The organism is Rhodococcus sp. NPDC060090 (assembly GCF_042729855.1).
In the GTDB taxonomy this organism is placed as follows: Bacteria; Actinomycetota; Actinomycetes; order Mycobacteriales; family Mycobacteriaceae; genus Rhodococcus.
This window is the reverse complement of the sequence record NZ_JBHWXB010000009.1, coordinates 172,044-229,714: the sequence shown is the minus strand read 5'-3', so window position 1 is coordinate 229,714 and position 57,671 is coordinate 172,044. Positions and strand designations below refer to the sequence as shown.

At 66.1% G+C, this 57,671-nt stretch carries 57 protein-coding genes and 1 pseudogene (2 of these 58 cut by a window edge); 16 read left to right on the top strand and 42 right to left on the bottom strand.

Features of this window, described 5'->3' with window-relative positions; genetic code table 11:
- Together ACFWCF_RS14840 and ACFWCF_RS14835 are read left to right on the top strand one after the other, a co-directional pair.
- Positions 1–22, top strand: the final stretch of a protein-coding gene (locus tag ACFWCF_RS14840) for an MGMT family protein (RefSeq protein WP_378492645.1). Its footprint begins 272 nt before the window's first position; 22 of the gene's 294 nt are visible here — the last part of the coding sequence; the start codon falls outside the window, past its left edge; it ends in the stop codon at positions 20–22.
- Positions 23–66: 44 nt separating this feature from the next.
- Entirely contained in the window at positions 67–1,797 is a 1,731-nt protein-coding gene (locus tag ACFWCF_RS14835) for an NTP transferase domain-containing protein (RefSeq protein WP_378562565.1), read from the top strand.
- Positions 1,798–1,813: 16 nt separating this feature from the next.
- On the opposite strand, the gene tnpB is transcribed toward ACFWCF_RS14835, so the two are convergent.
- From tnpB to ACFWCF_RS14785, 10 genes are all read right to left on the bottom strand, one after another.
- The gene (gene tnpB, locus ACFWCF_RS14830) at positions 1,814–3,193 is read right to left on the bottom strand and encodes an IS607 family element RNA-guided endonuclease TnpB (RefSeq protein ID WP_378562563.1); all 1,380 of its coding nucleotides are present in this window, start codon (positions 3,191–3,193) and stop codon (positions 1,814–1,816) included.
- The gene (locus ACFWCF_RS14825; RefSeq protein WP_378562561.1) at positions 3,190–3,765 is read right to left on the bottom strand and encodes an IS607 family transposase; all 576 of its coding nucleotides are present in this window, start codon (positions 3,763–3,765) and stop codon (positions 3,190–3,192) included. The genes tnpB and ACFWCF_RS14825 overlap by 4 nt, the downstream gene beginning before the upstream one ends.
- An 86-nt stretch (positions 3,766–3,851) precedes the next feature.
- Positions 3,852–4,574: a sirohydrochlorin chelatase gene (locus ACFWCF_RS14820; protein WP_378562558.1), complete on the bottom strand. Its 723-nt coding sequence runs from the start codon at positions 4,572–4,574 to the stop codon at positions 3,852–3,854.
- Entirely contained in the window at positions 4,571–5,701 is a 1,131-nt protein-coding gene (locus tag ACFWCF_RS14815; protein ID WP_378562555.1) for a uroporphyrinogen-III synthase, read from the bottom strand. Before ACFWCF_RS14815 ends, ACFWCF_RS14820 begins: the two co-directional genes overlap by 4 nt.
- Positions 5,698–6,135 (bottom strand): nitrite reductase small subunit NirD, encoded by a 438-nt coding sequence (gene nirD, locus ACFWCF_RS14810; RefSeq protein ID WP_378492642.1) that lies wholly within the window; start codon positions 6,133–6,135, stop codon positions 5,698–5,700. The genes ACFWCF_RS14815 and nirD overlap by 4 nt, the downstream gene beginning before the upstream one ends.
- Positions 6,136–6,239: 104 nt before the next feature.
- Positions 6,240–8,774 carry a nitrite reductase large subunit NirB gene (gene nirB / locus ACFWCF_RS14805; RefSeq protein WP_378562553.1) on the bottom strand — a complete coding sequence of 845 codons (2,535 nt, stop codon included), beginning with the start codon at positions 8,772–8,774 and terminating at the stop codon, positions 6,240–6,242.
- Between the two features lie 47 nt (positions 8,775–8,821).
- Positions 8,822–10,258, bottom strand: a complete 1,437-nt coding sequence (locus ACFWCF_RS14800) for an MFS transporter (protein ID WP_378562550.1) — start codon at positions 10,256–10,258, stop codon at positions 8,822–8,824.
- A gap of 184 nt (positions 10,259–10,442) precedes the next feature.
- The gene (locus ACFWCF_RS14795) at positions 10,443–11,297 is read right to left on the bottom strand and encodes a TIGR02569 family protein (protein ID WP_378562547.1); all 855 of its coding nucleotides are present in this window, start codon (positions 11,295–11,297) and stop codon (positions 10,443–10,445) included.
- Positions 11,298–11,436: 139 nt separating this feature from the next.
- The gene (moeZ, locus tag ACFWCF_RS14790) at positions 11,437–12,621 is read right to left on the bottom strand and encodes an adenylyltransferase/sulfurtransferase MoeZ (RefSeq protein ID WP_378562606.1); all 1,185 of its coding nucleotides are present in this window, start codon (positions 12,619–12,621) and stop codon (positions 11,437–11,439) included.
- An 82-nt stretch (positions 12,622–12,703) separates the two neighbouring features.
- Positions 12,704–13,672 (bottom strand): DUF3152 domain-containing protein, encoded by a 969-nt coding sequence (locus tag ACFWCF_RS14785; RefSeq protein ID WP_378562603.1) that lies wholly within the window; start codon positions 13,670–13,672, stop codon positions 12,704–12,706.
- A 318-nt stretch (positions 13,673–13,990) separates the two neighbouring features.
- On the opposite strand from ACFWCF_RS14785, the gene ACFWCF_RS14780 reads away from it, so the two are divergent.
- Positions 13,991–14,653 (top strand): TetR/AcrR family transcriptional regulator, encoded by a 663-nt coding sequence (locus ACFWCF_RS14780; protein WP_378492637.1) that lies wholly within the window; start codon positions 13,991–13,993, stop codon positions 14,651–14,653.
- 77 nt (positions 14,654–14,730) lie between these two features.
- Here ACFWCF_RS14780 and ACFWCF_RS14775 read toward each other — a convergent pair whose 3' ends face one another.
- Both ACFWCF_RS14775 and ACFWCF_RS14770 read right to left on the bottom strand, forming a co-directional pair.
- Positions 14,731–14,961 (bottom strand): DUF3107 domain-containing protein, encoded by a 231-nt coding sequence (locus tag ACFWCF_RS14775; RefSeq protein ID WP_378562544.1) that lies wholly within the window; start codon positions 14,959–14,961, stop codon positions 14,731–14,733.
- 46 nt (positions 14,962–15,007) lie between these two features.
- Complete coding sequence (locus tag ACFWCF_RS14770) at positions 15,008–15,712, bottom strand: ferritin-like fold-containing protein (RefSeq protein ID WP_378562542.1); 705 nt, start codon at positions 15,710–15,712, stop codon at positions 15,008–15,010.
- Between the two features lie 204 nt (positions 15,713–15,916).
- Here ACFWCF_RS14770 and ACFWCF_RS14765 point away from each other — a divergent pair, with 204 nt between their 5' ends.
- Entirely contained in the window at positions 15,917–17,632 is a 1,716-nt protein-coding gene (locus ACFWCF_RS14765) for a DEAD/DEAH box helicase (protein WP_378562539.1), read from the top strand.
- Positions 17,633–17,638: 6 nt separating this feature from the next.
- A complete protein-coding gene (locus ACFWCF_RS14760) occupies positions 17,639–18,871 on the top strand; it encodes a hypothetical protein (RefSeq protein ID WP_378562536.1) in 1,233 nt (410 codons plus the stop codon).
- Between the two features lie 67 nt (positions 18,872–18,938).
- On the opposite strand, the gene ACFWCF_RS14755 is transcribed toward ACFWCF_RS14760, so the two are convergent.
- Both ACFWCF_RS14755 and ACFWCF_RS14750 read right to left on the bottom strand, forming a co-directional pair.
- Positions 18,939–19,739 carry a ParA family protein gene (locus ACFWCF_RS14755; RefSeq protein WP_378562533.1) on the bottom strand — a complete coding sequence of 267 codons (801 nt, stop codon included), beginning with the start codon at positions 19,737–19,739 and terminating at the stop codon, positions 18,939–18,941.
- Between the two features lie 175 nt (positions 19,740–19,914).
- Complete coding sequence (locus tag ACFWCF_RS14750) at positions 19,915–20,403, bottom strand: hypothetical protein (protein WP_378562530.1); 489 nt, start codon at positions 20,401–20,403, stop codon at positions 19,915–19,917.
- 47 nt (positions 20,404–20,450) lie between these two features.
- Between ACFWCF_RS14750 and ACFWCF_RS14745 the strand changes: the two genes are divergently transcribed.
- Both ACFWCF_RS14745 and ACFWCF_RS14740 read left to right on the top strand, forming a co-directional pair.
- Positions 20,451–21,413: a diacylglycerol/lipid kinase family protein gene (locus ACFWCF_RS14745; RefSeq protein WP_378562527.1), complete on the top strand. Its 963-nt coding sequence runs from the start codon at positions 20,451–20,453 to the stop codon at positions 21,411–21,413.
- Positions 21,414–21,637: 224 nt separating this feature from the next.
- The gene (locus tag ACFWCF_RS14740) at positions 21,638–21,892 is read left to right on the top strand and encodes a WhiB family transcriptional regulator (RefSeq protein WP_132470936.1); all 255 of its coding nucleotides are present in this window, start codon (positions 21,638–21,640) and stop codon (positions 21,890–21,892) included.
- A 128-nt stretch (positions 21,893–22,020) separates the two neighbouring features.
- On the opposite strand, the gene ACFWCF_RS14735 is transcribed toward ACFWCF_RS14740, so the two are convergent.
- Together ACFWCF_RS14735 and ACFWCF_RS14730 are read right to left on the bottom strand one after the other, a co-directional pair.
- A complete protein-coding gene (locus ACFWCF_RS14735; protein WP_378562523.1) occupies positions 22,021–23,493 on the bottom strand; it encodes a sensor histidine kinase in 1,473 nt (490 codons plus the stop codon).
- A gap of 17 nt (positions 23,494–23,510) precedes the next feature.
- Entirely contained in the window at positions 23,511–23,726 is a 216-nt protein-coding gene (locus ACFWCF_RS14730; RefSeq protein WP_378562520.1) for a biotin/lipoyl-binding carrier protein, read from the bottom strand.
- A gap of 105 nt (positions 23,727–23,831) precedes the next feature.
- Between ACFWCF_RS14730 and ACFWCF_RS14725 the strand changes: the two genes are divergently transcribed.
- Positions 23,832–23,906: a 50S ribosomal protein bL37 gene (locus tag ACFWCF_RS14725; protein WP_095887907.1), complete on the top strand. Its 75-nt coding sequence runs from the start codon at positions 23,832–23,834 to the stop codon at positions 23,904–23,906.
- 91 nt (positions 23,907–23,997) lie between these two features.
- On the opposite strand, the gene rsrA is transcribed toward ACFWCF_RS14725, so the two are convergent.
- The gene (gene rsrA / locus ACFWCF_RS14720; RefSeq protein WP_378562517.1) at positions 23,998–24,276 is read right to left on the bottom strand and encodes a mycothiol system anti-sigma-R factor; all 279 of its coding nucleotides are present in this window, start codon (positions 24,274–24,276) and stop codon (positions 23,998–24,000) included.
- Entirely contained in the window at positions 24,273–24,941 is a 669-nt protein-coding gene (locus tag ACFWCF_RS14715; RefSeq protein WP_378562514.1) for a sigma-70 family RNA polymerase sigma factor, read from the bottom strand. The genes rsrA and ACFWCF_RS14715 overlap by 4 nt, the downstream gene beginning before the upstream one ends.
- Positions 24,942–25,186: 245 nt before the next feature.
- On the opposite strand from ACFWCF_RS14715, the gene ybaK reads away from it, so the two are divergent.
- On the top strand, positions 25,187–25,684 hold the full coding sequence (gene ybaK / locus ACFWCF_RS14710; protein ID WP_378562511.1) for a Cys-tRNA(Pro) deacylase: 498 nt from the start codon (positions 25,187–25,189) through the stop codon (positions 25,682–25,684).
- A gap of 24 nt (positions 25,685–25,708) precedes the next feature.
- Here ybaK and ACFWCF_RS14705 read toward each other — a convergent pair whose 3' ends face one another.
- Positions 25,709–26,455, bottom strand: a complete 747-nt coding sequence (locus ACFWCF_RS14705; protein WP_378562508.1) for an SOS response-associated peptidase — start codon at positions 26,453–26,455, stop codon at positions 25,709–25,711.
- 92 nt (positions 26,456–26,547) lie between these two features.
- Between ACFWCF_RS14705 and aroA the strand changes: the two genes are divergently transcribed.
- Positions 26,548–27,834, top strand: coding sequence for a 3-phosphoshikimate 1-carboxyvinyltransferase (gene aroA / locus ACFWCF_RS14700; protein WP_378562505.1), 1,287 nt, complete (start codon positions 26,548–26,550; stop codon positions 27,832–27,834).
- Positions 27,801–28,820 (top strand): ribosome small subunit-dependent GTPase A, encoded by a 1,020-nt coding sequence (rsgA, locus tag ACFWCF_RS14695; RefSeq protein WP_378562502.1) that lies wholly within the window; start codon positions 27,801–27,803, stop codon positions 28,818–28,820. The genes aroA and rsgA overlap by 34 nt, the downstream gene beginning before the upstream one ends.
- 84 nt (positions 28,821–28,904) lie before the next feature.
- On the opposite strand, the gene ACFWCF_RS14690 is transcribed toward rsgA, so the two are convergent.
- From ACFWCF_RS14690 to ACFWCF_RS14665, 6 genes are all read right to left on the bottom strand, one after another.
- Positions 28,905–30,140: a fatty acid desaturase family protein gene (locus ACFWCF_RS14690; RefSeq protein ID WP_378562499.1), complete on the bottom strand. Its 1,236-nt coding sequence runs from the start codon at positions 30,138–30,140 to the stop codon at positions 28,905–28,907.
- A 61-nt stretch (positions 30,141–30,201) separates the two neighbouring features.
- Positions 30,202–31,497, bottom strand: coding sequence for a fatty acid desaturase family protein (locus tag ACFWCF_RS14685; RefSeq protein ID WP_378562496.1), 1,296 nt, complete (start codon positions 31,495–31,497; stop codon positions 30,202–30,204).
- A 52-nt stretch (positions 31,498–31,549) separates the two neighbouring features.
- A complete protein-coding gene (locus ACFWCF_RS14680) occupies positions 31,550–32,680 on the bottom strand; it encodes a ferredoxin reductase (protein WP_378562493.1) in 1,131 nt (376 codons plus the stop codon).
- A 75-nt stretch (positions 32,681–32,755) separates the two neighbouring features.
- Positions 32,756–33,259 (bottom strand): DUF6912 family protein, encoded by a 504-nt coding sequence (locus ACFWCF_RS14675; RefSeq protein WP_378562490.1) that lies wholly within the window; start codon positions 33,257–33,259, stop codon positions 32,756–32,758.
- Between the two features lie 3 nt (positions 33,260–33,262).
- A complete protein-coding gene (locus ACFWCF_RS14670) occupies positions 33,263–34,675 on the bottom strand; it encodes a wax ester/triacylglycerol synthase family O-acyltransferase (protein WP_378562487.1) in 1,413 nt (470 codons plus the stop codon).
- Positions 34,672–34,908, bottom strand: a complete 237-nt coding sequence (locus ACFWCF_RS14665; protein WP_378562484.1) for an HAD-IA family hydrolase — start codon at positions 34,906–34,908, stop codon at positions 34,672–34,674. The genes ACFWCF_RS14670 and ACFWCF_RS14665 overlap by 4 nt, the downstream gene beginning before the upstream one ends.
- 263 nt (positions 34,909–35,171) lie before the next feature.
- Between ACFWCF_RS14665 and ACFWCF_RS14660 the strand changes: the two genes are divergently transcribed.
- Positions 35,172–35,558, top strand: a complete 387-nt coding sequence (locus ACFWCF_RS14660) for an Rv3235 family protein (protein WP_378562481.1) — start codon at positions 35,172–35,174, stop codon at positions 35,556–35,558.
- A 21-nt stretch (positions 35,559–35,579) separates the two neighbouring features.
- Here ACFWCF_RS14660 and secA read toward each other — a convergent pair whose 3' ends face one another.
- The 15 genes and pseudogenes from secA to ACFWCF_RS14585 form a co-directional block, all read right to left on the bottom strand.
- The gene (secA, locus tag ACFWCF_RS14655; RefSeq protein ID WP_378562599.1) at positions 35,580–38,393 is read right to left on the bottom strand and encodes a preprotein translocase subunit SecA; all 2,814 of its coding nucleotides are present in this window, start codon (positions 38,391–38,393) and stop codon (positions 35,580–35,582) included.
- Positions 38,394–38,578: 185 nt separating this feature from the next.
- The gene (hpf, locus tag ACFWCF_RS14650) at positions 38,579–39,247 is read right to left on the bottom strand and encodes a ribosome hibernation-promoting factor, HPF/YfiA family (protein ID WP_378491570.1); all 669 of its coding nucleotides are present in this window, start codon (positions 39,245–39,247) and stop codon (positions 38,579–38,581) included.
- Positions 39,248–39,460: 213 nt separating this feature from the next.
- Positions 39,461–40,105 (bottom strand): ComF family protein, encoded by a 645-nt coding sequence (locus tag ACFWCF_RS14645; RefSeq protein WP_378562478.1) that lies wholly within the window; start codon positions 40,103–40,105, stop codon positions 39,461–39,463.
- A gap of 39 nt (positions 40,106–40,144) precedes the next feature.
- On the bottom strand, positions 40,145–41,929 hold the full coding sequence (gene lpqB, locus ACFWCF_RS14640; protein WP_378562475.1) for an MtrAB system accessory lipoprotein LpqB: 1,785 nt from the start codon (positions 41,927–41,929) through the stop codon (positions 40,145–40,147).
- Positions 41,926–43,695 carry an MtrAB system histidine kinase MtrB gene (gene mtrB, locus ACFWCF_RS14635; RefSeq protein ID WP_378562472.1) on the bottom strand — a complete coding sequence of 590 codons (1,770 nt, stop codon included), beginning with the start codon at positions 43,693–43,695 and terminating at the stop codon, positions 41,926–41,928. Before mtrB ends, lpqB begins: the two co-directional genes overlap by 4 nt.
- A pseudogene (gene mtrA, locus ACFWCF_RS14630) lies at positions 43,692–44,370 on the bottom strand (MtrAB system response regulator MtrA). Before mtrA ends, mtrB begins: the two are co-directional and overlap by 4 nt.
- A 5-nt stretch (positions 44,371–44,375) precedes the next feature.
- Positions 44,376–45,041 carry a dTMP kinase gene (locus tag ACFWCF_RS14625; protein ID WP_378562469.1) on the bottom strand — a complete coding sequence of 222 codons (666 nt, stop codon included), beginning with the start codon at positions 45,039–45,041 and terminating at the stop codon, positions 44,376–44,378.
- A gap of 36 nt (positions 45,042–45,077) precedes the next feature.
- Positions 45,078–46,547, bottom strand: coding sequence for an adenosylhomocysteinase (gene ahcY / locus ACFWCF_RS14620; protein WP_378562466.1), 1,470 nt, complete (start codon positions 46,545–46,547; stop codon positions 45,078–45,080).
- Between the two features lie 235 nt (positions 46,548–46,782).
- Positions 46,783–47,400, bottom strand: a complete 618-nt coding sequence (locus ACFWCF_RS14615; protein ID WP_378562463.1) for a TetR family transcriptional regulator — start codon at positions 47,398–47,400, stop codon at positions 46,783–46,785.
- 46 nt (positions 47,401–47,446) lie between these two features.
- Positions 47,447–47,635 carry a rubredoxin gene (locus tag ACFWCF_RS14610; protein WP_378562460.1) on the bottom strand — a complete coding sequence of 63 codons (189 nt, stop codon included), beginning with the start codon at positions 47,633–47,635 and terminating at the stop codon, positions 47,447–47,449.
- Entirely contained in the window at positions 47,632–48,897 is a 1,266-nt protein-coding gene (locus ACFWCF_RS14605; RefSeq protein ID WP_378562457.1) for an alkane 1-monooxygenase, read from the bottom strand. The genes ACFWCF_RS14610 and ACFWCF_RS14605 overlap by 4 nt, the downstream gene beginning before the upstream one ends.
- 181 nt (positions 48,898–49,078) lie before the next feature.
- Positions 49,079–50,326, bottom strand: a complete 1,248-nt coding sequence (gene manA / locus ACFWCF_RS14600) for a mannose-6-phosphate isomerase, class I (RefSeq protein WP_378562454.1) — start codon at positions 50,324–50,326, stop codon at positions 49,079–49,081.
- Positions 50,326–51,408, bottom strand: a complete 1,083-nt coding sequence (locus tag ACFWCF_RS14595) for a tobH protein (protein ID WP_378562452.1) — start codon at positions 51,406–51,408, stop codon at positions 50,326–50,328. Before ACFWCF_RS14595 ends, manA begins: the two co-directional genes overlap by 1 nt.
- A gap of 93 nt (positions 51,409–51,501) precedes the next feature.
- Complete coding sequence (locus ACFWCF_RS14590) at positions 51,502–52,872, bottom strand: phosphomannomutase/phosphoglucomutase (RefSeq protein WP_378562449.1); 1,371 nt, start codon at positions 52,870–52,872, stop codon at positions 51,502–51,504.
- A 77-nt stretch (positions 52,873–52,949) separates the two neighbouring features.
- Positions 52,950–53,345: a DUF3499 domain-containing protein gene (locus ACFWCF_RS14585; protein WP_378491558.1), complete on the bottom strand. Its 396-nt coding sequence runs from the start codon at positions 53,343–53,345 to the stop codon at positions 52,950–52,952.
- Between the two features lie 90 nt (positions 53,346–53,435).
- On the opposite strand from ACFWCF_RS14585, the gene ACFWCF_RS14580 reads away from it, so the two are divergent.
- Complete coding sequence (locus ACFWCF_RS14580) at positions 53,436–53,933, top strand: metallopeptidase family protein (RefSeq protein WP_378491557.1); 498 nt, start codon at positions 53,436–53,438, stop codon at positions 53,931–53,933.
- Positions 53,934–54,061: 128 nt separating this feature from the next.
- Here the strand turns inward: ACFWCF_RS14580 and ACFWCF_RS14575 are convergent, their stop codons facing one another.
- Positions 54,062–54,322, bottom strand: a complete 261-nt coding sequence (locus ACFWCF_RS14575) for a WhiB family transcriptional regulator (RefSeq protein WP_378491585.1) — start codon at positions 54,320–54,322, stop codon at positions 54,062–54,064.
- A 344-nt stretch (positions 54,323–54,666) separates the two neighbouring features.
- On the opposite strand from ACFWCF_RS14575, the gene cofD reads away from it, so the two are divergent.
- The 3 genes from cofD to ACFWCF_RS14560 are packed head-to-tail and all read left to right on the top strand — an operon-like array spanning position 54,667 to position 57,580.
- Positions 54,667–55,656, top strand: a complete 990-nt coding sequence (gene cofD / locus ACFWCF_RS14570) for a 2-phospho-L-lactate transferase (protein ID WP_378562446.1) — start codon at positions 54,667–54,669, stop codon at positions 55,654–55,656.
- A complete protein-coding gene (locus ACFWCF_RS14565; protein ID WP_378562444.1) occupies positions 55,656–57,026 on the top strand; it encodes a coenzyme F420-0:L-glutamate ligase in 1,371 nt (456 codons plus the stop codon). The genes cofD and ACFWCF_RS14565 overlap by 1 nt, the downstream gene beginning before the upstream one ends.
- Before the next feature lie 2 nt (positions 57,027–57,028).
- Entirely contained in the window at positions 57,029–57,580 is a 552-nt protein-coding gene (locus tag ACFWCF_RS14560) for an NUDIX hydrolase (RefSeq protein ID WP_378562441.1), read from the top strand.
- Between the two features lie 21 nt (positions 57,581–57,601).
- Here the strand turns inward: ACFWCF_RS14560 and ACFWCF_RS14555 are convergent, their stop codons facing one another.
- Positions 57,602–57,671, bottom strand: partial view of an SGNH/GDSL hydrolase family protein gene (locus ACFWCF_RS14555; RefSeq protein ID WP_378562439.1) — the final stretch only. The gene runs 695 nt beyond the window's last position; only the last 70 of its 765 coding nucleotides appear in the window; the start codon falls outside the window, past its right edge; its stop codon occupies positions 57,602–57,604.

Sequence of the window (57,671 nt, the reverse complement as noted above, 5' to 3'; positions counted from 1 at the left end):
GCGTGCGCGCCACCGTTTCTGACGGGCACCCTCACGTTGTCAGGGGATGTCGGGCAGCATGAGGGCATGTCCACGCTGACCGAATCCGAGGCCGTCATCGTCGCGGGAGGGCGAGCCACCCGCATGGGTGGTATCGACAAGCCCGCACTCGTCGTTGCGGGCCGATCGATGCTCGACGCTGCGATCGCCGCGGTGGAAGGATTCGCCCGCATCACGGTAGTGGGCCCACGCCGCGACGATCTCGATCCCGCTGTCGTCCAGGTTCAGGAGTCGCCGGCAGGCGGCGGGCCGGTCGCTGCCCTCGCCGCTGCCCGTCCCACGGCGGAGGTCGTCGTGACTCTCGCAGCCGACCTCCCGTTCGTCTCCGCCGAATCGATCGTTGCTCTGATCGGCACGCTCGATACTGCACCCGACGCGGATGCGGCCTTCGCCGTCGACAGCAGCGGGAGGGTTCAGTTCCTCCTCGCCGTGTGGCGCGGGCCCGCGCTCGCCGCACGGCTGTCGGCACTCGGACCCGATCCCTCCGATCAGCCGATGAAAGCGCTGCTGCCGGAGCATTACGTCACGGCGGTCGTACCCGGGACCGCGGACTGCGACACACCCGACGATCTACATCGAGCCCGCGCCGCTGCGAACTCGTCGGTGGACCCGAACGAAGCGCGCAGGATCGTTCGAGAGGCTCAGCACCCGTTACCGGTTCGCAGTATTGCACCCCACGAGGCCTTCGGGACCACGCTCGCTGCCCCACTCGTCGCCGCGGCGCCGCTGCCACCGGCTGCGACGTCCGCCATGGACGGATACGCGGTGTCCGGAAGCAGCCCGTGGACACTGCGGACGGAGATTCGATACGCAGGCGCCGTCGGTGAATTCGCACTGAAGTCCGGGGAGGCCGCCCGCATCGCCACCGGCGCACACCTACCGTCGGGTGCGACGTCGGTGGTGCGCGACGAGTATGTCGTCGTCGAGGACGGGATCGTCACACGTCTCGAGAATGCTCCGGTGCGTGACGACTTCCGCCGTATCGGCGAGGAATGGGAGTCCGGAGTCGTGCTGGCGGAAGCAGGCTCGGCCGTCACGCCCGCGGTTGTCTCCACGGCAGCGAGCGGTGAGGTGTCGCGCATCGACGTGCGTGGCCCCGCGCGGGTCCATGTCGTGCTCACCGGCGACGAGATCCGTCGCAGCGGCCCGCTACGCGAGGGACAGACCCGCGATTCGCTCGGGCCGATCCTTCCCCAGTTCGTGTCGTGGTGCGGTGCGGACGTGGCCGGAGGTGGGCATCTTCGCGACACAGCAGACGCGTTCGACGTCCTGCTGCGTACGACCACCGACGCCGACGTGATCGTGATCGTCGGTGCAACCGGTCGTGGGGCGGCGGATCAGCTGCGCGGTGCGCTCGCGCGCGCGGACGCCTCGGTCGTCGTCGAACGAGTGCGGTGCAAGCCGGGGGGATCCCAGGTCGCGGCAGTGCTTTCGGATGGTCGAGCGGTTCTCGGGCTTCCGGGTAATCCTGTGGCGGCGCTGTCGACCCTGCTCGTGATGTTGCCCTCGATCGTCGACGGGCGAACGCTCCGCACATCGGCAACACCGCTGACGGCACCGTTGGAGAACGCATCGGACGTGACCGGCGACATCACCCGCTTCCTCCCTGCCCGACAACTATCCGATGGGAAGTGGGTGTGCGACAACACTGTTCGGACTTCACACCTCGCCGGCCTCATCGGCCGTTCCGCGATTGCCCTGGTACCGCCGAATGCCGCCGACGGCGACTCGGTCGAGCTGTTGCCACTCCCCCGCTGACTGTCACTGTCACCGTTCAGGAAACGTGTAAAAACGTGTCCCGAGTCGACGCCTCACGATGTCGACGTTGGCCCGCGCCGGTGGGTGCGGGTCTTCCCGTGGCAGTACCCGTTGCCCGCGCAGTGCGGGTCTTACGTGGGTTTCCATCGGGCTCGTTTTCCGTCGCCCCGCAACTCGGGGAGGACGCCTCGGTCAGCGCCGCGAGGTTGCGGGCCGCGTTGAGGTCACGATCGATGCGCAGTCCGCACCCATCGCAGATGTAGATCCGTTCGGACAGGCGCAGTTTGGCTTTCACCACGCCACAGGCCGAACACGTTTTAGAGCTGGGGTACCAGCGGTCCGCCACCAGGATGCTTCCCCCATGCCGGTCGGCCTTGTATGCGAGCTGCCGACGAAACTCGCCCATCCCGACACCCGCGATATGCCGGGCGAGCCGCCGGTTGCGGACCATCCCGGCCACGTTGAGATCCTCGACCACCACCGTGGTGTGCTCGGCGACGAGTCGGGTGGAGAGTTTGTGCAGACCATCTTGTCGGGCGTTCGCCACGGATGCGTGCAGACGTGCGATCCTCGACTGGGTTTTGCGCCACCGGTTCGACGGCTCCTGCCGGGTGCGGCGGTCCGGGCCTACCCGCCGCGCGCCCTGGCGACCGAGGCGCCGCAACTCCTTCTGCGCCCGCTCCAGGTGTCGCGGGTTCGCGATGACTTCACCGGTGGACAGGACCGCGAGGGACTTGATCCCCAGGTCCACCCCCACCACCGACGTCGATCCGGCCGGACTCGGGGCGGGCCGTTCGACGTCGACGGAGAACGAGACGAACCATCGGCCGCGGGTGAACGACACGGTGGCCGACCGGATCCGCGCGGTCCCGGACTCGACCCGCCGCGCGAGTTTCCGTGTCGATTCGTGGGTGCGGACGATCCCGATTCGGGGCAACTTCACATGCCGGCGATCGCCGTCGGCGAGCCCGAACGCCCCGGTGGTGAACCGGCACGAGAGCGTGCCGCGCTTGCCTTTGAACCGGGGGAAGTGGACCTTCGGGCCCTTCCTCTTCCCCGACCGCGAACCCGACCAGTTCGACAATGCGGTCGCGAGGTTCGCCAACCCCGACGAGTACGCCTCCTTCGAGTTCTCCCCCCACCACGGTGCAGATTCGCCTTTGGCCTGGTTCCAGTCCTTGCGGAGGCTGTAGGCGGACCAACCCACCGACGGAGTCACGTCAGTGTCGTCGATCCCGTAGGAGCGTTCCGCGGCCCGCTGGTCGAGGTTCGCCTTCACCCGTGCCAAACCCCAGTTGAACGCGAAACGCTGCCCACCGCAATGGGACCGAAGGTCGTGCTCTTGTCCGGTGGTAGGGTCCAGTGCGAACCGGTAGGCCTGGATGACAGTGCTCATCCGGCGGCGGCATCTTCCGCGGCGGCGCGAACTCCCGCCTCAGCGCGGCGCCGCGCGGACCGACGTCCGTACAGGCGTGCACACATCGAGGTCAGTACGTCGACCATGTCCGCCGCCAGATCGTCGTTCACCTCGGAATCGTCGAGGACGATGATCCGGCGGCCGGACGCTGCTAGCGCGGCCTCGAGGTGCTCGACACCGAACCGGGCCAGCCGGTCCCGATGTTCAACCACGATCGTCGTCACAGTCGGATCCGAGAGCAGCTTCCGCAGCTTTGCGCGATGAGCGTTGAGGCCGGACCCGACCTCGGTCACCGTCTCGGCGAGCATGATGCCCCGTACTCCGCATGTCTCGGCAACCCGGCCGGCTTGCCGTTCCAGATCGGCACGCTGAACCGACGACGACACCCGGCAGTACGCCACAGTCCGCCCTAGCGAAGCCGCGGGAGGGTCGATGAGGATCGTCCCGGTTGGGAGCTGACGAGCAGGCACCGGCAACGTTCCGGCGTGAAACCAGCTCAACGCAGTCCGGTACGAAACCCCTTGCCTATTGGCCCACTCCTTCAACTTCACCACCGCAGCATGACATAAAACAGCACAGATTTACTCAGAATAATGAACAGTTGACGCCCCCGCTCATAGCCGAACGTCACGTTCGGTCACTCGGAGTGCATGAATGTCGCCTTCGGCCATTGCGCGGTGGCGACTGCGGTCCGGTAGCGCCGCACGACCAATTCGACGATCGAGTCGGTCACCCCCAGCGGCGCGGAGACACCGTCGGCTCCGCATTCGAGCAGGCGACCATGGAACAGGCCCTCGGCGAGCAGGTACGACGCGATGAACACCCTGCGAGCCCCCTGCTCCCGCAGATCGTCCACGACCTCGGCCACCCGGGGAGCTCCCGTGGCGACATATCCGATCCTGACCGTGGTTCGGGTCAGCGACTCCAGCATCCGGGCCGCGGAGCCGACGTCGCACAGGGCGCGCGGGTCGGACGATCCCGCTGCCGCGAGAACCACGGCGTCGCCGGGGCACCATCCCGCATCCTGCAAGCGCCTCATCAGCACTCGTGCCAGCACAGGATCCGGCCCGAGGGCGTCCGTCACCACAACCCCGCGGTGACCACTGTCGGCAACCTCACGGGGAACATCGGTGTGCACGTGGTAGCCCGAGGCAAGAAACGCAGGCACGAGCACGGCCGGGCGCTCACTGTCGCGCAGAACCTCGGCGGGGGACGGTCCGAGTACGTCGACGAATGCCACGCGTGTCGGGCCCGCCGTCCGCGACACCTCGCTCGCGAGCTCGGCGACCATCTCGACACCCCGGGGATTCCGAGTGCCATGGGCGACGAGGAGCAGCGCTGGATCAGCCCCGTTCATCATTCCTCCAGCTCCACTGCCAGTCGGTATCCACGTTTGACGACGGTCTGTACCAGCGCGGGCACACCGAGCGCCGAACGCAGGCGTGCCACCGCGGTCTCGACAGCGTGGGTGTCGCCACCACCGCCGGGCAGGGCGGTCAGCAGTTCTTCACGGGAGACCACGTTGCCGGGCTTCGCTGCCAGCGCCCGGATCAGTGCCATACCTGCGGGGGCGAGGCAGCGCACCTCGTCGTCGACGACGACGCACCTGCCGCGCAGCCCGAGGACATGGGCACCGATGTTGATACGGACGGCACGCCGGGGCAGGTCCTCCGCGATGTGGCGTGCGAGCGATCCGAGGCGTGCCCGCGTCGGCATCGTCACGGGCACATCGAGTTCGATCAACGGTGCGGCGGTGACCGGGCCGACGCACACGGCGGTGACTCCGGTGCGCAGTCCCTGCAGCATCGTTTCGAGCATTCCGGTTGCCTTGGCCCTCATCAGCATCGACGCGACCGCCGGTGCGCTGGTGTAGGTCACGGCGTCGAGTGCGCGGTCGCTGATCTGCTCGATCATCCGGTCCAGCGAGGTCGAATCCTCCGGTGGCGTCCAGCGGTACACGGGCACCGCTACGACGTCGGCCCCGGCGGCGCGCAGGACGTCGCACAGGTCGTCACCCGGTTCCCACTCGGTCCGCTCGCCGTGGAGTTGCACGGCGATCCGCTTCCCCGCGACACCTTCCGCGAGGAGGTGCTCGAGGACCTCGCTGGAGGACTCGGACTCCGGCGACCATTCCTCCCGCAGTTCTGCGGCCCGAATCGCCCCCGTCACCTTCGGCCCACGCGCAAGGATGCGGCTCGCGCTCAGCGCCCTCGACAGGCTGTCCGCGAGCCCCCATCCGTCCGCCGCACCCATCCAGCCGCGGAACCCGATCGCGGTGGTCGCTATGGTCACGGCCGGCGGGTCGGCGACGATGGCACGCGTGGCGCGCTCGAGTTCGGCGTCGTCTGAGAGCGGGATGATCCGGATCGCGGGAGCGAGGACGACGTCGGAGCCTCGCCTCGTGAGCAGCGTCGCGAACTCATCCGCGCGCCGCGACGCAGTCACTCCGATGGTGAACCCGCGCAGTGGCGTGTTCTCGGAGCTCACGAAACGACGCCGGTGTCCACGGCCTCGACGCCGACACCACCGCGGAGCTTGCTGTGGACCTGCACGACCCCTGCCCACACACGGACGTCGTATACCGGCAGGCTCACGGTGGGACCGTCGAGGCAACGGCCGTCGTCGAGCGAGTAGACCTGTTTGAGAAGCGGCGACGCCACGGTCGGTTCACCGGCACGGTCGCCGACGATTCCCCTCGACATCACGGCGGCGCGACCGACCGGGTCGATGTTGCCGACAGCACGCAACGTACCGTCGTCGAGCAGGAACAACGCCACCTGCTCGCCCCCGCGCAGCAACACGGCCACGCCCCGCCCGGGGATGAGGTGGCTCAGCGGGCAGGCCGATGTCCATTCCAGCCGGCCGTTCAGCACGCTGTCGCGTGTCGTGGTCTCCGTGGTCGGCATCGCGGTGACGGTCATGGGTCCTCACCTTTCTTTCATGGGGTTCGAGCTGGCTACCCGGAATTCTGGTCCTCCGGTGTTTCTACTGCGTTACCCGGCGGTTCCCGCCCGGTAATCACGCCCTAGTTCGACTCGTCGGCCCTGACTCCGGGCATTCCCATCAGAACAGGTACCTTGCGTGCGCCGGAATCGTCGAACTGCACGGTGGGGTCGGCCTCGTCGGGAGCGTTGACGAACGAGACGAAGCGTGCCAGCTTCTCCGGGTCCTCGAGCACGCCGGCCCACTCGTCCTTGTATCCGGCGACGTGCTTGGTCATCGCTGCTTCGAGTTCTTCGCCGATGCCGAGGCTGTCCTCGCACACGACAGCCCTGAGGTGATCGAGCCCGCCGTCGAGTGCATCGAGCCACGGCGCGGTGCGCTGGAGACGATCGGCGGTCCTCACGTAGAACATGAGGAACCGGTCGATGTACTTGACGAGGGTCTCGTCGTCGAGACCTCCGGCGAGCAACTGCGCGTGTGTGGGCGACTGACCGCCGTTGCCGCACACGTATAGGTTCCAGCCGCCGTCGGTGGCGATGATCCCGACGTCCTTGCCGCGGGCCTCGGCGCATTCACGCGCACATCCGGACACACCGAACTTGAGCTTGTGCGGAGACCGCAGCCCCCGGTAGCGGTTCTCGAGGTCGACTGCCATGCCCACCGAGTCCTGCACGCCGTAGCGGCACCAGGTCGAGCCGACGCAACTCTTGACTGTCCGCAGTGACTTTCCGTAGGCCTGACCGGACTCCATCCCCGCGTCGACCAGCCGCTTCCAGATCTGGGGCAGCTGCTCGACCCGGGCACCGAACAGGTCGACGCGCTGACCACCGGTCATCTTCACGTAGAGCCCGAAGTCTCGGGCCACCTCACCGATGACGATGAGCTGCTCGGCGGTGCATTCACCGCCGGGCATCCGCGGCACCACGGAGTAGGTGCCGTTCTTCTGGATGTTGGCGAGGAAATGGTCGTTGGTGTCCTGCAGACCGGCCTGGCTGCGGTGCAGGATGTGGTCGGAGTCCGTCGAGGCGAGGATCGATGCAGCGACCGGCTTGCAGATGTCGCAGCCGCGACCGGTGCCGTGGCGCTCGATCAGAGTGGAGAAGGTCCGGATCCCTGTGGCCTGCACGATCTGGAAGAGCTCGGCGCGGGACTGCTCGAAGTGCTCGCACAGCGCCTTCGACATCTCCACACCCGAGGATGCCAGGAGTTGCTTGACGGTGGGAAGGCAGCCGCCACAGGTGGTGCCTGCACCCGTGCATCCCTTGATCTGCGCGATATCGCATGCACCATCGGCGATCGCCCCGCAGATTGCACCTTTCGTGACGCCGTTGCACGAGCACACTTCGGCGTCGTCGGGCAGCGACCCCGCTCCCGGCTTCTCCCCCGCCGGCGAGATCAGCGACGCCGGATCGCCGGGCAGTTCACGTCCCACCAGGGGCCGCAGCGACCCGTACGCGGAGGCATCGCCGACGAGAATGCCCCCGAGAAGGATTTTGGCGTCGTCCGAGACGACGAGCTTGGCGTAGTTACCCTTCGCCGAGTCCGACAGCACGACCTCGAGCGCACCTGGGGTCCGTGCGTGTGCGTCGCCGAAGCTGGCGACGTCGACACCGAGAAGCTTGAGTTTCGTCGACATGTCGGCACCCGGGAACTCGGCGTCGCCACCGAGCAGCCGATCGGCGACGACCTCGGCGGTGCTGTACCCGGGTGCGACGAGGCCGTAGCAGACCCCGTCGACCGCGGCGACCTCTCCGATCGCGTAGACGGCTTCGTCGTTGGTGCTGCGGCACGAGAGGTCCGTGAGCACACCACCGCGGCCGGCAAGGTCGAGTCCTGCCTCTCGCGCAAGATCGTCGCGGGGCCGGACACCCGCCGAGAACACGACCAGGCCCGCATCGATCGTGCTGCCGTCCGACAACGACACCTGCAGACCCGCAGGCCCCGGTTCGATCTTCTCGGTGGCGACCCCGGTGTGTGTGACGAGACCGAGCCCGGTGACGAGCCGGTCGAGGACCTTGCCTCCACCCTCGTCGACCTGGGCGGGCATGAGCCGGTCGTTGTACTCGACGACGTGTGCGGTCAGACCCATTCCGCGCAAGGCGTTCGCGGCCTCGAGACCCAGCAGGCCGCCACCGACCACGATGCCGTCCGCGCTCCGCCCGGCGGTCTGCGCATCGGCCACGGTCCGTGCTGCGGCGTCGCGGATACCGTCGAGGTCGTCGAGCGTGCGGTAGACGAAACAGCCTGGCAGGTCGTGCCCGGGCACCGGCGGCACGAACGCGAAGGAACCGGTCGCGAGAACGAGCGCGTCATAGGGCAGGACCTCCCCGTCGCCGGTGGTGACGGTGCGCGCCGACCGGTCGATCGATGCCACGCGCGTCCCGATCCGAAGTTCGACGAGGTCGTCGCCGCGGTAGTCGTTGCCTGCGAGCGCGAGTTCCTTGCGGTCCCACGAGCCGACGTACGAGGACAGGCCGACACGGTCGTAGGCGGGGTCCCCCTCTTCGCACAGCACCGTGACCGACCATGCGTCCTGAGCGTCGCGGGCGCGCAGCGCCTCGACGAAACGGTGTCCGACCATGCCGTGACCGGCGACGACTACGTTCTTGCGGCTCATGGTTCTTCCTTCTCTTCGTGCAGGTGGTGCTGGTACTGGTGTGGCGATCAGGCGGACGCGGCCGGGGTCTGCTCGATTTCTGCGTCCTGCCGCGGGGCCCGCAAGAAGACCGCCCAGGTCACGGCGATGCAGGCCAGGTAGAAGGCTGCGAAGACCCAGAAGGCCATGGTCGCGGACTGTGCCTCACCGGAGTAGGAGGCGCGGAGCACCAAGTTGATGCCGACTCCACCGAGACCGCCGATGGCACCGGCGAACCCGATGAGCGCACCCGACATGCTGCGCGACCACGCTGCCTTCTCGGCTCGATCGAAATCGTCGAGGCCTTGTGCTTTCGCCTCGAAGATCGACGGGATCATCTTGTACACCGAGCCGTTGCCGAGTCCGGACAGCAGGAACAGAGCGACGAATCCGAGAACCAGCGCGACCATGATCCCGCCGGATGCGGCTCCCTCTGTCGCGTCGTCCAGCGTTCCCGCGACGATGAGGACCCCCGCGGCGAGTGCCATTGCGACGAACGTCCAGAGGGTGATGCGTCCACCGCCGATCCGGTCGGCGAGTTTGCCGCCGAGGGGCCGTGCCACCGAGCCGAGCAGCGGTCCGATGAAGGCGATCTGCGCGGCGTGGAGCGCGGCCTGCGCGGGGGTGTCGCCACCGGCGAGGAAGTTGATCTGCAGCACCTGGCCGAATGCGAAGCTGAATCCGATGAACGAGCCGAATGTGCCGATGTAGAGGAAGGAGATGACCCACGAGTCGCTGAATCTCAGGCTCTCGCCCATCGCTCGAAGATCGGCACGCTGGTCGCCGAGGTTGTCCATGAACAGGGCCGCACCGAGGGCCGCACCCGAGCAGAGGACCAAGTAGATTGCGCAGACGATCCAGGGTGCGGTGTTCCCTACGGTCGCGATGACCAGCAGACCGATCAGCTGGATCACGGGGACGCCGATGTTGCCGCCGCCGGCGTTCAGCCCGAGCGCCCACCCCTTGAGCCGCTGCGGATAGAACGCGTTGATGTTGGTCATCGACGACGCGAAGTTGCCGCCGCCGACACCTGCGAGTGCCGCGACCAGCATGAACGTGGTATACGAGTGGCCTGGGTTCAGCATCAGGTAGAGCGTGGCCACGGTCGGAACGAGCAGGATGAGGGCGCTGAAGATCGTCCAATTGCGCCCGCCGAATTTCGCGGTCGCAACCGTGTACGGGATGCGCAGGATCGCGCCCACGAGGGTAGGCACTGCGACGAGGAAGAATTTGCCTGCGGCGTCGATGCCGTAGATCTCGGTGGGCATGAACAACACCATCACCGACCAGATCGACCACACCGAGAAGCCGACGTGTTCAGCGATCACCGACCAGATCAGGTTGCGCTTGGCGATGTCCTTGCCGCCCGCCTCCCACGCGTCGACATCCTCCGCATCCCACTTGTCGATGTAGTGTTTGCGCGCGAATTTGCTTCGCAGCGGCTCTTTTTCGAGTGCAACACTCACGCCCGTCCACCCCTCTCAGGTTTCTGATGGTCCTAAGGTATGGAGCGGGTGTTGCCGCGGTGCTGCCCGCGGTGACTGGAAAGTCAAGAGTTCCTCACCGGATGCAGCGCCCCGGTGTGAGCACGCCGCAGTACCCGAAATACAGCGGTACCCGAAATACAGCAGTACCGGAAGTACGGCAGTGTCAGAGGAGTAGCCGCACCAGGTCGGTGGTGTGCGCGAGGCCGGGAAACGCTTCCTCGGTGGACCGCGGATGCAAGGCGTGGACCGCGAGCCGAAACATCGCCGCGCGCAGGAGCATCTGCGACCATTCCGGCAGGTCTTCCCACCTGCCGATCAATGCATCGTCGGCACCGCCCCACGACAGAGCGTCGACGACAGCCACTGCTGCTGCCCACGACGCCGGCCGCCAGTAGGGAGTGATGTCGGTCAGCCCCGGAGCCGCACGACCCGCGAACAGCACCGTGCCGAAGAGGTCGCCGTGGACGAGTTGGTCGGGAAGGTGCACGGGCTTGCGGAACGTGGCGAGTTGCGCAATCAGGTCGAGGCTCTTCCGTCCGTCGGGGGTGACCGTTTCGGGCGCACCGGCCGCCCGCGCCGAGCGCAGCGGCACCGTCTCCCACGCGGCACGGTCCGCGGCGACGAACACGTCGACATCCGCCCAGGGCGCGACGGGAGGCTGCATCAGGAATCGGGGACGTTCGAGCTGGGAGGTGGCTGCGTGGAGTCGCAGCGACAGGGACACCACTTCGTCGTGCCGAGGTTCGGAGGTACCGACGATGTAGGTGTCGGCGCGCCAACCGGACACCACGTACCGCCCGTCGGTCGCCCGGACCGGCCGGGCCAGTCGGACCCCGTCGACGGTGAGGGTTTCCCGAACTTTCGCCGACCACGCGGCACGCGCATGGTCGGCCACCCTGGACAGGACCACATCGCCACAGCGGTAGCCGCCGTCCCAGTCGGCCCCGAGCGGGACCGGCTGGACGTCGCGAAGACCGAACGTGGAGCACACGTGTTGCGGGGGTTCGAGCGGACTCACGGGGCCCACGGTACCGCCGGTATGCAGCGGAGCAGGGATGGCACCCCGCGCGGCCAGGTCACAAGTTGACACCGATGCGCCCGGAGCTCTTGCGTCCGCCGTCCTGCCACACGAAGTCTTTTCCGGTCGAGCGCCGGTGTCAGTACAGCGGCAGCGATGTGTCGACCTGCTGCGCCCAGGCCACGACACCACCCTGTAGGTGGGTTGCGTCGGCGAACCCGGCGCGCCGGAGTACGGCGAGGGCCTCCGCCGACCGGATGCCCGTCTTGCAGTACAGAACGATCGGCGTGTTCTGAGGCAGCTCGGCGAGTGCGTCGCCCGACACGATCCGGTCCTTCGGCACGAGTCGCGCCCCGTCGATACGGACGATGTCCCATTCGACCGGGTCACGGACGTCGATCATTGCGATGTCGCGACCTGAGTCGATCATCGTCCGCAGCTCGGTTGCGGTGATCGTCGCATCAGCTCCCTCGGCAGCCACGTTCTCCGGCACGATTCCGCAGAACGCCTCGTAGTCGACGAGCTCGGTCACCGGCGATCGCGCCGGGTCGCGTCGCAGCGTGACGGTGCGGAAGGTCATGGCGAGTGCGTCGTAGATCATCAGACGGCCCAGCAACGGGTCGCCGATCCCGGTGATCAGCTTGAGTGCTTCGGTGGCCATGATCGTGCCGACCGTGCCCGGAAGCACACCGAGTACTCCGCCTTCCGCGCACGACGGCACCATGCCCGGTGGCGGAGCCTCGGGGTAGAGATCGCGGTAGTTGAGCCCGCGCCCATTCGGTGCGTCTTCCCAGAACACCGAGATCTGGCCTTCGAACCGGAAGATCGACCCCCACACGTACGGCTTGCGGGCAAGGATCGCGGCGTCGTTGACGAGATACCGGGTCGCGAAGTTGTCGGTGCCGTCCAGAATCAGGTCGTACTGTTCGAACAGCGCCACAGCGTTGCGCGAATCCAGCCTCACCGGGTGCAGACGCACGGTGAGGTTGTCGTTGAGTGCACGGACGCTGTCACGAGCGCTCTCCCCCTTCGACCGCGCGATATCCGCCTGTCCGTGGATGATCTGCCGTTGCAGGTTCGATGATTCGACATGGTCGTCCTCGACGATGCCGATGGTGCCGACGCCGGCGGCGGCGAGATACAGCAACGCGGGTGATCCGAGACCACCGGCACCGATGAACAGCACTTTTGCGTTCTTCAGCCGCTTCTGACCCACGACACCGACATTCGGGATGATCAGGTGCCTGCTGTATCGGGCGATTTCCTCGCGGGTGAGCTCACCTGCGGGCTCGACCAGCGGCGGTAGGGCAGGAGTCGGTTCCACCGACGGCAGTACGGTCACGATCTACTCCTCTGCGGGGGACACCGCCGATTGTCCCACCGTCGACGACCGTTGTCCGAGGCGGTCACGCTCCGCGGGGAAACGGCCAGGGGTTGAAGCGGCAGACCTTTCCGTCTGCGGGAACGATCCCCTCGGGATCGAGTCGAGCGATATCGTCGTTCGCGGTGCCGTAGGACTGCTGCATCATGATCGGCGCGAGTCCACCATCGGTGGTACATCCTTCGTGCGCGGCATAGCCCACCGCGTGCCCGACCTCGTGGTTGACCAGGTACTGGCGGTACGAACCGATGTCACCGTCGAACGCGACCGCGCCCCGAACCCAGCGCGGCTCGTTCACGAGCACCCGTTCGACGCCGGGGTTGAAGCACGAACCTTCGAGTTCGATGTCGTATCCGCAGTATTGCCGGATCGTCATCTGCGAGGTGAGCGAGACCCGGAAGTCGGGTTCCTCGTTGTCGACCCGCCGGAACGCGAATGCCCGGTCGGCGGTCCAACTCCTCGGGTCGGCGAGGGTCTCGTCGACCATCTTGGCGAACGCGGCGTCTCCGCCGTACGCGGTGGTATCGACCCCGTCCTCGATCTCCACCGTGTAGGTGAACGTCTGCCGCTCGCCGTATCCGGCTTGCTCGGTGCTGCCGGGAAGCACCCTCCAGGTACCGGCGCCGCTCTCCACGAACGATCCGCCCTCGGGCAGCGCACCGGACTCGAAATCGGCCGGAAAGTTACCGTCGGCGACGGGCGCCTCCGCGGCGACGGCGTCGTCCACAGCCCCTGCCGTGCCGTCATCGTTCGCAAGCGCAGGCGTTGTGTCGCCCTGCACCGCATCCCACACCACGAACACAGTCACTGCGGCGAGCACGGGCACCGCGTAGGCGCGCCACCCGTACCGGGCGACGAAGCGCCCGACGCGGGTCTGCTTGCGCACATCTCGCGTCGGTCGCGGCCGACGCGGCGGACGACGGTCGCCTCCGACCGGATCCCATTGTGCCCGGAGCGGTTGCCTGACCCCTGAACGCGGGCCCGATTCGTCCAGTGGCCGACGCGCGCGAAGACGGGAGTCCTGTGATTGCTGCGAGTCCCGTGATTGCAGGGCCGAGCCGTGCGGTTGCCGGGTCGTACGTGCTCCTCCTCGGTCGATCACGTTGCCAGAATGTCACATTGCGGTGGATCGGACGGGGTGTCCGTGATGGGTCCTGACTTCTCGTACAAGGACCCACCGCGCCACTCGAAAAGGCGGATACTCGACGGTAGGGCTATCCGCCTGCACCGACACCGACCTGTAACCTGCAGAGATGATTCGCGTCGACGTAGCAATGCTCACGATCGTCGCTTGTTCAGATTGGGAGTCAGCATGACCGAAGTCGCCGCCCGAGCCTCGGGACGAGGCAACACCACCGGCACGAAGCGCGGATCGCGAATGCCGAGGGACGAGCGACGCGCTCAGCTGCTCGAGGCAGCCAGCGAGGTGTTCGTCACGCGTGGCTACCACGCCGCCGGTATGGACGAGATCGCCGACTGCGCGGGGGTCAGCAAGCCGGTCTTGTACCAGCATTTCCCCGGCAAGCTCGAGTTGTATTGTGCAGTCCTCCAGAACTATGTCGACATCCTGATCAACGGGGTGCGACAGGCTCTGCGTTCGACCACCGACAACAAGCAGCGCGTCCGCGCCGCCGTCCAGGCGTTCTTCGATTTCGTCGACAACGACAGTCAAGGTTTCCGGCTGGTGTTCGAGTCCGACCTCATGGGCGAGCCTCAGGTCGCGCGCCGCGTCGAGCAGGCCACCGAGGCATGCGTGGACGCCGTGTTCGATCTCGTCGCCCACGATTCAGGTCTCGATCCGTACCGCGCCCGCATCCTCGCGGTCGGACTCGTCGGTACGAGCCAGTTCACAGCGCGCTACTGGCTCGACGCGGCCCGGCCGATTTCCAAAGAGGACGCCGTCGACACCACCGTGGCCCTTGCGTGGGGCGGTCTCAAGCACGTCCCGCTGCAGCCCGAGTTGCAGAAGCGCTGACCGCCACTCGGACGGTCCACCGACGACGAAGGCCGGGATGCACTCGAGTGCGTCCCGGCCTCTCGTCGTGTGCGACGTCAGCTCGCTGCGAAGCCCACCTTGCCCGCGGTACCGGGGCCGATGTCCACGTACGTGATCTTGTCGGCCTGCACGAGAACCTTGCGGCCCTTCTCGTCCACGAGGGCGAGTACGCCCTTGTTTCCGCCGTTCAGGGCATCGGTCACGAGCGCTTCCACCTCATCGGGTGTCTGTTCGCTGACGATGACGATTTCGCGCGGGCTGTCCGCGACACCGATCTTGACCTCCACGAAAGACCTCCGAGATTCTCAGGCTGAATTGCTTGTCCTCGCCAGGCTAATGCAACCCGAGCACTGCCATCCGCTTGGCGTGCTCGACCTGCATGCGATCGATGAGCGCGGCGATGTTCGACAGGTCGCCCGACGCGAGAATGACGAGTTCGGCCAGGTCTTCACGTTGTGCGAGCACGTACTGTGCCTGCGTGATCGCCTCACCGAGCAGGCGCCGGCCCCACAGCATGAGCCGATCCTTCTGCGTGCTGCTGCGTTCGACGACCGCCCTGACCTCCTGCACCACGAACTCGGAGTGTCGCGTCTCGGCGAGCACTCCATGTACAACGGTGGCAACCTGCGGATCGAGCATGTCGGCGATCTCACAATAGAAATCGGCCGCGATTCCGTCACCTACATACGCCTTGACCAACGACTCGAGCCACGTGGAGGGAGTCGTCGATTCGTGGTACGCCTCGAGCACCTGGTTGTAGGGCTCCATGGCTGTGTAGACATCCACACCTCGCTCCTCGAGCGCGGTGCGCAAGATCTCGAAGTGGCGCATCTCGGAGGCTGCCATCTGCGCGAACGCAACTTTTCCCTGAAGCGACGGCGAGAAGGCGGCTTCGGCCGCGAGACGGTAGAACGCGGCGATCTCACCGGATGCGAGCACGGAGAACAGTTCCGAGACACCCGGATGATCGGCCGGTACCGGGGTCGCAGAGAGCGACGGGTGGAGTTCTGCTGCGGACGGCGATGTTTCGGCTCCCATGACGACAAAGCGTAGTACTACCTCGTCGAATGCGCCGCTCACGGTACAATGATGTGAGAAGACCGCGCATCGAGCCGCTCACCGTGGCCCGCGGTCTTCGACGATAATGTGCGCGCACCCGTTTGAGGATCGCTGCCGCGCTCGCGGGCCCCATCTTTCAGGCTCGCGTGAAGACGCAGGCCGGTCGCCTTGTCCACCTCGTGCGTGCGTGCCGAGACCAGGAAGGCCAGACCCCTGAGCAAGATCACCATCGACCACGAAGACGACGCGAGCGAAACCACCGTCTCCGCACAACTCGACGACACTCACGTTGCCCCCACCTTCGCCGAACTCGGCGTTCGCGACGAAATCGTCCGCGCACTGTCCGACGTGGGCATCGAGCGTACGTTCGCCATCCAGGAACTGACACTGCCGCTCGCCCTCGCCGGCGACGACCTCATCGGCCAGGCTCGCACCGGAATGGGCAAGACCTTCGGTTTCGGCGTGCCCCTGCTGCATCGCATCACCACCGCCACCGGCACCGCGCCGCTCGACGGCACCCCGCGCGCGCTGATCATCGTCCCGACCCGCGAATTGTGTGTCCAGGTCACGCAAGACCTCGAGAACGCGTCGAAGTATCTGCCCGGCAGCGGTAAGAAGGGCCTCGAAGTCCTCGCCATCTACGGCGGCCGCCCGTACGAGCAGCAGATCGACCAGCTGAAGAAGGGCGTCGACGTCATCGTCGGTACCCCGGGCCGCCTGCTCGACCTCGCCAATCAGTCGCACCTGATCCTCGGCAAAGTCGGCGTGCTCGTGATGGACGAGGCCGACGAGATGCTCGACCTCGGGTTTCTGCCCGACATCGAGCGGATCCTCGGGATGGTCCCCGACAAGCGCCAGACGATGCTGTTCTCGGCCACGATGCCCGGCCCGATCATCACGCTGGCCCGCACCTTCCTCACCCAGCCGACGCACATCCGTGCCGAGGAGGCCCAGTCCTCCGCGGTCCACGAGCGCACCAACCAGCTCGTCTACCGAGCTCACGCGCTCGACAAGGTCGAACTCGTCACTCGCATCCTCCAGGCCGAGGGCCGCGGCGCGACGATGATCTTCACCCGCACCAAGCGCACCGCACAGAAGGTCGCCGACGAACTCGCCGAACGTGGCTTCGCCGTCGGTGCCGTCCACGGCGACCTCGGGCAGATCGCTCGCGAGAAGTCGCTCGGACGTTTCCGGGAGGGCAAGATCGACGTTCTCGTCGCCACCGATGTCGCCGCGCGCGGCATCGACATCGACGATGTCACCCACGTCATCAACTACCAGTGCCCCGAGGACGAGAAGACGTACGTGCACCGGATCGGCCGCACGGGCCGTGCCGGTCGTACGGGCATCGCCGTCACACTCGTCGACTGGGACGACGTCCCTCGCTGGCAACTCATCGACAAGGCTCTCGGCCTCGACATGCCGGACCCTGTCGAAACGTACTCGAGCTCGCCCCACCTGTTCGAGGAGCTCAGCATCCCCGAGGGCATCACAGGCCATGTCCGCAAGCCCGCGACAACCCGCGTCGATTCCGAGGGCGGTTCGGGTGAACGCCCTGCGCGTAGCGAGGGTCCGACGAGACCCAAGCGCACCCGGGCCCGTCGTCGCACCGTGCGCGGCAAAGCGGTGGACGCGACCACCACGAGCCCCGACACCGCGGATGCTTCCGCGACCACAGGCCCGGCACCGACGGGCGGTGCCGACGGTAACGACGGCGACACCACGTCCGACGACACCGCGTCGAGCTCACGCCGACGTCGCCGCCGTCGCCGCAAGCCTGCAGAGGGCGACGCTGCCTCGAACAACACAGCTGCTTCGAACAACGCCGCTTCCTCGAACAACACAGCATCGAACGACGCCGGCGTGAAGGACGCAGTGTCGAGCACCTCGGCCGGCTAGAGCCACGTGCTCGCGCCCGAACGTCGCACGCGGGCCGATCTGATCGTTGCAGCGGTACTCGTCGTCGCCGTCCTGGTGGCGGCGTGTGTCGTGTGGCTGCGATCAGACGCACGCGGCACCACGTCGATCACATGGGATGGTGCGGCCACCACCCCGCCCGTCGCAGAGTCGGTGCCCGGCACCCTCATGGAGTCGTGGCGCGCTCCGAGCTCGGCGACGGCGCAGGCCGTCGTGATCGGTGACACTGCGGCCACGGCCGACGGCGATACCGTCGTCGGCCGTGATCTACGAACGGGCGCCGAGCGGTGGAGCTATCAACGCGACCGGCCGCTGTGCACGGCGATCGGCGCCTGGGGCTCCGTCGTGTCGGTCTACAACGATCCGCGCGGATGCGGTCAGGTGACTGCGCTCGACGCCGAGTCCGGCGTACGTGGCGCGCAACGTTCGAGCGATGCGGACAGCGAGGTGCATCTCGTGGACACCGGGACGCACTTGATCGCACTCGGCGACACCCGTTTGGAGATGTGGCGTTCGGATCTGGTGCGCACGATCGAATACGGCCGGGTCGACGCCCCGGTCAATCCGAATGCGCAACCCCGTAGTGGATGCGTGTTCCGTTCGGCGGATGCCGACGACAGCCACCTCGCGGTGCTCGAACAGTGTGCCGGGGAACCTGCCGAGCGGCTGACTCTGCTCGATACCACTCCGGAGGACAGCCAGAAGCCCGAAACCATTGCCTCCTCGATCATGCCTGCCGCGGTACCCGACGGAGACGCACAGATCGTTGCGGTGGTCGACGATCACACCGCTGTCTATCTGCCACCCGGCCCCGACGGTGGTGCACGCCTCGAAGTGTTCGATGCCTCGGGATCGCTCGTCGACCGGCACGAGCTGCCGCGAGAGGCTGGATCCGGCGTGTACACCGGTCCGGCGGAGAAGTTCGACGATCTGCTCCTGTGGTGGACGGGCACCGACACCATTGCACTCGACACCGATGATTTCACGCCACTCTGGACCGTCGAGGGCACACTCGGACACGGTTCCGAGATGGCCGGATCGGTGCTGCTACCCGTCGACGACGCGATCGCCGTGGTCGATCCGTCGACGGGCGGTATCGCTCGCACCATCGAGGTCGAACGCAACACGGACGCCACGGTCTCGTTGTCCGTCGCGGGCGACACCGTCCTCGAACAACGGGGCGACGACATGGTTGCGCTGACGGAATCCGGTCGGCGATGAACCGGTCCGGTGGGCAACTGCTCGCCGGATCTCTGCTCGCCGGATCTCTGCTCGCCCGACTCTGCGGCTATACCTCTGTCCGGACTTCGAGCGTGACCGGCTCTGCACCGTCGGTCCAGCACGCCAGCAGGTTCTCGGCGAGTTCCCGATAGGCCTGCGCACCCTTGTTCTTGCGGCCCGACAGGACTGTCGCACCCGACGCGGATGCCTCGGCGAACCGCACGGTCCGCGGAATCGGCGGAGCAAGGACAGGCAGGTCGTACCGATCGGACACATCGGCGAGCACGTCGCGGCTGTGCGTGGTCCGCGCGTCGTACAGGGTCGGTAGCGCGCCCAGCATCTCCAGGTCCGGATTGGTGATCTGCTTGACTTCGTCGACCGTGCGCAGCAGTTGCCCGACCCCTCGGTGCGCGAGGGTCTCGCATTGCAACGGTACGAGGACCGAACGGGCTGCGGTCAGGCCGTTGAGGGTGAGCACACCGAGCGAGGGCGGGCAATCCACGATGACGATGTCGTAGTCGTCCTCGACCCCCGCGAGAGCGCGTTTGAGGGCGTACTCCCGTCCGGGGCGCATCAGGAGCAGCGCTTCCGCCCCGGCGAGGTCGATCGTCGCCGGAAGCAGGGCGAGGCCCTCCCCCGTCTCGAGAAGCACGTCCGCGATCTCCGCGTCACCCATGAGCACGTCGTGCACGGACTTTTCGAGTCGATCCGGGTTGTGCCCCAGGGAGAAGGTCAGGCAGCCCTGCGGGTCGAGATCGACCACCAGGACGCGTTGCCCGAGCCCCACCAAGGCAGCGCCCAGTGACGCGACAGTGGTCGTCTTCGCGACGCCACCCTTCTGATTTGCCACCGCAAGTACTGTTGCCACGCGTCGATCCTCGCTCATAGCGGCACCGCGCGCGAGACTTGACGCGTCCGCTGCTGTCCGGTGGGTCGCGTGGAGCGCAATTACACATGTCCGAGTCGGTCTGTACGGGACCCGACGAGGTTCTTACCCATCCCCCGTGAGGCCGAGCCTCAGCGCGAGGCACCCGACCGGGATGTCACGCGCCGCGCTCCGAATCCGTGCCGGTGTTCGAGTCGGTGTCGGTGTTCGGGTCGGTATTCGCATCGATCGGTGAGTCGGGCGCGTAGTCCTGCGCGAGCCATCGAGATGTGGCCGGGGCGAACAACAGCACGAGTGCCGGCACCACGATCACTGCCATCAGCGTCCCGAGAATCGGCTGATGCGAATCGGTGAGCAACGACCACGCCACCGGAAGCAGCAGTATCTGCGCCACGACCGCAACCGACCTGCCCCACCGCGCACCCCGCAGCAACGCGATCCCTGCCGCAAGGACGCCGCCGAACAGCAGTCCCAGCCACAGCGCGAAGCCGTATCCGTTGGTCACCGTCTGGTCGTGATCGCCCGATGCGGCGCGGAAGATCGAGTACACCGCGAACCCCATGGCCACGAGACCCTCGATGACGACGAGGATGCCGGCGATACGGACCGTCGACGGAATGGCTCTGCGCGAAGATTCGGTGGTCACCCGGCCAGCGTAGTGGACCCGCGAAAGACCACTTAGGCTGATGTTCCGTGCGTGCACTGCTGATCGTGAACCCCAACGCGACTACGACCACACCGGTCGGTCGCGACCGGCTCGCTCACGCTCTGGCGGGCCGGGTCGCGCTCACCGTGGCGCACACGACGCACCGCGGGCACGCCGCGGAGCTGGCTCGCTCCGCACACACCGACGGAATGGACGTGATCATCGCGCACGGCGGTGACGGCACGGTCAACGAGATCGTCAACGGGATTCTCGGCGCACCGTCCCCGCGTGCCGCAGATCCGTCCTTGCCGATGCTCGCCGTGGTTCCTGGTGGTTCGGCGAATGTCTTCGCGCGCTCGCTGGGGATCGCAGCCGATCCGATGGAGGCCACCGAACAGCTGCTGACGCTGCTCGCCGAGCGGTCCCGCCGCCGGATCGGGCTCGGATTCTGTGAGGGCCGCTGGTTCGTGTTCAACGCGGGCCTCGGACTCGATGCCCAGGTGTGCGAAGCCATCGACCTGTCCCGTGCCTCCGGGAAGAAGGTCACCACCGCGCGGTACGTGCGGCACGCCGTCAAACTGTTCTTCGAATCGAAGCGGGCGGACCCCGCGCTGACCCTCGAGCTTCCCGGCCGGGAACCCGTCGGCGGTGTCCACTACGCATTCGTGTCGAACTCGAGTCCGTGGACCTTCCTCGACGACCGGCCGGTACACACCAACCCCGGCACTTCGTTCGACACCGGCCTGGGTGTATTCGCGATGACCACCACTCGGGTCGCCGCGACTCTTCGGGTGGTGCGGCAGTTGCTGGCACGACGGGGTGACCCCGGGTCCCCACATCTGATTCGTGTCGACGACACCCCGCGAGTCCGGGCAGTATCGACACGACCGATCGGACTTCAGGTCGACGGAGATTACTTGGGAATGCGAACGGAAGTCGTATTCGTATCCGTTCCGGACTTACTGGACGTAGTGGCTCCCGAATCAAAATCCAAGCGCGCAAATCTGTGATTCGTCTTACATCGCCGCTGGCCAGGGTGTAGAAATGTACTTTGAGAACAACGCGGCTTCAATGCCTGCGTGAGCTTCCCCACGGTCGTGGCCGATTCTATTGACTTCGCGCTCGTTCGTGAAAGCATTCACAAGTAACTCCGCGGAAATACTTCGCGACTCCAGCATGAACTCGACAAGACCATCATCCGGTGCGCGCAGCACCATCGAAGGAGAGTAGAAGCATGGACTGGCGCCACAAGGCCATCTGCCGCGACGAGGATCCGGAACTGTTCTTCCCTGTGGGAAACAGCGGCCCGGCGCTCGCGCAGATCGCTGATGCCAAGCTCGTGTGCAACCGCTGCCCGGTCACCACCGAGTGCCTGTCGTGGGCTCTCGAGTCGGGCCAGGACGCCGGCGTGTGGGGCGGCATGAGCGAGGACGAACGTCGCGCACTCAAGCGCCGCAATGCCCGGACCCGGGCACGCACCGCTGTGTGACATAGCTCCTGTGAGGCATTGCAATTCGACGCACTGCCCGGCACCACTTCGGGTGCCGGGCTTTTGTGTGTCCGGTGACGGTGTGTCCGGTGACGTCCGGATGCGAGGCGCCCGCGCACGCTTTCTCGTCAGGAAGGCCGCTTGCCAAGCGGCAGACTGAGTCTTGCCTCCGTTCCGCCGGAACTGCTCGTCTCGAGTTTTATGGAGCCTCCCAATTCGGCCGCGACGAGAGTCCGGACGATCTGCAGGCCGAGACGATCCGACTCCGCGAGACTGAAGCCTTCGGGCAGACCCTTGCCCTCGTCGTGCACGACCACATCGAGCACACGAGCCGAACGGTGCGCCCGCACGGTCACCGTGCCGTGCGCACCCGGATCGAACGCATGCTCCACCGCGTTCTGCACGAGTTCGGTCAGCACCATCACGAGCGGGGTCGCTCGGTCTGCCGGAAACACCCCCAGGTTGCCTTCACGATGCACCCGCACCTGGCTCCCGACAGCCGATACGTCGACGACGATCGGAATCAGCCGGTCGAAGACGTCGTCGAGATCGACTTCCTCATCGACCGACATCGACAGCGCCTCGTGCACCAGCGCGATCGACGTCACGCGCCGGACTGCTTCGCCGAGCGCCTGCTGCGCCTCCACATTGCCTGTGCGGCGTGCCTGCAGCCGCAGCAGCGCCGCAACGGTCTGCAGGTTGTTCTTGACCCGGTGGTGGATCTCACGGATCGTCGCGTCCTTGCTCATCAGTGCGCGGTCGCGTCGCTTGACTTCGGTGACGTCGCGGATGACGACCGCCGCACCGTCGATCCGGCCCCCCGGCGTCAGGACGAGGGCACGGATCAGCACCGTCGCGCCGCGCGCCTCGACCTCCATACGTTGCCCGTTGCGGCCCTCGACCGCACCCCGCAGATAGTCGGAGACATCACGACTCTCGAAGGGGTCGGTGACCAATGCCCGAGTCGTCTCGATCAGATCCTGCCCACGAAGATCCGAATTGAAGCCCATACGATGATAGGCCGACAGGGCATTCGGACTCGCGTAGACCACACAGCCTTCCCGATCGAGCCGGATGAAGCCGTCGCCGGCGCGCGGGCTCGACTTCGTGTCGGAACGTGCCTCGGCGGTCGGGAAGCTTCCCTCGCTGATCATCCGGTAGAGCGCGTCCGCGCATTCCAGATAGGCGGTTTCCAGTGCGCTCGCCGACCGTCTCGATACGCGCGCGGCGTCGCGGCTGAGGACCGCGACGATGTCGTCGCCCCATCGGACGGGCACTGCCTGCCGCATGTTGATCGCATCGCCGGACCCGGGCTGCGCCGTGGCGATCCGCCCGGTTTCGAACGCTTCGCGGACGTACGGGTGTTCGTCGTCCGAGACGACGGTGCCCACCGCGTCTTCGGGCAGCACCGTCGAGGTCGTGGTCGGGCGGCACTGGGCCACACACACGATGTCTCCGGGGTCCGCACTCACCCACAGCAGTACATCGGCGAACGACAGATCTGCAAGCAACTGCCATTCCCCCACCACCCTCTGGAGGTGGTCCACGGCCGCACCCGGCAGATCGGTATGAGTTGCGAGAAGCGCGCTGAGCGTCGACACCGTCCGAAGTTCCGTGCTCAGGAGATGACCGCGATGAGGTCACCCTGTTGGATGACGTCGCCTATTACAACGTCGACCGAGGTCACGGTGCCCGCACTTTCGGCGAGCACCGGAATCTCCATTTTCATCGATTCCAGGATGACCAGGGTGTCTCCTTCCGAAACCACATCGCCTTCACTGACCACCACCTCGAAGACGGTGGAGACCATTTCGGCGCGCACATCCTCTGCCATCGGACACCTCGATTCGCTGCTCAGGTAGCCCGGACGGTGGACCTGCCGACAGGGCCACTCGACCGCACGTGGAACACTGTAATGAACGAGAAAGGAGATCCCACCATGGGCAAGCGAGGTCGGAAGAAGCGCAGCCGTAAGGGTAGTGCCGCAAACCACGGCAAGCGTCCCAACGCCTGACGCGTCGACAGACGTCGCGGGGGCCGGAAAGCATTGCTTTCCGGCCCCCGCGACGTCTACAGCCTTCGAATTCGCAGGCGGTGTCGCAGTCCTATTCGTACTCCCTGACGTTCACCACGACCGTCCTGCGGATCTCGATCATCAAGCGTTCTCGCAGTCCTTCCGGCGCGTGTTCACCCCCGCACTTGCGGCTGAGCAACGCCTTGACCTTCTCCTCGATGCCATAGGCCTCGAGGCACGAACCGCAGTCGTCGAGATGCTGCTGGAGTCGAGTCCTCGACGCCTCGTCGCACTCCGAATCGAGGAGCAGGTACACGTCCGCGATGACCGCGGAGCAGTCGAGTCGCTCGTAATCTGCCTGCTCGCTCACTGCGAGACTCCCTTCTGGCCCTCGGTGCTGATGGTCCCGTCGCTACTGACAGTCGCTGCCTCGCCCGTCGTGCGGCCGCGGAAGAACCCACGTTCGTGTGCGACATCGGCGAGGAGACCTCGAAGTTGTTTGCGTCCACGGTGGAGCCTGGACATCACCGTGCCGATCGGCGTGCCCATGATCTCGGCGATCTCCTTGTAGGGGAAACCCTCGACATCCGCGTAGTACACCGCCATCCGGAAGTCCTCGGGCAGCTCCTGCAGAGCCGCCTTGATGTCGTCGTCGGGCAGCGCGTCGAGCGCTTCCACCTCGGCGGAGCGCAGACCGATCGACGAATGCTCGGCGGAGGCAGCGAGCTGCCAGTCGGTGATCTCGTCCGTCGGGTACTGGGCAGGTTGGCGCTGCCGCTTCCGGTACGTGTTGATGTACGTGTTCGTCAGAATCCGGTACATCCACGCCTTGAGGTTGGTGCCCTCCCGGAACGACCGGAACGCCGAGAAGGCCTTGATGTAGGTCTCCTGCACCAGGTCTTCTGCGTCGGCGGGATTGCGGGTCATCCGCAATGCGGCGCCGTAGAGCTGGTCGAGCAGGGGCATGGCATCCCGCTCGAACCGCTCGGCCAGTTGTTCTGCAGACTCCTCGACCACACCGATCCCTTCACTCATCCCCTTGGTGAAGGCTACCGGGCAGCCGGGGTCCGGACGGGGAGGGCTCAGTACCGGCACCGGTGCTCCGATCTTCTCGCTCGACGTTCCTGCTCGACGCGGCCGAAGTTCTCGACGCGCGACCCACCGGGGATCAACAACCTCTCGGTGCGACTTGTTCCCGCACGTCCACTTTCGGATCCTTGGTTTCGGCCGGGCCGACACACTGTCCATTCGACCGGCCGACACTCCTTACACTCACGATCATGGCCTCGACCTCCACACCTGCGACCACTCTGCTGAAGCGTGAGAAGGTCGACCACCGGATCCACGAGTATTCACACGACCCGAAATCGGGGTCGTACGGCACAGAAGCGGCGGACATCCTCGGTGAGCGTCTCGACGTCGCCGCAGCACAGATCTTCAAGACCCTGGTGATCTCATTGTCCGGCGGTGCGCTCGCCGTCGCAGTGATTCCCGTACCCGACACGCTGTCGCTGAAGGGCGCGGCGGGAGCGCTCGGCGGCAGCAGGGCAACCATGGCGGAACGCAAGGCCGCCGAACGCACCACCGGGTATGTGCTGGGTGGAATCTCGCCGCTCGGTCAGCGCAAGCGCTTGCGCACCGTCGTCGACGCCTCCGCGCTGATGTGGGACCGCGTGTTGTGCAGCGCCGGCCGACGGGGCCTCGAGATCGAATTGGCTCCTGCCGATCTGATCCGCCTCACCGGCGCCGTGGTCGCGCCCGTCACCGTCGGACGCTGACGATCGGTCGCCTCCCACGAGGGTCTAGAGGAAGGCCAACTGGTCGCCGCTGCCGTCGTCGGGCTCCAGGAGTTCCGGACCCTTGTTCCGGACGCTGTTGACCTTGTCGGACACACGCCGGACTTCGATCCCGGCGACGGCTTCTGTGCTGGGCACGATCAGATCCGGGTGTCCGAGACTGTCGGGATCGAGCCAGTCGTCCCATCGTTCGGGCGGCATGATCAGCGGCATCCGGTGATGCACGTTGCTCAGCTGCGCAATCGAATCCGCGGTGAGAATGGTGGTGCTGAGCAGTGGCGGCTCGTCCGGGGTGCGCGGGTCGTGCCACACCGCCCACAGGCCTGCCATGTAGATGCGTGAGCCGTCACCCTGCGACATGAAGTACGGAACCTTGCGGGTCTTGCCGCCGGCGGCGGGTTCGACCTGCCATTCGTACCAACCGTCCATCGGGACGAGGCAACGCTTGTAGCGGAGCGATTGCGCGAAGGACGGTTTGGTCGCGACCGACTCGGATCGCGCGTTGAACAGCGGCGCGCTCTTGCCGATCTCCTTGGCGAAGGACGGCACCAGCCCCCAGCGCATGCGCCGTATCCGACGTCGTGCCGCGCTCTCCGGATCTTCACGATCGTGCCGCGCCACGACAGTGAGCACACCGGTCGTGGGCGCCACGTTGTACTCGGGCACGATCTCGGCATCGCCCGTCTCGTCGAGCGCATCGAGTTCGGCTGCCAACGTCGCCGGATCCACCGTGGTCGCATACCTACCGCACATGCCACGAGTGTGGCAGCCGCGACCGACACCGCGCCATCCACTTCGCGCCTATTCACCGTGCAGGACCATCCGCAGTCGAGGTCCGACCCCCGATGGGCGAAGATGGACGGGTGAGCCTGTGGAGAGCACCCCGAGCCGTGACCGCCGTCGACGCGTCCGTTACCCTGCCCGGATCGAAGTCGATCACCAATCGCGCCCTGATCCTCGCCGCGCTGGCCGACGGGCCGTCGACGATCACCGGTGCACTGCGCAGCCGCGACACCGACCTGATGATCGGTGCGCTACGCGCCGTCGGAGCCGCGATCGCCGACCGCGACGGTGGCACAACCCTCGACGTCGCGCCCGGCACAGTGCGCGCCGGCACGGTGGACTGTGGTCTGGCAGGCACCGTCATGCGGTTCGTCCCGCCGTTGGCGGCTCTTGCGGAGGGCGATGTGCACTTCGACGGCGACGAACAGGCGCGGGTCCGTCCGATGGGCACGGTCCTGGAGGCACTGCGCGGCCTCGGCGCCGAGATCGACGGTGACGGACTTCCTTTCACTGTGCGAGGCAAGGGCGCTGTTCGCGGCGGCAGTGTCACGATCGATGCCTCCGGGTCATCGCAGTTCGTCTCGGGTCTGTTGCTGTCGGCCGCGGCATTCGACGAGGGCATCGTCGTGCACCACGACGGCAAGCCGGTCCCGTCCATGCCACACATCGAGATGACCGTCGAAATGCTTCGGGCAGCAGGGGTTTCCGTCGACACGTCGGAACCGAACACGTGGCGAGTCGCACCGGGCACGATCGAGGCGCACGATGTGACGGTCGAACCCGACCTGTCGAACGCCACACCCTTCCTCGCCGCCGCGGCCGTCACCGGCGGAACTGTCTCGGTGCCACAGTGGCCCGCAACGACCACGCAGGCCGGGGATGCCATCCGTGACATTCTCGAGCGCATGGGCGCCGAAGTGTCACTGACCGACGATGCCCTCATCGTCCGCGGGCCGGAGCGCCTCGTCGGAATCGACGTCGACCTGCACGACGTCGGTGAGTTGACCCCGACCGTCGCAGCGGTCGCAGCGTTCGCAACCACTCCGTCGCACCTGCGCGGGATCGCCCACCTGCGCGGTCACGAAACCGACCGGCTCGCCGCTCTTGCCACCGAGATCAACGGGCTCGGCGGATCGGTCACCGAGACCGACGACGGCCTGCGGATCGAACCGACGCCGCTGCACGGCGGGGTATGGCGTTCCTACGCCGACCACCGGATGGCGACTGCAGGCGCGATCATCGGTCTCGTGATCGACGGGGTCGAGGTCGAGGACATCGGTACGACAGCCAAGACATTGCCCGGTTTCGAATCTCTGTGGGAATCGATGTTGACGGGAGTCCGCTCCTGAAACGGCGACAGTACGACGAGTCCGATGTTCGGGTCCGTCCGGGCAGAGGAACGCGCCCGCGGACCAAGGATCGACCCGCTCACCTCGACGCGATGGACGGCATGGTCGTCTCCGTCGACCGGGGACGCTGGGGTGTGGTCCTGGACGGCGATCCGGATCGGTCCGTCACCACCATGCGCGCCCGAGAACTGGGCCGGACTCCCATCGTCGTCGGCGATCAGGTCGGTGTGGTCGGTGACCTGTCGGGACGTCCCGACACACTCGCCCGGATCGTGCGCGTGGACGACCGCGCCACCGTGCTCCGGCGCACCGCGGACGACACCGACCCGTACGAACGGGTCGTGGTGGCCAACGCTTCGCACCTGTTGATCGTGGTCGCGCTGGCCGACCCCCCACCGCGTACCGGGCTGGTCGAGCGCGCGCTGGTGGCGGCGTACACAGGCGGGTTGACCCCGGTGCTGTGCCTGACGAAGAGCGACCTGGCCGATCCCGACGAGTTCGCCGCGCACTTCGCAGACCTCGCCGTTCCGGTGATGCTCGCCGGGCAGGACGACGACCTCATCGAATTGACTGCACTGTTGCACAATCGGGTGACTGCGCTGATCGGCCATTCCGGGGTCGGTAAATCGACGTTGGTGAATCGACTCGTCCCCGACGCCGCACGCGCCACCGGCGTCGTATCCGGGGTCGGCAAGGGGCGTCATACGTCCACGCAGTCGGTAGCCCTGCCGCTCCCCCACGGCGGCTGGGTCGTCGACACACCCGGCATCCGATCGTTCGGACTTGCGCATATCGGATCCGACGACGTCATCGGCGCCTTCTCCGATCTCGCGGTGGCAGTCGAGCGGTGTCCTCGAGGATGCACCCATCTCGGTCCGCCGGCAGATCCCGAGTGCGCACTCGACACCCTCGAAGGCCAGTCGTTACGCCGCGCGATGGCCGTGCGGGAGCTGCTGGCCGCACTGGCCACCAACGACTCCTGGTAGACCATGTACGCGAAGAGCCCGACCTCGTCGAAACGAGGTCGGGCTCTTCCGTCTGTGACGTGGTTCAGCCTGTGACGTGCAGGTTCAGCGCATACCGAGCACACGGCGGACGAGACCACGCTTACGCGTCTTCTCGATGGCGGATGCCAGGCCCACCCTGCGCCCCGTGATCGGATCCACTTCGGCCGGCCCGCCGAAACCGAGCTCTGATGCGGTTTCGGGCGCGGCATCGCGCGTGTCCTTGAGGTACTTGTCGGGCAACGACAGCTTGGCGATGGTGCGCCACGACTTCCAGTACTGCACCGCGAGCGGACCGGTCGTGTACGGCAGGTCGTACTTGTCGCACAATTGACGCACGCGCACAGCGATCTCCGCGTACCGGTTCGACGGCAGGTCAGGGTAGATGTGGTGCTCGATCTGGTAGCTCAGATTGCCGGTCATGAAGTCCATGACCTTGCCGCCCGAGATGTTCGCCGAGCCCAGCATCTGCCGCAGGTACCACTCGGCGCGGGTTTCGTTCTCGATGTCCTGCTTGGTGAACTTCTCGGCACCGTCCGGGAAGTGACCACAGAAGATCACCGCGTTGGTCCACAGGTTGCGAACGAAGTTGGCGGTGGCGTTCGCCTTGATCGTGGACTTCCATGCCTTGCCGGTCAGCGCCGGGTAGACGACGTAGTCGCGGAGGTTCTGCTTACCGATCTTGGCGAGCACCTCCCTGCCACGTACCTTCGTCAGTTCGCGATCGTCGCGGCCCTGGATGACCTTGCCGAGTTCGAGCAACTGAATCGCGATGCCGTACTGGAACAGCGAGGCGAGGATCGCGTTGTAAGCGACGTTGCCGAGGTAGAACGGCTTCCATCGCTGATCACGCGTGACGCGGAGCAAACCGTATCCGACATCGTCGTCCATACCCAGGATGTTGGTGTACTTGTGGTGGAGGTAATTGTGAGTGACCTTCCAGTGCGCCGACGGGTCGGCGTTGTCCCACTCCCAGCTCGCCGAGTGCACCTCCGGGTCGTTCATCCAATCCCACTGCCCGTGCATCACATTGTGACCGAGCTCCATGTTCTCGATGATCTTCGACAGAGACAGCATGGTCGTCCCCAGAATCCAGAGGGGACGCTTCCTCGAGCCGAGGAGGACGACGCGTCCGCCGATCTCGAGGCCACGCTGCAGCCGGATGGTGTTGCGAATGTATCGGGCGTCGCGCTCACCGCGCGACTCTTCCACATCGCGCCTGATCGCTTCGAGCTCACGGCCGATGGCCTCGACGTCGGCCTCCGTGAGGTGCGCGTACTCCTTGACATCCGAAATCGCCATGCACTTACCCTACCGTAGGTTACGATCCCGTAGGTTGATGGATTCTCGGCTGTGATCAGAATCACGCGCTGCTGGAAACGGCCGTCTTCCCGTGTCGCACAGCAGCCTTCGTGCGCCGTGCCGCGACTGCGTGCTCGGCGTGTGCCCGCAGAGCAGTGAGCAGACCCCGCCGCCGACCTGTGATCGGATCCGTAGTGATGGCGGGGAAACTCGTGTTCGCCCGCTCGTTCCGGAACTTGCGCTCGGACGACGTCTCGGGTGCGTCGTCGGACGTCGCCTTCAGGAACCGGTCCGGAAGCGCAAGCTTGTGAATCGTGCGCAGCGCAAGCCAGTACTGACGCCCCAGAGATCCGGTCGTGTACGGCAGATCGTACTTCCCACACAACGCACGGACGCGGGCCGCAATCTCGGGATACCGATTGCTCGGCAGATCCGGGAACAGGTGATGCTCGATCTGGTAGCTCAGGTTGCCGGTCATGAATCCCATGATCTTGCCGCCCGAGATGTTCGCGCTGCCGAGCAACTGACGCAGATACCACTGAGCTCGCGTCTCCCGCTCGAATTCGTCGGGCGTGAACTTCTCCGCGCCGTCCGGGAAGTGTCCGCAGAAGATCACCGCATACGCCCAGAGATTACGAACGAGATTCGCAGTGAGGTTCGCAGTGAGGGTCGAGCGCCATGCACGGGCGGTGATCGCGGGGAACAGCACCCCGTCTTTGAGGACCTGCTTGCCCGCCTTGACGACGAACTCCTTGTTCGGCCCCGAATTCCATTGCGCCGGCGGCATACCCGGGAGGTCTTTCGCCGCCGACAGATCGTGCAGCGCGATGCCCCACTCGAAGGTCGCAGCAAGGATCACGTTGGCCACCGGCTGCAGCAGATTGATCGGACGCCACTTCTCGTCGCGCGTCATCCGGAGAATGCCGAATCCGACGTCCTCGTCCATCCCCACGATGTTCGTGTAGGTGTGGTGCGCGTAATTGTGGGCACGCTTCCAATGTTCGGACGGGCCCGTCTGGTCCCATTCCCAGGATGTCGAGTGGATTTCGGGATCGTTCATCCAATCCCACTGCCCGTGCATCACATTGTGCCCGAGCTCCATGTTCTCGATGATCTTCGCCAACGACAGCGAGGTGGCGCCGAGCAACCACCACGCCCGGTCCCGTGATCGGAACAGCGCCAGACGCCCGACGACTTCGAGCGTCCGTTGCAGCCGAATGGTGTTGTGGATGTACCGCGCATCACGCACCCCGCGCGAACGCTCGATATCACTTCGAATGGTGTCGAACTCACGTCCGAGCGCCTCGACATCGGCGTCGGTCAGATGAGCGAACTCCCGAATATCGCTGATAGCCAAACGGGGCCCTTCCCCCTGTATTGATCTGTTCTGATCTGTTTGATCGACGCAGTCAGGCGTCGAGCGTGCAGTCGCCTGCGGCCGCGGAGATGCAGGTCTGGACACGTTCGCCCTCTACATGTTCCTTGCCCGACCGGAGGTCGACGATGTGCCCCTTGTGCAGCGGCACCACACAAGTCTGACAGATTCCCATGCGACAACCGAAGGGCATGAGAGCACCGACACTCTCGCCCGCCTCGAGCAAGGTGGTTGCGCCGTCGACGGTAACCGTCTTACCGGACTTCGCGAAGGTGACCGTGCCGCCGGATCCCGACGTGTCGGCGCGGGTGACCGCAAAACGCTCGAGGTGCAGCTTCTCATCGATGCCTGCGCCCTTCCAGAACGCAGCGATATCGTCGAGCATCGCCTGGGGCCCACACGCCCAGACGGTACGGTCACGCCAGTCCGAACACACCTCGTCGAGGCTCGACAGGGCGAACTTTCCCTGTTCGCGTGTGAACTGGAGGTGCGAATGGAACTGCTCGTGCTTCTCGTCGAACCCCTCCAGCTCGGAACGGAACATCACGCTGTCGAGGGTCGGCGCCGAGTGGATGTGTACTACATCGGAAATTGCCGTACCTCGTTCGGTCGCGCGTCGGTCGAGCGTGCGAAGCATCGACATGATGGGCGTGATGCCACTGCCTGCGGTGAGGAAGAGGACCTTCTCGGGGGGCGGATCGGGCAGGACGAAATCTCCCTGCGGCGCCGCCAGCCGAATGACGGTCCCGGCCGGGACCCCGTTGACGAGATGGCTGGAGAGAAGTCCCTCCGGCATCGCTTTCACAGCGATCGAGATGATTTTGTCTTCGTGAACCGGCGTGGACGTCAGCGAGTACGAACGCCAGTGCCAGCGTCCTTCTATGTGCAGACCGATACCGATGTACTGACCCGGCTCGTACGCGAAGTCGAAACCCCACCCCGGGCGGATGACGATGGTGGCGGAGTCGGGCGTCTCCGAACGAACCTCGACGATACGGCCACGAAGCTCACGTGCCGACCACAGCGGGTTGATCAGATGAAGGTAGTCGTCGGGCAACAGCGGCGTGGTCACGCGAGCCACGGCGCCGCGCACCACATTGGACAGGGACCGCTCCGAGGAAACGACATGCGCTGCCGGCTTCTCGATCCATTCCTTCAAACCCATCCGACACCTTCTCCTCGCCGATTCCTACGCCACCGTAGGTTAACAGAAGTTACGGTGGCGTAGGTTACCGGTTCGTCAGAGGAGCTCGAGCAGGAATGGTAGTTCCTGAGCGGCGTACCACGCGAGTTCGTGGTCCTCCGCGTCACCGAGCACGAACTCCGCTTCTTCGTCCCCGAGGTCGGCCGCATCGATCACAGCCACGGCACGCTCGACATCGCTCGACGCCTCACCCAGGTCGACGTGGACCGACGCGACAGCCGACATCGGCACCGCCGCGTCGAGCCTGACCACCGCGTCGTCGAGATCGGGGCGGGGCCTCGCGCCATCGACGTCGGCCGCGACAACGACCCGCCTGGTTCCGAGCGTCCCGTCGGCATCCTCTGCCGCGAGCAGCCGCAGCGAAGCGCGCGCGGCCTCTGCCATCGCAACCTCGGCCAGCTCGTCGTCGTCGCCTGCCGTGTACGCCTCACGCAGAGCCGCAGTGACAGCGAAAGCCGTCCCGCTCACCGCATCGATCTCCCCTTCGGCCACGAGCCGCTGCAACATCGCGAGCGTCGCAGGCACATAGACGCGCGTCACTTCTCACCTACTGGCATCCAACAACTCCTCGAGTGATTCGTGCAGCAACGATGCGAGGACATCCACATCGGGCATGGCATCGCGGTCTGCGTTCAAACCGTAGTAGATGTTGCCGTCGTACGACGTGAGGGCAACGCTGAGCGCCTGTGTCTTGAGCAACGGCGACACCGGGTACATCGCGAGAACGCGTGCCCCCGCGAGGTACAGCGCGTGCTGAGGCCCCGGGGCATTGGTGATCATGAGATTGAACATCCGCTGCGAGAACCCCGACGCGACCCGTGCCCCCACCGCGTGCATCGTGGCGGGAGCGAAGCCGGACAACCGGATCATCGTCTGCGCCGCGATACGTCTCCGCTGTCGCGAATAGGCCTCACCCGCATGCGAGATGTGCGACAGACGCACCACCGCATTCGGTTCACCCACAGGCAGGTCCACGAGGAACGACGACACCTCGCCCTGAGGATGGACCTGGATGGTGTCGCCGTCGCCGACGGCTCCTTCCGGCTCCTGTGTGTACACCGACATCGGCACCATCGCACGCACCGTGGTCGCCTCCGTGACCGGCTCTCCACGCGACAACAGCCAGTACCGCAAGGCACCCGCGATGACGGCGAGGACCACGTCGTTGATCGTGCATCCGTAGCGCGCGTGGATCGTTCGGTAGGGCCCGAGTCCGGACTGCACGACCGTGAACCTGCGGCTGCGTGAGATCGACGCGTTCAACGGTGATTCCGGCGCGGACTGCGCAGCCGTTCTCGCGAGCCTGCCCACCACATCGACGGTCTCCCCGACGGTGGACGCGAGATCGCCGAGCGCCGTACGCACGGCGGCCACTCCCTCACCGGGTCGCGCCACCGAACCCGCGAATGCACCCACCAACAGCGCGGTGTCCGATGGCTCCTGCTCGGGCATCCAGAGTTCTTCGGGGACCTCGCGCGGTTCGGGGGTGCGGTCGAACAGCACTTGGCCGATCTCGAGGGAGTCCTCGCCGTCCACGAGGGCGGAATGGGATTTGGTGAACAATGCGGCCCGGCCGTCGGCGAGGCCTTCGACGAGATACATCTCCCACAGGGGGCGGGTGCGATCGAGGGGACGGGAAATCAGACGTGCGATCAGGTCGAACAGCTGCTCGTCCGATCCGGGCCGGGGCAGCGCCGAGCGTCGTACGTGGTAGGTGATGTCGAAATCCCGGTCGTCGACCCAGACCGGACGCGCCATACCGAAGGCCACTTCGCGTACCTTCTGCCGGTACCGCGCGACTTCGGGGAGACGCTTCTCGACGAGGCGGACGACGCTCTCGTACTCGAGTCCGCCTTCCGGGGGTTCGAGGATGGCCAGCGATCCGATGTGCATCGGAGTGTTACTCGTCTCCAGGTAGTAGAACGATGCGTCCTGGGCCGTCATACGGCTCGTCATAGCGAAGCGTCCCCCTCGATCCCGTCGGCAACTTCCGATGCCTCGTCGATACTGAAGAGTACGGCCAACCCTGCCCTCATCGCGCGCGGAACGTCATGGTGGACACCGACCATCCCCGCCGCGGCAGCGCCGCGCACGTTCACGACGAGATCGTCGATGAACACGCATGGCGACGGTTCCGGAGCCAACCGCTGTGCAGCCGGGAGATAACTTCCTTCGTCCGGTTTCGCCACGCCGACGTCACCGAGCTCCTTGCAGGACGATATGTCACGATGTGTCTGGTTCCGTCCTCTCCCGGAGCCCACCACCGACCGGCATCCGCCGGCCGGTAGAGATCGATGCTCCGGGGGTTTCGCGCATGTCACGTCCGCAGTCGGGCCGCTTCATCCGACCCATTCCACTTTTCGAGCCTCCGGTGCAGGAATCCTGCACCGCGCACCGGCCACACTCCCTACGCAGGACCACACCACACTCCGGCCGGTCCGGACGCACCCGTGTGGCCGCGGATCGGATTCGCTCGCGGATCCCACTGGGAACGCCGCTGAGTCCGGACATCGATCCGAGTGCGCATCGGTTCGCAGATCTCGCGGTGAGGCTCGTCCTCGAAGTCGTGGACGGCCGCCGACCGGATACTCAACTCTCGACGGTGCTCACACCGGCGCTGGTCACGACGTTCAGCGCCGCACGTCATGCCCGGTCCGACGCGGACTCGGCCGTCGTTCTGCGCGCACGCCTACAGACGCGCGATGCCCGCACGGCAGAACTGTTCGGATCCTACGCACGCGGGCATCGTGTGTTCGCGATGGCCGGACGGGTCGTGCGCGCCCCGGCACGCGGACACAACCGTCACGGTTGGGTCATCACGACCCTGTGGCTCGGCTGAGAGTGCTCGATCGTGGGGTGATCAGCCCTGCCGATTTGCCTTGGTGTCCTTGCGGGCAGCGGCCCGACGTTCCCGCCGCGTGCCACCCTGCTGTGGTCCCGACGCCTCGCTCGGACCCGAGCTGCTCCGGGCAACGTGGGCGCGACCGTCCTCTGCCGGTCCCGTGTACGTCAGCCGACGCTCGGTCTCGTCGAGCCCTTTCGCTCGCAGCGCTGCCGGAGCGGGCGCAGGAGCGGGCTGCCTCGGCGGCATGGGCTGCCTGCCCGCCTGCTGCTGAGGCTGCTGGGCAGGCTTGGTCAGCGACGGCGCGTTGCGGGCAGCCGCGGCTGCGGACGAAGGCGTGACCGCAACCCCACCGCCGGCTGCCTGTGCCTGGGGAGCGTTCGCCTCGACCTGCAGATTGAACAGGAAGCCGACCGATTCCTCTTTGAGGCCCTCGAGCATGCCCGTGAACATGTCGAAGCCTTCACGCTGATATTCGACGAGGGGGTCGCGCTGTGCCATTGCCCGCAGGCCGATGCCCTCCTTGAGGTAGTCCATCTCGTAGAGGTGCTCACGCCACTTCCGGTCGAGGACGGAGAGCAATACCCGCCGTTCGAGTTCGCGCATCGCGCCGTCACCGGCGATGCCCTCGATCTCGGCCTCGCGACGCGCGTATGCCTCGCGCCCATCCTGCAGCAAGATCTCGCGCAGCTCGTCGCGGTCGATGTCCTCGTTCTCCTCGACGAGTGACTTGTAATCCACGGTGACCGGGTAGAGCGTCTTGAGCGCGGTCCACAGCTGCTCGAGGTCCCAGTCCTCGACATAACCTTCGGCAGCCGCACCGTCGACGTATGCGGTGACCACATCCGTGAGCATGCGCTCGACCTGGCCTTCGAGGTCCTCGCCACGCAGGATCCGGCGACGCTCCTCGTAGATGACGGTGCGCTGCTGGTTCATCACCTCGTCGTACTTGAGCACGTTCTTGCGGATCTCGTAGTTCTGCTGCTCGACCTGTGTCTGTGCACTCTTGATGGCTTTCGACACCATCTTCGCCTCGATCGGGACATCGTCGGGCAGGTTGAGGCGGGTCATGATCGACTCGAGTGCCGCGCCGTTGAAGCGCCTCATCAACTCATCGCCGAGTGAGAGGTAGAACCGCGACTCACCCGGGTCGCCCTGTCGACCGGACCGGCCACGCAACTGGTTGTCGATACGCCGCGACTCGTGCCGCTCGGTGCCGAGGACATACAGTCCGCCCGCCTCACGCACCCGGTCGGCGTCCACCTTGACGTCGGCCTTGATCTGCTCGAGGGTCGGGTCCCACGCGGCCTCGTACTCCTCCGGCGTGTTGACCGGATCCAGGCCGCGCTTGCGCAATGCGATGTCCGCAAGGATGTCGGGGTTGCCACCGAGCACGACGTCGGTACCGCGACCGGCCATGTTGGTCGCCACAGTGACCGCGCCCGACCGGCCGGCCTCCGCGATGATCTGCGCCTCCTGCTCGTGGAACTTCGCGTTGAGGACGCTGTGCGGAACACCCTTCTTGGTGAACTGCTTCGACAGGTACTCCGAGCGTTCGACGCTGGTCGTGCCGATCAGGACCGGCTGGCCCTTATGGTGCCGCTCGACGACGTCGTCCACCACGGCAGCGAACTTCGCTTCCTCGGATTTGTAGATGAGATCGCCCTGGTCGACGCGGACCATCGGACGGTTCGTCGGGATCGGGATGACACCGAGGTCGTAGATCTGGTGGAGCTCGGCTGCCTCGGTCTCGGCCGTGCCGGTCATGCCCGAGAGCTTGTCGTAGAGGCGGAAGTAGTTCTGCAGCGTGATGGTGGCGAGGGTCTGGTTCTCCGCCTTGATCTCGACCCTTTCCTTGGCCTCGATCGCCTGGTGCATGCCCTCGTTGTAGCGGCGGCCGGAGAGCACACGCCCGGTGAACTCGTCGACGATGACGACCTCGCCGTCACGGACGATGTAGTCCTTGTCCTTGGTGTAGAGCTCTTTCGCCTTGATCGCGTTGTTGAGGTAGCTGACCAGCGGGGAGTTCGCCGCCTCGTACAGGTTGTCGATGCCGAGCTGGTCTTCGACGAATTCGACGCCTGCCTCGTGCACACCGATGGTGCGCTTCTTGATGTCCACCTCGTAGTGGACATCGAGCTTCAGCATCGGCACGATCCTCGAGAACTCCGCGTACCACTTGCTCGACGCATCTGCCGGTCCCGAGATGATCAGCGGCGTACGGGCCTCGTCGATGAGGATCGAGTCGACCTCGTCGACGACCGCGAAGTTGTGTCCGCGCTGTACCAGGTCGTCGAGGGAGTGCGTCATGTTGTCGCGCAGATAGTCGAAGCCGAACTCGTTGTTCGTGCCGTACGTGATGTCGGACGCATATGCAGCGCGACGCTGGGCGGGGGTGAGACCGGACAGGATCACGTCGGTTTCGAGACCGAGGAACCGGTGGACACGACCCATCCATTCGGAGTCTCGCTTGGCGAGGTAGTCGTTGACGGTGACCACGTGCACGCCGTCACCGGACAGAGCATTGAGGTAGGCCGGAAGAACGCAGGTCAGGGTCTTGCCCTCACCGGTCTTCATCTCGGCGATGTTGCCGAAGTGCAGCGCCGCGCCACCCATGATCTGGACGGTGTAGTGCTTCTGACCGATGACACGCCACGATGCTTCCCGCGCCGCGGCGAACGCCTCGGGCAGCAGGTCGTCGAGGGTTTCCCCGTCCTGAATACGACCACGGAACTCGGCGGTCTTGGCCTGCAGCTCCGCATCGGTCAGGGTCTCGAACTCCGGGGCAATGGATTCGACGTGCTCTGCGATGTGCTTGAGCCGCTTGACCATGCGACCTTCACCGAATCGGAGCAGCTTCGTCAGCGACAGCACTGGTGTGTTCGTCCTCAATCTCGGGTACCTGCACGGACAAGAAAATCCGGCCGAGGCCTTTCGGACCCCGGCCGGATTCCATGGTAGGCGTTCACTCGAACGAACGGCGATGGCCACTACCTCATCGCCATCTCACACGGGCATCATCCGAGTCGGAGCAACCCGTAGTCGAACGCGTGACGGCGGTACACCACCGATGGCTTGTCGCTCTCCTTGTCGTAGAAAAGGTAGAAGTCGTGGCCCACGAGTTCCATCTCGTACAGTGCGTCGTCGACCGACATCGGATCTGCCTTGTGTTCCTTCGTGCGGACGATCCGGCCGGGCCCGTCGGGCTCCTGCTCGTATCCGTCGAAGTGGAGATCAGGCGAGATCCCGAGGGAGTCGTCCTGCGCGAGCTCTGCCGTCGCTTCCGCAACCGACACCGGGGTCTTGTCCCCGTAGGACACCTTGCGGCGGTCCTTCGTGCGACGCAGTCGAGATTCGAGCTTGGCCGTCACCGATTCGAATGCGGCGTAGAAACTGTCGGCCGCAGCTTCAGCGCGGACGACGGGCCCTTTACCTCGAGCGGTGATCTCGACCCTCTGACAACTCTTCATCTGACGACGATTGCGCTCGTGCTGAAGTTCGACGTCGAACAGGAAGATCGTGGGGTCGAATCGTTCGAGCCGAGCTAGCTTCTCCGACACGTAGATCCGGAAATGATCAGGGACCTCGACGTTGCGGCCTTTCACCACGACATCGGCGTTCGCGGTCTGCGGAGCGGATTCGCCGGTGTCGGCGACCGCGACGGTGGACTTCGAAGGGGTCGTCACTCGTACCTCCCGAGTACGGCCGGTGCAGCACGCGCACCGGCAGATCGATGAGCGCCTGGGCGCTCCGCCCGGAACGAGAAGATCGAGTATTTCTACCCGTCTACCTTGTTGTTTCCGGGTCTGTGGCCGACGGTAGTACGTAACCGGAAGGTCCGCCACTGTTCCGATCGAATTCACTTTTCCGGCGATTACCCGCGTATCACACAGGCGCACTCAGGCACGTGCGATCACCAGAATTCCGGACGTCCGAAACCCCGCTTTCCGGAGGACTCGGACAGCTTCCGCCGTGGTCGCTCCGGTGGTGACGATGTCGTCGATCACCAACACCGGAAGTCCCCGAGGTACGGAGTCTGCACGAATCGAGATCCTGCCCGCGAGATTGATCTGTCGCTGAGCCGCCGACAGGCCCACCGAATCGCGCACCCTCGCGCCCGTGACCAACACCGGATGTACGTGAAGCGACGGATCGTGGGACGCCGCGCACCGGGCCATCCTCGTGACCGGGTCTCCCCCACGCGCACGCGCCACTCGGATACGAGTGGGGGCCGGCACCACGATCAGCGGCCCGGCCGGTAACTCACCCCACCGCCGCAGACGAGCAATCGCGACCGCCGACGCCAACCCGAGCGGTGCCGCGAGGTCGCGGCGACCACGCTCCTTCGCGGCCACGACGGCACTGCGACGGGCACCGGAGTACGCCCCGAGCGTCCACACCGGCACCGTCGGATCCACGCGCGGACGCACCTGCGCCGGCGGGTCGTTCAACGTTCGCGCACACTCACGACACCATGGCGTACCGGGCGCATCGCAGCCACCGCAGCGGACGGGAAGCACCAGATCGAGCAACTCCGACAGCATCCGCACAGTGTGCCCACCAGGTACGACAGCTCAGTGTCGTCAGCCCGGTAGCACCGGCACCGCGGTCAATCCTGCCAGGCCGGGAACCTCCCGCCAGTAACGGTCACCTGCAGGGTCGCTGTTGTTGAGCTGGAACACCGCTCGTGTGTCGGCGACGAACTCGGTGGTGGTCGACGCCTCGACCGCAACGACGGGCGGGGTGAGATTGCGGCTCGGGAGCGCGTCCATCCTCGATCCGTCGATCGCGATCTGCACGACCGGGATGTCGGAGGCCGACCGCGACACCACGACGGTATCGGCGGTGCTCCAGTCCAACGACAGTGCCGGGCCACCCAGATCGAAGGCGATCTCGCGTGGACTCGTGAGAGAGAACTCTCCGTTCGGAGTCTGCACGACGATCGCGACATAGACACGACCGTCGATGATCATCGCGGCGCGCACGCCGTCGCGGGACAGACGCAGTTCGCTGACCCGGCCGCCGAGTGCGCGGATCGCTCCGGCCTCGACCCCCACGACGGTCACTCGCCCGCTCCCGGGCTCCCTGACGGCCCGCACGACGGCTGTGCCGTTGACCACCGCCCACACGGAATTGCCGTTGGGCGACCACGACGGTCGGGTGATCGATTCCCCTTCGACGGCAGGCTCGGGGGAGCCGTCGTTGTAGGCGCCGACCACGAGTTCGGCGGCGGGCTCCGGCGCCGGCCGGCCGGTGTCTGCGACTGCAGCGAGGAGCGCGCCGTCCCGCGACATCCCGACCGACCGAAGATTGTCCGTAGACCCGAAGTAGCCCTGGACCGGGGTGACTCCGGTCTCCGCGACACTGACGAAGGCACCGCTGAGCAGCGCGTGCAACCCGATCGGCGTGCCCGACGTCGCGAGCGGGTTCATCGACGCCACGTCCGCGGTGGTCCACCCGTTCGGGAAGCGCTCGTCGAGTGGCTGTCCGTCGGAGAGCAGGATGTAGGGTCCGCCGATCTCGGCATTGGCGAGAGTCCAGATCACCTGGGCGGCGAGGAGTTCCCGGGCCGGTTCCTCCAACGACGAGAGCCCACCGAAATCCACCCGGATCCCGCCCAGACCCACACCGACCTGAGTGGTCCTACCGTCTGCCTTGGTGATCGCCCCGAGGATTGTTGCGCCGGCCAACTCGTTGTGGACCGCGGGCGCGAGCGAGGGTTTGGGACCCTCGATGAGAAGTCCGATCAATTGCGTGGCCGCTTGCTCGGGTGTTCCGGAGATCCACCGGGGATCGGGCACCACGGTGTTGCCGTCAGGGGTGACGAAATACAACGACCGGCGCTGATAACTGTTGAGGAAGCGGGGCTTGTCCATGATCACGCCCGGCGGCATCTCATCGATCCGCCATTCGCCGTCATTGCGGACCAGCGTGAATTTCGCTTCCAGATCACCGTCGTCGGCGCGGTAGAGGCCGCCTTCTTCAAGGTGTCCGACGATGTTCGCGCGCACGACGTACTTCGCGGTGTTGTCGTCGCGTTCCTCGGCCAGCACGTCGACCTTGTCGACGATGGTGGCGCTGGCGGCGTCGTCCCACCGAGCCGACATCTCCGATGTGAGGAACTGCCGGGCGGCGACATGCCGGTTGGTGGGGTCGGTATTCGCCTGGAGGAAGTCGCGCAGGAGCAGGTCCGGTTCGCGTCCGGGTTCGGGTTCGGGGACCTCCGTCGTCGCAGGGCCGCGGTCGATCGTCCCGATGGCCTGAGGCGACGACGAATCGGGCAGGCTCGCGCAGCCCGACACCACCAACGCGAGCGCTGAGAGCAACACGATCATCGGGCCGAGCACACGTGAACATGGGCGGCTCATGTCGCGGCTCCTTCCGATGGGACATGCTCGTTCGCTCCGGCGCTGTCGTTCGCTCCGGCGCTGTCGTTCGCTCCGGTGTGTTCGGAGCCTGAGGTATTCTCGACGACCCTGTCGGTCTCGGGCACTGCCGGCGGTGGTTTGCCCTGGACCGCGTGAACCGCCGTGGGCACGAGCGGGAGCGGGCTACGGCCCGACTTGCGTCCCCGTACGCGTGGCAACGTCAACCGGAAGCTAGCACCTCGACCCGGTTCGCCCCAGGCCTCGAGTTTGCCGTTGTGCAGATTCGCATCCTCGACGCTGATCGCCAGACCCAGCCCGGTGCCACCCGAACGTCGCACCCGCGACGGGTCGGAGCGCCAGAACCGGTTGAAGACGAGTTTCTCTTCACCGGGGCGCAGTCCGACGCCCTGGTCCCGCACGACGAATGCGGCGGCGTTGTCATCGGCGCGCAAGCGCAGCAGGATCGGTTTGCCTTCGCTGTGGTCGATGGCGTTGGCGAGCAGATTGCGCAGGATTCGCTCGACCCGGCGTGGATCGACGTCCGCGTTCACGGCTTCGTCCGGCAGGTCGACGATCAATTCGGTGGAGGTCTCACGCGCGAGGTGACGGACCGTGCCGATCGCCGCCCGCGCGCACATGCGCAGGTCGAGTTGCTCGGAGGCGAGTTCCGCTACACCGGCGTCGTGACGACTGATCTCCAGGAGGTCGTTCAGCAGAGACTCGAACCTGTCGAGTTCGGCGACGAGCAGTTCGGACGCGCGCTTGAGCGAGGGGTCCAGTTCGTCGCTGCCGTCGTGGATGAGATCGGCCGCCATCCGGACTGTGGTCAACGGAGTTCGGAGTTCATGACTGACGTCGGACGTGAACCGCTTCTGCAGGTTTCCGTATTCCTCGAGCTGAGTGATCTGCCGCGACAGGCTCTCTGCCATCTCGTTGAACGACATCGCCAGGCGTGCGATGTCGTCTTCGCCTCGCACCGGCATGCGCTCCTTGAGTCTGCCGTCGGCGAAGCGCACCGCGATGCGCGACGCCGACCGAATGGGCAGCACGACCTGCCGCGCCACGATCATGGAGATCGCCGCCAGCAGTACCAGGAGCACACCGGCACCGACGAGGAGTGTTCCCCGGACGAGCGCGAGGGTGCGCTCCTCGCCGCCGAGGGGAAACACAAGATACAACTCGAGGGTCGAGATATCGGACTCCGTCGGGCTGCCCACGATCAGCGCCGGTCCGGAATATCCGTCCGGATCGTCGACCGTCGCGAACTGGTACGCGATCTGATCGTTCTGGACGAAGGCGCGCAGGTTCTGGGGGATCTGCTCGTCCGGTCCACTCGACGTAGGTTCCCGCGGACCGTCGCCGGGGACGATGAGGACAGGATCGAAAGTTCCGGCGACACCGGTGTCCTGTCCCGCGTCGCTCCCCCGGTTGGTCAGCGTCGCCGCGGCCCCGTCGAGCCGGACGGTCAGCGAACCGGAGTCGTCGGCTCCTGCAAGCTGCGCTTCGACCAGCGCGCGGGAGCGCTCCATCTCCTCGGTGGCCGCATCGATCTTGACCTCGAGAAGACGGTCGGTGATCTGGCTGGTGAGCACTACGCCCAGCACGAGCATCACGATCAGCGACAACGACAGGGTCGACGCAACGACCCTCAGCTGAAGTGATCGACGCCAGGTATGTGCGAGCCCACTGCTCAGCGTGCGTGACCACCTCAGCAGCGGCAGAGTTCTCCGTGTGATCCTCCGCCGCAGACGGTAACCACGGATCACGGCGGTCCGGCCTTGTAGCCGACCCCCCCGGACAGTCAGCACGACCTCGGGGTTCTCGGGATCCTTCTCCACCTTCGCGCGCAGACGCTGCACATGAACGTTCACCAGGCGGGTATCAGCGGCGTGGCGGTATCCCCACACCTGTTCGAGCAACACCTCACGCGTGAACACCTGCCGCGGCTTCCGCGCGAGCGCCACGAGGAGGTCGAATTCGAGGGGAGTGAGGGAGATCTGTTCCTCTCCACGGCTGACCTTGTGCGCGGGGACGTCGATCGAGATCTCCCCGATGGACAGCATCTCGGCGGGTTCCTGCTCGGTGCGACGCAGCCGCGCCCGTACACGGGCGACGAGTTCCTTCGGCTTGAACGGCTTGACGATGTAGTCGTCGGCGCCCGATTCGAGGCCGAGTACGACATCGACGGTGTCCGACTTCGCCGTGAGCATGACGATGGGTACACCCGAATCCGACCGGAGCACCCTGCACACGTCGATCCCGTTCATTCCGGGCAACATCAGGTCGAGCAGGACGAGATCGGGGCGGATCTCACGCACGGCGCCCAGAGCCTGAGTCCCGTCGCCCACCACGAAGGGCTCGAACCCTTCACCGCGCAGGACGATCGTGAGCATCTCGGCGAGTGCGGAATCGTCGTCGACAACCAGAATCCTCGGCTTCATAACCTCTATCGTGTCACTCCTTGACCGTTGTGAAGCAGATTTGAGATCTGAACGGCGAGTTGGTGCGGGTCGGAATCCGGTCCGGCCACAATCCACTCCGACACCCACCGGTCTGCGGCGAGCCCGTCGTACACCTCACCGGTGCGTGCCTGCAGGCCCCCATCGCGCTCGTAGGCATCGCGATCGCGCGTGGAGTCGGTGGCCTCCCGGTTGCGTGCGCGTTCGGCCGCGAGATCCACAGGGACCCGCAGCAGCACTTGCAGATCCGGCGAGGGAAGCCCGAACCTGCCGAATTCGAGTTCGCGCACCCACTCGACCGACGGTCCTGATGCCGACTCGTGATGCCGCGCAGCGGTGTACGCGGCGTTCGAAGCCACATAGCGATCGAGCAACACGATATCGTTGTCCGCGAGGAACTTTCGGAGGTCGCCCGCCGCATCGCGGCGATCCAGCGCCCACAACAGGGCCATGGCCTCGACGCTTGCGGCGGTATCTCCGTGCCCGCCCCGCAGGGCTTCGGCTCCCAGGTCGGCATGCACGGACTGCCCGTATCGCGGGAACGCGAGCGTCGCCACCGATGCACCGTGCGCACGCCAGGTCTCGACGAGGCCGGCGGACAACGTCCGTTTACCGGCTCCGTCGAGACCTTCGACGACGATCAGAACACCCATGCGGCTGCGTTTCTCGGGCTCTCGGGTCGGGCCGGATCAGTACCGGTAGTGCTCGGGCTTGTACGGGCCCTCGACGTCGACACCGATGTACTCGGCCTGGTCCTTGGTGAGCTTGGTGAGCGTGCCACCGAGCGCCTCGACGTGAATCCGCGCGACCTTCTCGTCGAGGTGCTTGGGCAGGCGGTAGACCTCGTTGTCGTACTCGTCGGGCTTCGTCCACAGCTCGACCTGTGCGATGACCTGGTTCGCGAAGGAGTTGGACATGACGAAGGACGGGTGACCCGTGGCATTGCCGAGGTTCAGCAGCCGTCCCTCGGACAGCACGATGATCGTGTGGCCGTCGGCGAAACGGAACTCGTCGACCTGCGGCTTGATGTTGACCCGCGTGACGTCGGCGGCCCGCTCGAGACCCGCCATGTCGATCTCGTTGTCGAAGTGCCCGATGTTGCCCAGAATCGCCTGGTGCTTCATCGCCTTCATGTGCTCGAAGGTGATGATGTCCTTGTTGCCGGTCGAGGTGATCACGATGTCGGCCCGGCCGATGAAGTCCTCGACGGTGACCACGTCGAAGCCGTCCATCATGGCCTGCAGCGCGTTGATGGGGTCGACCTCGGTGACCGACACGCGTGCGCCCTGGCCGCGTAGAGCCTCGGCGCAACCCTTGCCGACGTCGCCGTAGCCGCAGACCAGCGCTGCCTTGCCGCCGATCAGGACGTCGGTGCCGCGGTTGATGCCGTCGAGCAGCGAATGCCTGGTTCCGTACTTGTTGTCGAACTTGCTCTTGGTGACCGAGTCGTTGACGTTGATCGCCGGGAACACGAGCTCACCGGCGGCCGAGAGCTGGTAGAGCCGCAGCACGCCCGTGGTCGTCTCTTCGGTGACGCCCTGCACGGACTCGGCGATCGTGGACCACTTCTTCGAATCCGCAGCGAGCGATGCACGCAGCAGCTGCAGGAAAACCTGGTATTCGGCCGAGTCCTGGTCTTCATCGGTCGGCGGCACGACACCGGCCTTCTCGAACTGGGCGCCCTTGAGGACGAGCATCGTCGCGTCGCCGCCGTCGTCGAGAATCATGTTCGCGGGCTGGTCGGGCCAGGTGAGCATCTGCTCGGCCGCCCACCAGTACTCCTCGAGGGTCTCGCCCTTCCACGCGAAGACCGGCACGCCCTTCGGCTCCTCGACGGTGCCGTGGGGACCGACCACGATCGCCGCTGCGGCGTGGTCCTGCGTGGAGAAGATGTTGCACGACGCCCACCGGACCTGCGCTCCGAGCGAGACCAGGGTCTCGATCAGGACCGCGGTCTGCACCGTCATGTGTAGCGAACCCGAGATCCGCGCACCCTTCAGCGGCTGGACCTCCGCGTACTCACGGCGCAGCGTCATCAAACCCGGCATCTCGTGCTCGGCCAGGCGGATCTCTTTGCGGCCGAATTCGGCCAGCGACAGATCGGCGACCTTGAAATCGAGTCCGTTGATCTGGTCGGCGACAAGCGTGGTGTCAGACACTGTGCGGGGGCCTCTTCCTATCGGCAATCGGTGGATGCCCACCAGGCTATACAACGCGCGGGCGTAGGACCTGCCCCAGCCCTGTTCGACCCCCAGTCCTGCTCGACCCCCAGTCCTGTTCGACGCAGTCCTGTTCGACGCAGTCCTGTTCGACGCAGCCCTGTTCGACGCAGCCCTGTTCGACGCAGCCCTGTTCGACGCAGCCCTGTTCGACGCAGCCCTGTTCACCGTGTGCTCAGTCCGTCACGGTGACCTTCTCGACGAAGGGCACGAGAATGTCGGCGAGCTCCGCCGCGACATCCGACCCGGACGCCGGCGGCATCGAGATGAAACTCAGCGCCACGCGCACCACGACGCGAGCGAGCATCTCGGCGTCGGAGACGGGTGCCGAGATCCAGCTGTTCTCGAAGGTGTCGGCAAGCCTGCCCGCGCCGCGTTCGAGGATTGGTGCTGCGTCCGTCGTGATCAAGCGCAACAGATCGGACTTGGCGTCGCCGTCGAGCAACGAACGCACGAGCGGGTCGGCAGCCGAGGCGACGAAGTAGGACGCGAACCCGTCGACGAGGGCTGTGCGCGTGTCGCCGACGTTGGCATATACCGAGTCCGCGACCGCATCGGCGAATTCGTCGACGAGCCGCAGCGCGTATCCCTGCGCGAGGCCCTGCCGGGACGAGAATTCCTTGTAGAGCGTCTGCCGGCTGATTCCGGCTGCACGAGCGACATCGCTCATGGTCACTGCGGGCCAGTCCCGTTCCAGGAGCAGTCCGCGCATCGCATCGAGAATGGTTGTGCGCAGCAGAACCCGGCTCGCCTCGTGGAAGTGGCGAGGGGATTGTCCGCGCTCCGGTGCCATGACGGTGACATTCTCACGCCCCGGAGGGTGCGTCAAAGCGCACCGTTCATCGCCGCACGATCTCGACCATCTGGAAATCGGCCTTCGCGGCGCCGCAGTCGGGGCACGACCAGTCGTCGGGGATGTCGTCCCACAGGGTGCCGGGATCAATACCCTCCTCGGGCCAGCCCTGCGCCTCGTCGTATTCGAACCCGCAGACCAGGCAGCGGAACAGTCGGTGTTCGTCGGTTGTCATGCCTTCTCCTCGAAGTCTGTGGTCTGGGCCGGGTCCACATTCGCCTGCACGGCGTAGCGGGCGAGGATTGCGGCCCGGCGCCGCGGGTGCACGTTCACCCGGGAGATGTCGCCGGAGTAGTGCGCGAGGACCCGATGGTCCATCACCTTTCGCCACAGCGGCGGGATGTACGCGAGGGTGAGCATCGTGGCGTACCCCGCGGGCAGCTGCGGCGAGATCTCCATGCTGCGCAGCGTCTGATAGCGCCGGGTCGGGTTGGCGTGATGATCGCTGTGCCGCTGCAGGTGGTAGAGGAAGACGTTCGTCACCAGGTGGTCGCTGTTCCAGCTGTGTGCGGGGCTGCACCGCTCGTAGCGACCGCTCGCCGTCCGTTGACGTAGCAATCCGTAGTGTTCGAGGTAGTTCACGACTTCAAGCAGGCTGAAACCGAACACGGCCTGGATCACAAGATACGGTGCGATCCCGGTTCCGAACACTGCGATGAGCGCGGCGAACAGGACGACCGAGATCAGCCACGCGCTCAGCACCTCGTTGCGGAGCGTCCACATGGGACGGCCGAGGCGCGCGAGCCGGTCACGTTCGAGCCGCCAGGAAGAACGCAGACTCCCGACCACACTGCGCGGCAGAAATTCCCAGAAGCTCTCCCCGAACCGCGCAGAGGCCGGGTCTTCCGGGGTCGAGACGCGGACGTGGTGGCCACGGTTGTGTTCGACGTAGAAGTGGCCGTAGAAGGACTGGGCGAGCGCGATCCGCGACAACCGTCGCTCGAGCCGGACCGTCTTGTGCCCGAGCTCGTGCGCGGTGTTGATGCCGATTCCTGCCACGACGCCCACCGAGATCGCGAGTCCGACCTCGGAGACGACACCGAGGCCTCCGTCGATGCCGAGCCACGACAGGTTGTCGGCGGACCACAGATAACACGCCCACACCAGCGTCGCGAATTGGAACGGCAGGTAGAGGTAGGTGCAGTACCGGTAGAATCGGTCGCTCTCGAGCGCGTCGACGATGTCGTCGGGCGGATTCTCACCGTCGGGACCGAAGAGAAGATCGAGAGATGGGACGAGCACGAAGACGAGGATCGGCCCGATCCACCAGACAGCCGGGGTGACCGCGTCCAGCCCTAGCCGATTACCGCCCCACACCAACGCCGTGGCCATGAATACCGCGGTGGGTGGAACGAGACCGAGCAGCCACAGGTATCGCTTGCGGTCGCGCCATTGCGGTGCGGGTGGGTTCTGTACCCCTTCCGTGTGCGTGGCCATGCCCGAGCCCCCTTCATCCTGCATGAATGATCTATGTCACTACATGATGGACACTACGCGGCTACAAGTGCGCGGTCTAGACAAATTCTTAATTTTGTAAGAGGTCATAGGCGAACGGAAAGGGGCGCCCCCATGGGAGCGCCCCGAATGCGAGCGATCTATACCGTCCGAACCTTCGCTGTCATGACATGAACTGTCCGTCCGCATCGTCCCCGAGCCGGGCCCGGAATACCTGCACATCCGCGTCTCCGGCACGAATCTCCAGCTTCGGGTCGGACGCGGGAAGCCACACCGAGCGACCCGGCCCCAGCTCGATGCTCTCGCCGCCGCATTCCACCGTCGCCGAACCGGACGTGCACAGCATGATCTGCGGCCCGCACGGCGCCAGCGACACGGCGTCGCCGGCGCCGAGTTCGAGCCGAGACAGGGCGAACTCCGGAGCCGGCGCGCGATACCGCCATTCATACGGACCCACCGGGTCCGCCTCGAGGATCGGGACACCGGGTGCACCGAAATCGAGCACCCTCAACAGCTCCGGCACATCGACATGCTTCGGAGTCAGGCCACCACGCAGGACATTGTCCGAGTTCGCCATGATCTCGATGCCCATCCCGTGCAGATAGGCGTGCAGGTTGCCCGCGTCGAGATACAGGCCCTGGCCCGGTTCCAGAGTGATCCGGTTCAGCAACAACGACCCGAGGACACCCGCGTCGCCGGGATAGATCTCGGCGAGCTGCAACGCGGTACGCACCTCGGCGACGAACTCTCGGGGAGCGTCGCCGCCGGTCGCGAGATACGTCACACAGCCATCCAGGACACGGGGGACGAGCGCCGACAACGCTTGCGCCGGCAACGTGATCCAGGTGGTGAACAGAGCTCGAAGCCCGTCGGAATCCGGCTGACCCGCGAGCAGGCCCACATACGGCTCCAGCTCGGGTACGGGCAGCGCCTCGAGAAGCTCGACGGTCCGCGCCGCATCACGGAAGCCCGCGAGCGCCTCGAAACGCGTCAACGCGACGACCAGTTCGGGCTTGTGATTCGGGTCGCGGTAATTGCGCACCGGCGAATCGAGCGGCACGCCCAACGCTTCCTCACGTGCGTATCCCTGGGCGGCCTGCGCGGCGCTGGGATGCGCCTGCAGCGACAGCGGTTCTTCCGCGGCGAGGAGCTTCAACAGGAACGGCAATCTCGGGCCGAATCGTTCGACGATCTCGTCGCCCAGCTGCGCGGGAGGATCCTCGTCGAGAAGCTCGAGCAGCGACATCGACCCCTGACCGTCATCGATCACCCGAGCCGGATCGGCCGGGTGCGCACCGAACCACAGCTCGGCCTCCGGATGATCGGACGGCACGGTCCTGCCGCACAGCGTGGCAATGGCAGTGCGCGAACCCCACGCATAGGAGCGCACTGCACCTTCGAGACGGTGCACTATCGACCACCGGCCAGCCGCAGATAGGCCGCAGCCATTTCCAGTCGCACGGTCAGCACCGCCACCTGCTCGAGCGCAGGTGGCACCTCACGGGCTTCGAACTCCCCCACAACAGACACCAATTCCATATCCGGTAGTGCCGCGGCTCGACGTCGCGCGGCCGGTCGATCCTCGTCCGTGCTGAGCACGAACACCCGCACGGGTGCGACCGGTGCGGGTCCGTCCAGTTCCTCGTCGTGAAACAACGGGTCGTATGTGTCGGAGGCAGCGGTCGAGTCGAGCAGCCGATCACGCGCCACCAAGGCATCCGGTAGTGCCGCAGGTGCAGCGATCACACCGGCAATCTGCAACAACGTATCCGTGGAGTGCCGCGCCAGCACAGCCGTCGCCGGTGAATCCCCCGCGATCACGACCCGCCGCGACAGCATCCGCGCGGCCAACGCCTTCGCCGGGTTCTCGAAGACATCGTTCGACGGATGGTCGCGCGCTGCCTCGGCGTCGACCGAATCTGCGATCGACCCGAGATCGGGGAGCGTGCTGCCGAGGCGGGAGGCCTCCAGCGACTTGAGAACTGTGCAGAACACGGCGAGATGCCGCGCGAATGCATAAGCGGCCGGGACGCGCACGCGCGGCGCGAGCAGCACCGCGCGACCTGCGGTCACCGACCGGACCGGCCCTTCGTCGGGAGCGTCGACCACGACCTCCGCACTTCGCCGCAGCGCACCGTCGATGGACGCAACGAGTGTCGGATCGCCCGCATCGTCCCCCGCGACGACCACCACGTCCAGCGGTCCCACCCACGGGGGTGTGGTGGGAGCGGCCACGAGCGGCACTGCACAGCGATCAGAGAAGAGAGCGACCACGATCTCGGCCGCGCGACCGGCGCGGACGTTACCGCCCACGAGGACGACGCTGCGCGGATGGATGCCCTGCAGGCGGTCACGCAGGTGCTCGTCGGCGACAGAGACGCTCGCGCGAATCTGGGCGCCCCCGAGCGCGGCGCTACGCAGGATGCCGTCGACATCTGCCTCGATGAGTGCAGTCGCGTCATCGAAGTCGAACAGCGACGAGGGAGCCGTCACGACCGTGCCCCCTTTCTCTCCTCGCAGACTCGGGTCGACCCGATGCAGCACACGCACCGGGCACTTCGATTATCACTGCCACGAATACTTCCGTCACGCACGCACGACAGCCAGGATCTCTTCGACCAGTGCGTCGACCTCCTCGCGCGTGGGCGCCTCCACATTCAGCCGCAGCAGCGGCTCCGTGTTGGACGCGCGCAGGTTGAACCACGTGTTGCCGGGGAGTTCGACGGTGACTCCGTCGAGCCGGTCGACGGACAGAGTGCGGTCGGCGAACGCGTTGACCACTGCTGCGGTCCGTTCCGCCGCATCACCGACGGTGGAGTTGATCTCCCCCGACGCCTCGTACCGGTGGTACGACTCCATGAGATCGGACAGCGGGCCATCATGGGCGGCAAGCGCGGCCAGGACGTGCAGAGCTGCGAGCATGCCCGAGTCTGCGCCCCAGAAGTCGCGGAAGTAGTAGTGGGCGGAGTGCTCTCCGCCGAACACTGCACCGGTCTCGGCCATCTGCTGCTTGATGAACGAGTGTCCGACGCGGGTGCGCACGGGCTTCCCGCCGAGTTCGGTCACCATTTCGGGCACGATGCGTGACGTGATCAGGTTGTGGATGATCGTGGCGCCCGGCTCTTTGCCGAGTTCACGGGCCGCGACCAGTGCGGTCACGGCGGACGGAGTCACGGGTTCACCGCGCTCGTCGACGACGAAGCAACGGTCCGCGTCGCCGTCGAAGGCGAGGCCGACATCTGCACCGGACTCGACGACCAGTCGCTGCAGATCCACGAGGTTCGCGGGGTCGAGCGGGTTGGCCTCATGGTTGGGGAAGGACCCGTCGAGTTCGAAGTACAGCGGCACCAGATCGATAGGGAGCGGACCGAAGGTCGCGGGGACGGTGTGGCCGCCCATTCCGTTGCCTGCGTCGACCGCCACCTTCAGCGGACGCAACTGCGACAGATCCACCAGCCCCCGTACGAACGACGCGTAGTCCTCGAGTACGTCCAATTCGCTGATCGTGCCGGGAGCACCGTCATAGCCGGGGACACCTGCGGTCACCTCGTCGGCGATGGTTCCGAGCCCGGTCTCCTGACCGACCGGCTTCGCGCCCGCCCGGCACAGCTTGATGCCGTTGTACTCGGCCGGGTTGTGGCTCGCGGTGAACATCGCGCCGGGGGCATCGAGGATGCCGGAGGCAAAGTACAGCTGATCGGTGGACGCGAGCCCGATGAGCACCACGTCGAGTCCCTGCGCGACGACGCCGTCCGCAAAAGCGTTCACCAGCGCCGGGGACGATTCGCGCATGTCGTGGCCGATCACCACGCGGGTCGCGGCGCTGTCGTCTCGGACGAGACGTCCGAACGACGCACCGATCTCGCGGACGAACTGCTCGTCGATCTGCGTCCCCACTACGCCGCGAACGTCGTACGCCTTGATCACGGCTGCAACCGATTCGGCAGATCTCGCCACTGTTTCCGCTCCTGATCGTCGAATTGCACCGCGCCACCCTCGTGGCGCAGACCCGCGATCAGCCTAGTGCGACGGAGTCAGCTCGTGGGATCGGGCAACACCCGCAGGTGACCTCGGCGGCCGGTACGCGCAGTCGACGGAACCGCAGCACGCGGCGCGACCTCGGCCTCTGCCGGATCCGCTTCGAGTCGGTTGCGTTCGCCCATACCTGCCTCGCGCACCGCCTCGGCGAGTGCAGTGAGATCGTCCTCATCAGGGGTGGCGCTGTCGAATGCCCCCTCGTAGCGGACGAGTTCCCAGCCCTTCGGCGCCGTGATTCTCGAGCCGTGTGTATCGCACAGATCCCACGAGTGCGGCTCCGCGACCGTGGCCAAGGGCCCCACCACGGCGGTCGAGTCCGAATAGACGTAGGTCAGCGTCGCAGCAGCAGGGTTCTTGCACCCAGGCCGGCAGCATCGACGCAGTGATCTCACGCATCGGAGCGTAGCGTGTCGCCCGCCCCGGGACTATTCGGACACACCGGGGAACCTCCCGATGTTTTCCTCTGTCGTAATCTCCACTGCATGGCCCGAGCACGTCGTACAACCCCCGTGTCGTCCCGCGCGGTGACGCGACGCGGTCGCGGAATCCGCGGACCGCTGTTTCCCCACGAGCTGCCGGCATGGAAGTCGCGTGCCGAGAAATTCGACCTCCTCGTGCTCAGCGCGTTCGCACCGATCGACGCTCAGTGGCACGACCGCCTGACGAAACTCGACCTCGCGGTCGACGACGTTCCGAAGATTCGCGCACGCGACCCGGACTCGGTGAACTGGCCCGACGAGGTCGTCGCCGACGGCCCTGTCCCGCTGTCGCGACTGGTGCCCGCGGGCATCGACCGGCGCGGCGCTGCCACTCGCGCACGGATCGTCTTGTTCCGCCGGCCGCTCGAACTCCGCGCGGAGGATCCCGAGGACCTCACCGATCTCGTCCACGACGTCCTCGTCCATCAGGTCGCGACCTACCTCGGCATCGAACCGGAGGTGGTCGATCCGGGACTCGGTGATCTCGGCGACGAGGACTGAGGCCGGCACGAGACACACATGACGAAGGCCGGGCACTCGGTTGCCCGAATACCCGGCCCTCGTCATGCATCGCGTCCGGACACGAATGGATCAGGCCCGTACTCCCCGTACCGGACCGGACCCGCCCGTCAGACGATGCCGCGCTTGAGGCGCCGCCGTTCCCTTTCTGACAGCCCACCCCAGATTCCGAAACGTTCGTCGTGAGCAAGGGCATATTCGAGACACTCGTCACGAACTTCACAGCCCAGGCAGATGCGCTTCGCTTCCCGCGTCGAACCGCCCTTTTCGGGGAAGAACGCCTCCGGGTCGGTCTGTGCGCACAGCGCGCGTTCCTGCCACTGCTCTTCGATATCCGTGGGATCACCGAATCCTGTAATCAATTGCAGAATCGGTGTGCCACTGTCGGACTCGTCGCAGATACTCTCGACTGCAGTATCGATCCGAGAGATCTCGAAAACTTCGCGCTCGTCGGCCATCCTCCGCCTCCTCACCTGCAGCGCCGCAACTTTCGCGGATCGGGATCTTTCTGCCACCCCCCGAATCTTGCTCGAATGCGACGTCGTCGCAATCGATCCCGATCCGGAAACCCGGAATGACACATATGTGATTAGACACGCCCGGCGTGTCGCGGTCAAGCGGAACGGATTTTCTCGCTTACGATCTACGACTTTGCAATTTCTTGGTTTGAGACGGCGCTCGACCGGGTACCACGCGCACCGCATAGGCTGGCCCCGTGAATGTGACTGTATTGGTCGGAGGTGTCGGCGGTGCCCGTTTCCTCACAGGATTGCGAGAACTCCTCGGCATCGCACCGGGCTCCGACATCGATCCCGACGCACCGCATCGGATCACCGCCATCGTCAATGTCGGCGACGACGTGTGGATGCACGGTCTGAGGATCTGCCCCGATCTCGACACATGCATGTACACCCTCGGCGACGGAATCGACACCGAGCGCGGATGGGGCCGCAAGGCCGAAACCTGGAACGCCAAGGAAGAACTCGCGGCATACGGCGCAGACCCCGACTGGTTCGGCCTCGGCGACCGCGACATCGCCACCCATCTGATCCGGACGAGGATGCTGCGCACAGGATATCCGCTCTCCGCGGTCACCGAAGCGCTGTGCACACGGTGGAAGCCCGGTGTGACGTTGCTCCCGGTTTCCGACGAGCGCAGCGAGACCCATGTCGTGATCACCGATCCGGCCGACGGCGAGCAGCGCGCAATCCACTTCGAGGAATGGTGGGTGCGTCACCGCGCACAGGTACCCACCCACAGCTTCGCCCACATCGGTGCCGACGAAGCGACACCCGCACCCGGCGTCCTCGAAGCCATCGAGTCCGCCGACGTGATAGTTCTCGCACCGTCGAACCCGGTCGTCAGTGTCGGCGCGATTCTCGCAGTGCCGGGAATACGTGGCGCGCTGCGCACGACGAAAGCCAAGGTCATCGGCCTCTCTCCCGTCGTCGGCGGTAAACCGCTGCGTGGCATGGCCGACGCGTGCCTCGACGTGATCGGAGTCGACACCACCGCAGAGGCCGTGGGCAGGCACTACGGAGCGCGCAGCGGTACCGGAATCCTCGATGGCTGGCTCGTACATTCGACCGACGACGCCGATGTTCCCGGCGTCGAGGTACGCAGCGTGCCACTGCTCATGACCGATGTCGATGCGACTGCCGCAATGGCACGTGCCGCACTGGAACTCGCTGGAGTGCAATTGTGATGTCCGCCGATGCCGCCACCGATGCCCCCGTGCACGACCACGCACCCGGCGGTCCGATCGAGATCCGGCCGGTCACCGGACTACCGGAGTTCCGGCCCGGAGACGACCTCGCGGCCGCGCTCGTCGCTGCCGCGCCGTGGCTCGCCGACGGCGACATCCTGGTGGTCACCAGCAAGATCCTGTCGAAGACCGAGGGCCGCATCGTCCCCTCACCCACCGACCCCGACGCGCGCGACGCACTCCGGCGACGCCTCGTCACACAGGAAGCAGTGAGGGTGCTCGCTCAGAAGGGCCGCACCCTGATCACCGAGAACAAGCTCGGGATCGTGCAGGCCGCATCAGGAATCGACGGCTCCAACGTCGACGGCGCGGAACTCGCACTGTTGCCCGAGAATCCCGATGCCAGCGCCGCCGCACTGCGCACCCGGATCTCGGAACTGCTCGGCGTCACCGTCGGGGTCGTGGTCACCGACACCATGGGCCGTGCATGGCGGGTCGGCCAGACCGACGCTGCAATCGGATCGGCCGGACTGCCGGTCCTCCACGGCTACGAGGGTTCCCACGACTCCCAGGGCAACGAACTCATGGTCACCTCCGTCGCCCTCGCCGACGAGATCGCGGCCGCGGGAGATCTCGTCAAAGGCAAACTCGGCGGAGTCCCGGTCGCGGTGGTCCGCGGCCTCGACCTTCCCGACGACGGATCCACCGCACGCGCACTCGTGCGCGGGGGCGAGGACGATCTGTTCTGGCTCGGCACCGCCGAAGCGCTGGAACGAGGTCGACGCGAAGCACTGCTGTTGCGCCGCTCGGTACGCGAGTTCTCTGCCGATCCCGTCGATCCCGAAGACCTGCGCGACGCGGTCGCCGAGGCCCTCACCGCACCCGCGCCGCACCACACTCGTCCCGTCAGGTTCGTGTGGGTACGTACCGAACAGGTGAGGCGACGTCTCCTCGACCGGATGCGCGACCGCTGGGTCGACGACCTCGCAGGCGACGGACTCGACCCTGTCGCCGTCGAACGTCGTCTCGCGCGCGGATCGATCCTCTACGACGCACCCGAGGTGCTGGTGCCGTTCTGGGTTCCAGACGGTGCGCACGAGTATCCGGACGCGCGCCGCACCGCCGCCGAAGCCACGATGTTCACCGTCGCCGCCGGCGCAGCAGTGCAGGGTCTTCTCGTCGCACTCGCGACACGCGGCCTGGGCAGTTGCTGGATCGGTTCCACCATCTTCGCCCCCGACGTCGTACGCGAGGAACTCGACCTTCCCGCCGACTGGTCGCCTCTCGGCGCAATCGCGGTGGGGTATCCGAAGGACGATCCGCAGCCTCGCGAGGCCGCGGATCCGGGCGACGCCCTGCGGGAGCTGTAGTCGTGTCGGCCGGTTCCCTGCACGCGTCCGCCCTCGAGCGCCTCACCGCGTGGCGCACCGATTCGGAAGACGCGGAGTCCTTGCGGCACACCATGCTCGCGTTCCTCGATTCGGCGCCGGGCGGCTGCCTGCGTTCACACGCTCCCGGGCACATCACCGCGTCGTCACTCGTGCTCGACGCCGATCACCGCCATGTGCTGCTCACGTTGCATCCGCGGGTCGGTAGATGGATCCAGCTCGGGGGGCACTGCGAGGAGAGCGACGAGACCGTCGTCGACGCCGCCCTCCGCGAGGCCACCGAAGAGTCGGGCATCGACGAACTCACGATCGATCCGAATGTGCTCTCGGCACATACTCACCCGATCACGTGCTCGCTCGGCGTGCCCACACGGCACCTCGACCTGAGGTTTCTCGTGACCGCGCCGGTGGGTACGGTGCCGGTACGCAGCGACGAGTCCACCGACCTGCAGTGGTGGCCGATCGACGCGTTGCCTTCCGACGCCGAACACGAGACGATCGAGCACCTCGTACGCCTCGCCGCCGCCCGGCGCTGATTCGCGCGACCGGGAGGCGCGCTACAGTTCGACCGGTGCCGGAATCGGACGTCTCGGGGCGATCCCGTCGCCCGACGATTCGCGGCGGACC

Bases quoted from the DNA above. Each gene is read 5' to 3' on its own strand.
- ACFWCF_RS14835 (WP_378562565.1), top strand. From the start codon at position 67: ATGTCCACGCTGACCGAATCCGAGGCCGTCATCGTCGCGGGAGGGCGA.
- tnpB (WP_378562563.1), bottom strand. From the start codon at position 3,193: ATGAGCACTGTCATCCAGGCCTACCGGTTCGCACTGGACCCTACCACC.
- ACFWCF_RS14820 (WP_378562558.1), bottom strand. From the start codon at position 4,574: ATGATGAACGGGGCTGATCCAGCGCTGCTCCTCGTCGCCCATGGCACT.
- nirD (WP_378492642.1), bottom strand. From the start codon at position 6,135: ATGACCGTCACCGCGATGCCGACCACGGAGACCACGACACGCGACAGC.
- nirB (WP_378562553.1), bottom strand. From the start codon at position 8,774: ATGAGCCGCAAGAACGTAGTCGTCGCCGGTCACGGCATGGTCGGACAC.
- ACFWCF_RS14780 (WP_378492637.1), top strand. From the start codon at position 13,991: ATGACCGAAGTCGCCGCCCGAGCCTCGGGACGAGGCAACACCACCGGC.
- ACFWCF_RS14770 (WP_378562542.1), bottom strand. From the start codon at position 15,712: ATGGGAGCCGAAACATCGCCGTCCGCAGCAGAACTCCACCCGTCGCTC.
- ACFWCF_RS14740 (WP_132470936.1), top strand. From the start codon at position 21,638: ATGGACTGGCGCCACAAGGCCATCTGCCGCGACGAGGATCCGGAACTG.
- ACFWCF_RS14730 (WP_378562520.1), bottom strand. From the start codon at position 23,726: ATGGCAGAGGATGTGCGCGCCGAAATGGTCTCCACCGTCTTCGAGGTG.
- ACFWCF_RS14715 (WP_378562514.1), bottom strand. From the start codon at position 24,941: ATGAGTGAAGGGATCGGTGTGGTCGAGGAGTCTGCAGAACAACTGGCC.
- ybaK (WP_378562511.1), top strand. From the start codon at position 25,187: ATGGCCTCGACCTCCACACCTGCGACCACTCTGCTGAAGCGTGAGAAG.
- ACFWCF_RS14705 (WP_378562508.1), bottom strand. From the start codon at position 26,455: ATGTGCGGTAGGTATGCGACCACGGTGGATCCGGCGACGTTGGCAGCC.
- aroA (WP_378562505.1), top strand. From the start codon at position 26,548: ATGGGCGAAGATGGACGGGTGAGCCTGTGGAGAGCACCCCGAGCCGTG.
- ACFWCF_RS14690 (WP_378562499.1), bottom strand. From the start codon at position 30,140: ATGGCGATTTCGGATGTCAAGGAGTACGCGCACCTCACGGAGGCCGAC.
- ACFWCF_RS14680 (WP_378562493.1), bottom strand. From the start codon at position 32,680: ATGGGTTTGAAGGAATGGATCGAGAAGCCGGCAGCGCATGTCGTTTCC.
- ACFWCF_RS14670 (WP_378562487.1), bottom strand. From the start codon at position 34,675: ATGACGAGCCGTATGACGGCCCAGGACGCATCGTTCTACTACCTGGAG.
- secA (WP_378562599.1), bottom strand. From the start codon at position 38,393: ATGGTCAAGCGGCTCAAGCACATCGCAGAGCACGTCGAATCCATTGCC.
- ACFWCF_RS14645 (WP_378562478.1), bottom strand. From the start codon at position 40,105: ATGCTGTCGGAGTTGCTCGATCTGGTGCTTCCCGTCCGCTGCGGTGGC.
- lpqB (WP_378562475.1), bottom strand. From the start codon at position 41,929: ATGAGCCGCCCATGTTCACGTGTGCTCGGCCCGATGATCGTGTTGCTC.
- ACFWCF_RS14625 (WP_378562469.1), bottom strand. From the start codon at position 45,041: ATGGGTGTTCTGATCGTCGTCGAAGGTCTCGACGGAGCCGGTAAACGG.
- ACFWCF_RS14615 (WP_378562463.1), bottom strand. From the start codon at position 47,400: ATGGCACCGGAGCGCGGACAATCCCCTCGCCACTTCCACGAGGCGAGC.
- ACFWCF_RS14610 (WP_378562460.1), bottom strand. From the start codon at position 47,635: ATGACAACCGACGAACACCGACTGTTCCGCTGCCTGGTCTGCGGGTTC.
- ACFWCF_RS14605 (WP_378562457.1), bottom strand. From the start codon at position 48,897: ATGGCCACGCACACGGAAGGGGTACAGAACCCACCCGCACCGCAATGG.
- ACFWCF_RS14580 (WP_378491557.1), top strand. From the start codon at position 53,436: ATGGCCCGAGCACGTCGTACAACCCCCGTGTCGTCCCGCGCGGTGACG.
- ACFWCF_RS14565 (WP_378562444.1), top strand. From the start codon at position 55,656: ATGTCCGCCGATGCCGCCACCGATGCCCCCGTGCACGACCACGCACCC.